We start from the raw sequence: 57,532 nt of genomic DNA on the forward strand, positions 1-57,532 counted from the left end.
GGGGCGGGGGGGGGGCCGCCCGGGGGGCGGGGGGGGGCCGCTCGACCTTTGGGGGGCGGGGGGGGGCGTGGGGGCGTTCTTCGGGGCCGCCCCCCCCGGGGGGGGGGGGGCCCCCCGGGCCCGGCCCGGGCCCCCCCCCCCTCGGCTTTCCCCTCCGTATCAGAACCCCGTGAATCCCCCCCGGGTCCCCTCCCGGGTTCTGATGACAGGTACGACACCCGGAACCCGGAAAGGGTTGCACGCGTTCTCAAGATTTTTTGTGCACGTGTTCCACGAACCGCTCCGCCGTCTCCGCCAGCACCTCCCGGCCGTCCCGGGCCCACAGCCGCTCGTTGAAGAGCTCGACCTCGATCGGGCCGGTGTACCCGGCGGCCTCCACGTGGCCCGTCCACTCGCGCATGTCGATCGCGCCGTCGCCGATCTGCCCCCGGCCGTTGAGGACGCCCTCGGGCAGCGGGGTGATCCAGTCGGCGAGCTGGAAGGTGTGGATACGGCCGCTCGCGCCCGCCCGGGCGATCTGTGCCGGGGCCTGGTCGTCCCACCAGATGTGGTATGTGTCCACCGTCACCCCGACCTGGTGCGCGGGGAAGCGCTCGGCCAGGTCCAGGGCCTGGGCCAGCGTCGACACCACGCAGCGGTCGGCGGCGTACATGGGGTGCAGGGGCTCGATGGCCAGGCGGACCCCGTGGTCCTCGGCCCGGGGCGCGAGGTCGGCGAGGGCGTCGGCGATGCGTTCGCGGGCCGCCCGCAGGTCCTTGCCGCCGGGCGGGAGGCCGCCGCAGACCAGGACCAGGGTGTCGGTGCCGAGGGTGGCCGCCTCCTCGATCGCGCGCCAGTTGTCGTCCAGGGCGCGGGACCGCTCTGCCGGGTCGGTCGCCGTGAGGAAGCCGCCCCGGCACAGGGTCGTCACCGTCAGGCCCGCCTCCCGGAGAAGTTTCGCCGTCGCCTCGACGCCGTACTCCTGGACCGGCTCCCGCCACAGGCCGACCTGAGTGATGCCCAATCGCCCGCAGGCGTCCGCCAGTTCCGGCAGTGACAGCTGCCTCACCGTCATCTGGTTGATGCTGAATCGCGCCAGATCGGTCATGGGGTCACCCCGTACAGCGACAGCAGGTTCTTCATCCGTTCCTCGGCGAGCTTGGGGTCCGGGAACAGGCCGAGGACGTCGGCGAGTTCGTAGGCGCGGGCCAGGTGCGGGAGGGAGCGGGCCGACTGCAGGCCGCCGACCATCGCAAAGTGGGACTGGTGGCCGGCGAGCCAGGCCAGGAGGACCACGCCGGTCTTGTAGAAGCGGGTCGGGGTCTGGAAGAGGTGGCGGGCCAGCTCGACCGTGGGGTCCAGCAGGCTCCGGAAGCCTGCCGTGTCCCCCGTGTCCAGGACCCGTACCGCCTCGGCCGCCAGCGGGCCGAGCGGGTCGAAGACGCCGAGCAGGGCGTGGCTGAAGCCCTGGTCGTCGCCCGCGATCAGCTCGGGGTAGTGGAAGTCGTCGCCGGTGTAGCAGCGCACGCCGCGAGGCAGGCGGCGGCGGAGGTCGATCTCCCTGCGGGCGTCCAGCAGGGACACCTTGATGCCGTCCACCTTGTCCGGGTGCGCGGCGACGACCTCCAGGAACGTGTCCGTCGCGGCGTCCAGGTCGGCCGAGCCCCAGTAACCCTCCAGCGCCGGGTCGAACATCGGGCCCAGCCAGTGCAGGATCACCGGCTCGGCGGACTGGCGCAGGAGACGGCCGTAGACCTCCAGGTAGTCCTCGGGTCCGGAAGCGGCGGCCGCCAAGGCCCGCGACGCCATCAGGATCGGCTGGGCGCCCGACTCCTCGACGACCGCGAGCTGTTCCTCGTAGGCCGCGCGGATCTCCGCCAGGGAGCCGCCCGCGATCTGGTCGGTGCCGACCCCGCAGGCGATCCGGCCGCCCACACTGCGCGCCTCGGCCGCCGACCGGCGGATCAGCTCGGCCGCGCCCGCCCAGTCCAGGCCCATGCCGCGCTGGGCGGTGTCCATCGCCTCGGCGACGCCGAGTCCGTGGGACCACAGGTGGCGGCGGAAGGCGAGGGTGGCGTCCCAGTCGACGGCGGCGGGCGAGTCGGGGGACACGTCCGCGTACGGGTCGGCCACGACGTGCGCCGCCGAGAACACCGTACGGGAGGTGAAGGGGGTGCCCGGCGAGACGTGCGACGGCTCGGTGCGTGGCTCGTACGTCCGCAACGAGCCGTCCGCCGAAGGGAGTTGGATGGTCACAGCGCGATCTCCGGTACCTCGATCCGGCGGCCCTCGGCCGAGGACTTCAGGCCCAGCTCCGCGAGTTGGACGCCGCGGGCGCCGGCCAGCAGGTCCCAGTGGTACGGCGCGTCGGCGTAGACGTGCTTGAGGAACAACTCCCACTGGGCCTTGAAGCCGTTGTCGAAGTCGCCGTTGTCCGGGACTTCCTGCCACTGGTCGCGGAAGACCTCGGTGGCCGGGACGTCCGGGTTCCAGACCGGCTTGGGGGTCGCCGAGCGGTGCTGCGCCCGGCACTTCCTGAGTCCCGCCACCGCGGAGCCCTCGGTGCCGTCGACCTGGAACTCGACCAGTTCGTCGCGGTTGACGCGCACGGCCCAGGAGGAGTTGATCTGGGCGATCGCGCCGCCCTCCAGCTCGAAGATGCCGTAGGCGGCGTCGTCGGCGGTGGCGTCGTAGGGCTTGCCCTGTTCGTCCCAGCGCTGCGGGATGTTGGTGGTGGCGAGGGCCTGGACGGACCTCACGCGGCCGAACAGCTCGTGCAGGACGTATTCCCAGTGCGGGAACATGTCGACAACGATGCCACCGCCGTCCTCGGCGCGGTAGTTCCAGGAAGGGCGCTGGGCGGGCTGCCAGTCGCCCTCGAACACCCAGTAGCCGAACTCGCCCCGCACGGAGAGGATCCGGCCGAAGAAGCCGCCGTCGACGAGCCGCTTCAGCTTCATGAGGCCCGGCAGGAAGATCTTGTCCTGGACCACGCCGTGCCTGATGCCCCTGGCGTGGGCGAGGCGCGCCAGTTCGAGGGCGCCGTCCAGGCCGGTGGCCGTGGGCTTCTCGGTGTAGACGTGCTTTCCGGCGGCGATCGCCTTCTTGACGGCCTCCTCGCGGGCGGAGGTGACCTGGGAGTCGAAGTAGATGTCGACGCTGTCGTCCGCGAGGACCGCGTCCACGTCCGTCGAGACGTGGTCGAGGCCGTGGCGGTCGGCGATCTCGCGCAGGGCCTGCTCGCGGCGGCCGAGCAGGATCGGCTCGGGCCACAGCACGGTGCCGTCGCCGAGGTCGAGGCCGCCCTGGTCGCGCAGGGCGAGGATCGACCGTACGAGGTGCTGGCGGTAGCCCATGCGCCCGGTCACGCCGTTCATGGCGATTCGCACCGTCTTGCGTGTCACGTGAGTCCCCTCTGTCAACACAGGCAGCAAGCGCTTTCTATGGTGAGAAGCTAGCCTCTGGACCGTGGTCCGTACAAGACCGTGTCCCCTTCGAGTTGTTCGAGGGGGCGAACAACCGGGGGCCATGGCCTTAAGGTCTGCTCGACGGATTCTCGGAACCAGCGGCAGGACCTGGCTGTCTACGAGGGCGTACGACACGATGCGCGACCGGAGGACGACGAGATGACGGTGACCCTGGCGGATGTGGCGGCCCGCGCCCAGGTCTCACCCGCGACGGTGTCGCGCGTGCTGAACGGCAACTACCCGGTGGCCGCCTCCACGCGCGAGCGCGTGCTGCGGGCGGTGGACGAGCTGGACTACGTCCTCAACGGCCCGGCGAGCGCCCTCGCGGCGGCCACCTCCGACCTGGTCGGCATCCTCGTCAACGACATCGCCGACCCCTTCTTCGGCATCATGGCGAGCGCGATCCAGGCCGAGATCGGGGGCGTCGGGGGTGGCCGGGCGGGCGGTGAGCGGCTCGCGGTGGTCTGCAACACGGGCGGCTCGCCGGAGCGTGAGCTGACCTACCTGACCCTGTTGCAGCGGCAGCGGGCGGCGGGCGTGGTGCTGACCGGCGGGGCCGTGGAGGACGCGCCGCACGCCGCGGCGGTCGCGGCGAAGCTGCGCAAGCTCGCCGAGGCCGGGACGCGGGTGGTGCTGTGCGGGCGGCCGCCGGCGCCCGCCACCGAGGCCGTGGCGCTCACCTTCGACAACCGGGGCGGCGCACGCCGGCTCACCGAGCATCTGCTCGGGCTCGGCCACCGCCGCCTCGGCTACATCGCGGGCCCCGAGGAGCGCACGACGACCCGGCACCGGCTGGAGGGCCACCGGGAGGCGCTGGCCGCGGCGGGTGTGGCGGAGGACCCGCGCTGGACGGTGCACGGCCGCTACGACCGGCAGTCCGGGTACGAGGCGACGCTGGAGCTGCTGCGCCGTGATCCGTCGCTGACCGCCGTGGTCGCCGCGAACGACTCCGTCGCGCTCGGGGCGTGTGCCGCGCTGCGGGACGCCGGGCTGCGGATTCCGGACGACGTGTCGGTCGCCGGGTTCGACGATCTGCCGTTCAGCGTGGATGCGGTGCCCGCGCTGACGACGGTGCGGCTGCCGCTCGCGGAGGCGGGGGCCAGGGCCGGGCGCATCGCCATGGGGCGGGAGGAGGCGCCCCCCGGAGGCATCACGACCGTCCGGGGGGAGCTGATGGTGCGGGGGTCTTCGGGGGTGCCCCGGTCAGCCGGGAAGTGACCTTCCCAGCAGGGGCATCGGCGCCTCGCCCCTCCTGCGGTCCCGGTACCAGCGCTTGCCGGTGTCGTAGGCCCGGCGGGCGCTGCGTACGGCGGCGATCTGGGTGGCGAGGTGGACCTGGTAGCGCCAGGGGGTCTGGTTGCCCTGGCGTACCGACATGGCGTAGGCGAAGGAGACCGGGTCGCGGTCCAGGTAGTCGTCCAGCTGCTCGAACCAGGCCATGCTGGAGCGCGCACCCGCCTGGGTGGGGTGCAGTTCGGCGCGGCGGTGCTGGTCGTACTCGCGCAGTGCCGTCCGCCGATCCGGGTAGCTCGCGAGGCTGTGGGCCAGCACGATCGCGTCGATCATCGCGAGCCGGGTCCCGGACCCGAGCGTGAAGTGGGTGGTGTGCGCGGCGTCGCCGGCCAGGACGACGTTGCCGTCGACCCAGGTCCGGTTGCTGATGTGCTGGAAGCGCTGCCACTTCGCCGGTTCGCCGCGTGATCTGCTGATCAGGGAGTGGCCGTCGAGCGCACGGTGGAAGATCTTCTCCAGCAGGGGCATGGCGTCCTCGGGTTCGAGCGTGTCGAGGCCGAGGCCCTGCCAGGTCTGCGGTGAACACTCCACGATGCAGGTGCTGATCCCGTGGTACGACGGATAGGCGTGGAACCAGATCCAGCCGGCCGGGGTCTCCTCGAAGCAGAACACGAAGCTCTCGAACTGCCGGTCCGTGCCGAGCCAGATGTAGGGGTTGCGGCCGGTCTCCACCTGGGTGCCGAAGTGCTCGGCGCGGCTCTGCCGGATGCGGCTGCCCGCGCCGTCGGCGGCCACGATCAGGTCGGCCTCGGGCAGGTCGGCGGGATCGGCGAGCCTCTCCCCGTGCCGGACGTCGACGCCGAGTGCCCTCGCGCGCCGGGTGAGGACCTCCAGCAGGGCGGCGCGGCCCATGCTGTAGCCGTAGCCGCCGAAGTAGGCCGTGCCGTCGTGCCGGCTGCCGTGCAGACGGATCTCCTGGTCCTGCCACAGCACGGAACCGGCGCTCACCGCCCGTGCGCTCTCGGGGTCGTTGTGATGCAGGATGTCCAGCAGATCGTTCCAGTACACGACACCCCAGCCGTACGTCGCCTCCGGCGGGTCCCGCTCGATCACGGTGATCTCGTGACCGGCGTCCCGCAGCTTCGCGGAGATGGCGAAGTACAGCCCGGCCGGGCCTCCGCCCACGCAGACGATCCTCATCCGGTACCTCCGTTGTCAACGGCCGCTCCGGAACATCGCTTCCGTCACGTGTTCCGGCATATGGATCCGGGTGCCCGTTGGGGTCGGGCACCCGGATCCGCCCTTCGCTTGTCAGGGGGTGTCGGCTACTGCTGGCACTCAGTCACAGCCCCAGCCCCAGCCCCAGCCGCCGCCCCAGCCCCAGCCGCCGCCCCAGCCCCAGCCGCCCCAGCCCCAGCCCCAGCCGCCGCCGCCCCAGCCCCAGCCCCACCCGTCTGAGTGGTACGTGGCGACGTGCGCGGGAGCGGACGCGGGAGCGGAGGAGGTGGCAGCCTGGGCCGCTCCGGCTCCGGCCGCGATGGCCAGGATCGGCGCCGAGCAGACCGCGATGGCCACTCTCTTCATCCGGGTGGTGTGTGCGCGCATGATGAGCCCCTCTCCGGAGGGTGTGGTTGACTTGCCGGGCGGCCTCTACGGGCCGTCCGTTGCGCTCCCTTGCCTGCGCGTCGCTCGGAGCGCGCCCGCCGCCACGCGATAAGCGCTCTCACGGCGGACCGCCACGTCCGTGATAAAACGGACATAAGTGGCGTTCACCATCAAAGCTACGACAAGGTCGCGACGTAGTCAAAAGCAGGACTCCGTACCGCCCTAAAGAACAGGCAAAGGGAGCGGACCCGGGTCCGGACAGCCAACGCCCGTGCATCCCAGCAGATTTGGTACGCCGCCGAGCCGGACCGTGGACGCGGTCGGGCGGTGAGCCTAGGCTCTGAGAGACGGTATCTCTGACTGAGTCAAACATCTGGGGGCTGACATGACCGTCCAGGACGTCCGCGCCTTCAACCGCTTCTACACGGGCGTCATCGGCGCCCTCGACTACGGCCGCCATCTCTACGCCCCGTACACCCTCACCGAATCCCGTGTGCTGTACGAACTCGCCCAGGTCCCGCACCTGGACGCGGTCGATCTGCGCACCCTGCTCGACCTGGACGCCGGATATCTGAGCCGGATCCTGAACAAGTTCGAGGACGCCGGACTCATCGAGCGCGGCCCCTCGCAGAGCGATCCGCGCCGGCGACGGGTACGGCTCACCGCGCGGGGCCGGGAGGCCGCCGCCCTGCTCGACGAGCGGGCCCGGGAGACGGTCGGGGCCATGCTCGGCACCGTGGACCCGGCCGACCGGCCCCGGCTGGCGCAGGCCATGCGGACCATCCAGCAGGTCCTCGGCGAGGACGGGGACCGGTCCGAAGAGGTCGTGCTGCGCGAGCCGCGCCCCGGCGACCTCGGCTGGATCGTGCAGCGCAACGCGGCCCTGTACGCGGCCGAGTACGGCTGGAACACCGACTACGAGGGGCTGGTCGCCCGGATCGTCGCCGACTTCGCGGAGGACCACGACCCGCATCTGGAACGGGTGTGGATCGCCGAGCGGGCGGGGCGCCCGGTGGGCTGTGTGATGTGCGTACGGGACGACGCACCCGGTACCGCGCGGCTGCGGCTGCTGCTGGTCGAGCCGGAGGCGCGCGGGCACGGCATCGGCGACCGGCTGGTGCGGGCCGTGATCGACTTCGCGCGCGGGGTCGGCTACCGCGACCTGGTGCTGTGGACCAACGACGTGCTCAGCGGCGCCCGCCGGATCTACCAGCGGCACGGTTTCGTCCTCGTCGCGGAGAAACCGCACCGCTCCTTCGGCAAGGATCTCGTGGGCCAGGACTGGCGACTGGATCTGCACGAATCGGGCGAATGGCGAGTCACGCAACGGGCGAATGACGAGTAGGGTCCGGGCCATGAAGCTGGCGTTCTCCACTCTCGGTGTCCCCGGCCTGCCCGTCCCTGAGGTCCTGGCGCTCGCGACCGCGCACGGCTACCACGGCGTCGAACTGCGCGCCCACCCCGAGGAACCCGTCCATCCCGGCCTGACCACCGCCGAACGCGCCGCGACCGCGGCCCGTTTCAAGGAGGCCGGGGTCGAGGTCCTGGGCCTCGCCGGGTACGCGCGTGTCGCCGCGCCCGGTGACGACGCACCCGTACTGGCGGAGATCCGGGACCTCCTCCACCTCGCCCACGACCTGGGCGCGCCCTACGTCCGGGTCTTCCCCGGCGCCGACCCCGACCGCCCCCTGGCGGAGTCCGACGCCCTGGCCGCCCGGCGGCTCGGCACCGCGGCGGAGGACGCCGCCGCGCTGGGGGTGCGGATCCTGCTGGAGACGCACGACTCGCATCGCACCGGTGCCGACGTGATCCGGGTGCTGGGCCCGGTCGGACACCGGCAGGTGGGTGCGCTGTGGGACGTCATGCACACCTGGCTGGGCGGCGAGCAGCCCGCCGACACCTACGCGGCGCTTGCTCCGCATCTGGGGTACGTGCAGGTCAAGGACATCGCGTCGGCGCAGGACACCACGCCGCTGCCGCTCGGCTCCGGGGTGCTTCCGCTCACCGAGTGCGTTGACGTCCTGTGCCGGCGCGGGTGGGACGGGTGGCTGTGCTGGGAGTACGAGAAGCGGTGGTACGAGTCGGCTGCGCCGCTTGCGGGGTTGTTGGGCGCGGGACGGGAGCACTTGCTGCGCTTGCTGGGTGAGGCGGCGTAGGCACTCATCGGACACAGCCCCGCGCCCCTGACGGGGTGCCGCCCCGGCCCCCATGTAAATCGCTGGCCCGGTCATCGGCGCCCGGTTACCCTCCCTCGGTGATTCAGCCGCTCATCGACGTACGCCCCCTGCGCACCTCACCCCTCTTCCGGCGGCTGCTGGTCGGGCGGACCGTGTCCACGCTCGGTGGCTTCATGACCATGGTGACGGTCATGTACCAGGTGTGGGACATGACCCGCAGCACGGCGTGGACCGGTGCGGTCGGGCTCGCGCAGGCGGTGCCGCTGGTGGTGTTCGGGCTCTTCGCGGGCGCCTGGGTGGACCGGGCGGACCGGCGGCGGATCTATCTGACGGCGAACGTGGGCCAGGCGGCCTGTTCCGTGCTGCTGGCCGTGCAGGGCTTCACCGGGCACGTCCCGGTGACGGCCGTCCTCGCCCTGGTCGCCGCGCAGTCGGCGTTCGGCGCGCTCGGCGCCCCGGCGGCCGGGGTGTTCGTGCCGCGGCTGCTGCCGAAGGACCAGGTGGCCGCCGGTCTGGCCCTGAACCAGGTCACCGGCCAGTCGATGATGCTCCTCGGGCCGGCCCTGGCCGGTGTGCTGCTGGGCTGGCTGGGCATCGGCACCTGCTATCTGCTGGACGCCCTCAGCTTCGGCGTCAGCTTCTACGGCGCCTTCGGGCTGCCCGCGTTGCCGCCGCAGGGCGAGCCGTCGCGGGCGGGCCTGCACGGGGTGCTGGACGGGCTGCGGTTCCTGGCCGGGCACCGGGTGGTGCGGGGCGCGCTGATCACCGACCTCGCCGCGACCGTGCTGTCCTTCCCGGTGAGCCTGTTCCCGCTGGTCAACGCCGAGCGGTTCGGCGACGACCCGCGCACCCTCGGCCTGTTCCTGTCGGCCATGGCGGTCGGCGGCGTCACGGCCACCGCGCTGTCGGGCGCGGTGACCCGGCTCGGCCGGCCGGGTCCGGTCATGCTGGGCGCGGCGGCCGCATGGGGCGCCGCGCTGGTCCTCTTCGGGCTGACGACCAACCCGTGGCTGGGCCTCGCCCTGCTCGCCGTCGCGGGCGCCGGGGACGCCATCTCGGTCGTCTCCCGGTCCACGATCGTGCAGACCCGCACCCCGGACGCGCTGCTCGGCCGGGTCACGGCGGCCGAGCAGATCGTCGGCCAGGCGGGCCCCAGCCTCGGCAACGTGCGCGGCGGCCTGGTCGCCGGCTGGACCAGTGGCGCGACCTCGCTGATCACCGGCGGTCTGCTGTGTCTGCTGGCGGTGGGGGCGGTCGCCGCGACGACACCGGAGCTGCGGGACGAGGCGGAGGGTGCGGCCGAGGGGGCCGCCGAGGCGCCAGCCCCGGCCACCGAATCCCCCTGACACCTTCCTGAGAGCCGGGCAGCCTCCCGAGGGCCTCTCAAACGGACCGCGCCGGGCGTGCCGTCAGCGGTGCGGTGCCGGTCAGGCACCAGTCCAGGACCGCCGGCCAGGGGCCGTACCCGGCGTCGAGGTCGAGGTGGGCGGCGCCGGGGATGATGTCGGCGGGCAGGCCGAGCGGCTCGGCGTAGACGCTGTCCGCGCCCTCGGGACAGTACGGGTCGTCGGTGCCCGCGACCAGCCGGGCCGGGCCGGGAAGCGGGGCGTCGGGGGCGGGCGGGGCGAAGGCGGAGACCTCCGGGAAGGAGGCGAGGGTGGCCGGGGACGGCGGCGCGACGAGCAGCACCCGGTCCGCGTACCGCAGTTGCCCCAGGCCCCGGGCGGCGGCGTGCAGCCACAGCACGGCGGACAGGCTGTGGGCGACGACGACCCGCTCCCCCGAGCCGTCCAACTCCTCCAAGTGGCGGGCGAGTTCACCGAGCCACACCTCCAGGTCCGGGTCGTCCGCCTCGGGCAGCTGCGGATAGGTGACCCGGTGGCCCAGCCCGGTGAGGCGGTCGGCGAGCCAGTGCTGCCAGTGCCCCTCGGGGCGGTGGTTCTGCCAGCCGTGCAGGATGAGGCACGAGCGCGTCGTCATGCCGCCGATGATCTCCGAGCCCTCCCTCACGGTCCAGCCACCCGGGGCGCCGATGAGGCAACTCCCCCTGATGTGGGACCAGTTGCTCCGATAGCTTCCGGCGCACATGTGTCTCACAACAGTCACACAGGGGAGAGTGCGCATGCGCAAGGCGCTCAGATGGCTGCTGGCGCTCGCCGTGTTCATAGGCACGCTGAGCACGGCGGGCGCGGCCACCGCCGCCCAGTCCGGTCCCACCGACATCAAGGACAGACTGCTCGCCGTACCGGGCGTGAGCCTGATCCAGGAGAAGCCGTACCCCGGCTACCGCTACTTCGTCCTGAACTACACCCAGCCGATCGACCACCGCCACCCCGACCGCGGCACCTTCCAGCAGCGCATCACCGTGCTGCACAAGGACACCAGCCGCCCGACGGTCTTCTACACCGGCGGCTACAACGTCTCGACGACGCCCTCGCGCCGCGAGCCCACCCAGATCGTGGACGGCAACCAGGTCTCCCTGGAGTACCGCTTCTTCACTCCGTCCCGCCCCGACCCGGCCGACTGGTCCAAGCTCGACATCCGTCAGGCGGCCGGCGACCAGCACCGCGTGTTCGAGGCCCTCAAGCCGATCTACGGCGGCCGCTGGATCGCCACCGGCGGCTCCAAGGGCGGTATGACGGCGACGTACTACGAGCGCTTCTACCCGCGTGACATGGACGGCGTCGTCGCCTACGTCGCCCCCAACGACGTCGTCAACAGCGAGGACTCGGCCTACGACCGCTTCTTCGCCGGCGTCGGCACCAAGGAGTGCCGGGACCGGCTGAACGCCGTCCAGCGGGAGGCGCTGGTGCGCCGGGAGCCGCTGGAGAAGCGGTACGCGCGGTACGCCGCCGACAACGGCTACACCTTCGACACCATCGGCGGCCTGGACAAGGCGTACGAGGCGGTCGTCCTCGACTACGTCTGGGGCTTCTGGCAGTACAGCCTGCTGCAGGACTGCGACACCGTCCCGGCGCACGCGGCCACCGCGAGCGACGACGAGATCTGGAACTCGGTCGACACCATCTCCGGGTTCTCCGCCTACACCGACCAGGGACTCGAACCGTACACGCCGTACTACTACCAGGCGGGCACCCAGCTGGGGGCGCCGACCATCCACTTCCCGCACATCGAGCGGAAGTTGATCCGCTACGGCTACCAGCCGCCGCGCGACTTCGTGCCCCGCTCCATCCCGATGCGCTTCCAGCCGCAGGCGATGCGGGACGTGGACACATGGGTACGGCACCACGCCACGCACATGCTGTTCGTCTACGGCCAGAACGACCCCTGGGGCTCGGAGCGCTTCCGGCTCGGTGCCGGCGCCCGTGACTCGTACGTCTTCACGGCACCCGGCATGAACCACGGCGCGAACGTCGCGGGCCTGGTCCCCGACCAGAAGGCTCTCGCCACGGCTCGCATCCTGCAGTGGGCCGGGGTTTCCTCCGCCGACGTCGCCAAGGCCGAGCCGCTGGCCGCGTTCGACGCCAAGCTGGACGTGCGGGACCCCGAGCGCGAGCCCGCGCTGCGGCCGTAGGGGCGGTTCCCTCACAGCCGCCGCGCACAGCCCACCGGCCTGGTGCCGCCCAGCTGGACGTACAACGCCGTCGACGCCGGGCAGTCCGTGCGGTCGGGGACGGCCTTGGTGATGCGGTACTCGGGTTTTCGGCGGGCCGAGCCGTCGCACGCGGTCTCGCGCACCTGGCCCTTGCCGGAGGCGTAGACGCAGTCGCCGGGGATCGTGCGGGGGCCGCCCCCGCCCCCAGGGTCGCCGGGGTGCGGGGGCTCCAGGCCGCGCATGCAGGCGTAGCCCTCGGGGATCGCGCCGTCGCCGTCCTCGTCGGCGGCCGCGGACCGGGCGCTGATGTGCAGCACGAAGTCGGTCGTCGGCGGGCACAGGGGGCCGTCGGCGGTCGCGCCGTCGTAGCGGGCGACGACCCTGGCCGCCGCCCGCTCGCTCGCGCAGGGCACCTCGGTGAAGCTGGTCGTGCCGAAGGAACTGCACTCGCCGACCGCGAGGAACTCGGTGCCGTAGCCGCCGCTGGTGGCCGGGGTGGGGCGGGCGTCGCCGACGGGGGCGCCCGCCCCACCCCGGCAGCCGGACAGCAGCAGGGCGGCCGGCAGCAGGCAGGCGAGGCACGCGGTCCTCACGGCACCTTTCCCACGCATGGCACCCCCCTGACACCCCGGTCCAGCGTGGCCCTCGGCGGCGCGGCCACGCCAGACATCAAGGAGGGTTTCCCCCCGTTGGGGGCATTGCGCCCGGTGTGTGGCGTACGGCTAGTACGTCAGCCCGTACCCGATCGGGTACAGCACCTGGGTGGGGTCGTCGGCCCGCTGCACCGGCACCGGCAGCTTGCCGCGCGGGGGCACGCCGCCGGCGATCACCCGTGCGGCGGCGCGCACTTCGACGTCCGTCCAGCCGTACGAGGCCAGGCAGGCCTTGACGGAGGGGAACTGGGCCACGTCGTAGGGGTTGCGCACGGCGAGGGCCGCCAGGGGTCTGCCCGTGGCCAGGAGCTGTTCCACCAGCGTGCGTTGGGCGCTGCCCGCCGTCACGTTGTAGGTCGCGACGACCACCGCGTCCGCGTCCTGTGCGGCCTTGACCGCCTGGGCGATGACCGCGGCTGAGGGTGCGGTGCCGGTGGACAGGGCCGTGGCCGAGAAGCCCAGCTCGGTGAGGGCGGCGGCCAGCACGCCGGTGGGCGGGCCGGTGGTGCCGGAGGGCGAGGCCGGGTCCGCGCCGACGACCAGGAGGCGGGGTTCGGTGCGGGGGGAGAAGGGGAGGGTGCCGTCCTCGTTGACCAGGAGGGTCGTGGTGCGTTCGGCGATCCTGTCGGCGGCGGCCAGGTGCGCCTCGGTGCCCACCGTGCCCTCGATGCCCGTCCGGCCGGCCCGCCCGTCGGCGAAGAGGCCGAGGCGGGCCTTCAGGCGCAGGATGCGCAGGATCGATTCGTCGAGGCGGGCCTCGGTCAGCTCGCCGTTCTGGACGGCCTTCAGCACGGCGTTCCAGGCCACGTCGAGGGACGGCGGGTTGAGCAGCTGGTCCACCCCGGCCTTCAGCGCGAGCACCGGCACCCGGTCGTCACCGTACTTGGTGCGGACGCCCTCCATGCCGAGGGAGTCGGTGATCACGACCCCGTCGTAGCCGAGTTCGCCGCGCAGGATGCCGGTGAGGATCGGGTGGGAGAGGGTGGCCGGGTCGCCGGAGTCGTCCAGGGCCGGGAACTGGATGTGCGCGGTCATGATGGAGTCGATGCCCGCGGCGATCGCGGCCCGGAAGGGTACGGCGTCCAGCTTCTCCCACAACTCCCGGCTGTGCGTGATGACCGGGAAGCCGGTGTGGCTGTCGGTTGCGGTGTCGCCGTGACCGGGGAAGTGCTTGGCGGTCGCCGCGACCCGGGAGGCCTGATAACCCTTCACCTCGGCGGCCACCAGCGCGGCGACCGCGTCCGGGTCGGCGCCGAAGGACCGTACGCCGATGACCGGGTTGGCCGGGTTGACGTTGACGTCGGCGTCCGGGGAGTAGTCCTGGTTGACGCCGATCGCGCGCAGCTCGGCGCCGGAGATCCGGCCGAGGGTGTGCGCGTCCGCGCGGGAGCGGCCGGCGCCGATCGCCATGGCGCCGGGGAAGAGGGTGGCGGGCTTGCCGACCCGGCAGACAGCGCCGTGCTCCTGGTCGGTGGCGATGAGCACCGGCAGGCCGCGCGGCTGGTCCAGGGAGGCCCTCTGGATGCCGTCGGAGAGGTCGGCGATCTGGTGCGGGTCGCGGGTGTTGTGGGCCCAGGCGAAGTAGATGATCCCGCCGACGCGGTACTTGGCGATCAGCTCGGCGGCCGTGCGGACGCCGATCTCGTTGAGGTTGGCGTCGATGTCGGCCTGGTCGGGGGCGGTGGCGGAGTGGCCGTAGACCCGCATCACGAAGAGCTGGCCGACCTTCTCCTCCAGCGTCATCCGGGAGATCAGGGCGCGCAGCCGGCGGTCGTCGCCGGGCGTGGCGGCGCGCGCGGCCGTCGGTACGGTCAGCGCGGCGGTGAGGCCCGCGGTCGCGGCGAGGACGGCGCGTCTGGAGGGTCTTGCGGTGTGTCCCGTGCTTGCCGTGCTGGTGACGCTTCCCGTGCTGGTGTCGGGCACGTGCGCTCCTTCCAGAGGAGTACCGCTGAAGGAAACTTCCGAGGAGTCACCAATATCCGGGAAGTTTCTTTCCGTCAAGGGACCGCACAGTAACCGCGGAAGGGGCCGCCACCGGCGCAGGGAGGGGGCGCGCCGATGGCGGCGGGGCGGCCGGCCGTGCCGCGGCGAAGAGGGTGGGTCGGCGTTCGCGGCCAGTCGCGAAGGGCCGACACCACGGCACGGAAGACCCGTCCGGCAACCCGCGCGTTGGACGAGTCCGGCGCGCGCCGGGTTCCCCCGTCCGGCGGCACGTCCACCTCCTGGACGGTCATGACCGGAGTGCGGACGAACCAGCCATCATGCGGGCATGCCCGCAGTAGCCGTCCCCGGTTCCAAGTCCATCACCGCCCGCGCCCTGTTCCTCGCGGCCGCCGCCGACGGCGTCAGCACGCTCCTGGGCCCCCTGAGCTCCGACGACACCGAGGGCTTCGCCGAGGGCCTGACCCGCCTCGGCTACCGGGTGGGCCGTACCGCGGAGGCCTGGCAGGTGGACGGCCGCCCGCAGGGACCGGCGCTCGCCGAGGCCGGCGTCCACTGCCGTGACGGCGCCACCACCGCCCGCTTCCTGCCCGTCCTGGCCGCCGCCGGACACGGCACCTTCCGCTTCGACGCCTCCCCGCGGATGCGCCGCCGTCCCCTCGGCCCGCTCACCCGCGCCCTGCGCGACCTCGCCGTCGACCTGCGGCACGAGGAGGCCGAGGGGCACCATCCGCTCACCGTCCGGGCGGCCGGTGTCGAGGGCGGCGAGGTCGTGCTGGACGCCGGCCAGTCCTCCCAGTACCTGACCGCGCTGCTCCTGCTGGGCCCGCTGACCCGCAAGGGGCGTTCGGCGTGGAGGTGGTGCGCGACGGCGAGGTCTACGACGTCCCGGCCGGCGGCTACCGCGCCACCGCCTACGCCATCGAGCCGGACGCCTCCACCGCGAGCTACTTCTTCGCCGCGGCCGCCGTCACGCCGGGCCGCGAGGTGACCGTGCCGGGCCTCGGCACCGGTGCGCTCCAGGGCGATCTCCGCTTCGTGGAGGTGCTGCGGCGGATGGGCGCCGAGGTGGAGATCACGGCGGACCGGACGACCGTGCGCGGCACGGGAGTTCTGCGCGGTCTCACCTTGAAGGCTCCCCTCCCTGAAGGGAGGGGAATGCGTCGCCCTCCAGGGCTGAGCGGGGATTTACGGCTCAGGCCGCCACCGGAGCCGGCGGCTCGGGTGGTCTTACGCCCTCGACACCGTCCGGGTTCCAACCTGCCCGGACCAGCATCACGCGGGCGGAGTTCTTGTCCCTGGGGGACACCGCTCCGCACACGGTGCAGGTATACGTTCTCATCGACAGAGGCAGTGCGTGCTTGGTTCTCGCTCCGCACTTGGCACAGTCCATCGTGGTGTGCGCCGGGTGCACGAGACGGACGTCCCGCCCGTGCTTGCGGCCCATCTCGCACAGGGCACGCTTCGTCGCGGCGATGGCGGCATCGGCCGCCTTGCGGGCCATGGTGGTCTTCGCCAGGAACCTCGGCCTGAAGTCCTCCACCGCAACCCCGTCATGGCCGCGCATCACGGACTTGGCCCACTTGCGGGCGGTGTCCTCCCGCCGCCTCGCCACCTTCTTGTGCAGCTTCGCCGCCTGGGCCTGCGCCTTCCGGTAGCCGGCGGATGCGGGCTGTCCCTTCGAAGGCCGACGCCGGGCCATCATCCGCTGGTACCTCGCCAGCCGCTGCGCGGCCCGCCTGCCGTGCTCGGCATGGGGGAGATCGTAGGCGTCGTCGGTGGTGGTGGCGGTCTCCTTCACACCCCAGTCCACCCCGAGCACGCGCCCCGTCGGGGCGAGCGGTTCGCTCTGCGCGGGAACGACGAAGGACACATACCAATGTCCGAGCGTGTCCTGGAACACCCGCACACTCGACGGGTCGGCCGGAAGCTCCCGCGACCACACCACCCTCAGCACGATCCCGCCCGCAAGGTGCAGGCGGCCGTCCCTGAGGCGGAAACCGCGCCGGGTGTAGTTGAGGCTGCACCGCGCCTCCCGCTTCTTCTTCCACCTGGGCATCCCGGCCCGCCGGTGCATCGGCAACCGGTCCTTGATGTCCTTCAGCGCTTTCGCCCTCGACCTGGCGAAGTCCCGAATCACCTGCTGCTGCGGCACGCTCGCGCCCTCAGCCAGCCAGGGCGTCGCCCCGCGGGCCTCGGTCAGCATCCTGTCCAACTGCCCCGGACCACACGTCAGCTTCTCGCCACCCGCTTTGCCCTGCACGTGGACCTGCCGGGACTTCGCGACGCACTCATTCCAGATCCACCGGCAGCGCGCCCACTCGGCTTCGAGCCGGCGCCTGGCCGTGTTCGACAGGCGCACACGGAAGGTGTACCGGGCATGCCCGGCGTCCTTCGTGATCGCCTCCGTCGTCATGCATCCGAACCTACCTGAGAGCACTGACAGTTGAGAGCTCTCGATCATCGTGGGCGGCATCACCGCCGTGCGGGGCGGACGCCGGATCGCCCTGACCGCGATCCCGCTACCCCTGCCCTGCTCCGCAGGAGTCCGATTCCTCCCCGGCCCGAAGGCCGGGGCATCCTCGGAGGAACCCGGTGAACATGCGGGACGTCTCCGACACCATGCCGACGCTTGCCGCGATCGCGCCGTTCGCCTCCGGCCCGGTCCGCATCGAGGACGTGGCCAACGCCCGGGTGAAGGAGTGCGACCGTCTGGAGGCCTGCGCGGACAATCTGCGCAGGCTCGGTGTGCCGGTGGCGACCGGTCCCGACTGGATCGAGATCCGGCCCGGCAGGCCCGCGCCCGGCACCGGGATCAGGACCTTCGGGGACCACCGCATCGTGATGTCCTTCGCGGTGACCGGCCTGCGCACCCCCGGCCTGTCGTACGACGATCCCGGCTGCGTCCGCAAGACGTTCCCGGGGTTCCACAAGGCGTTCGCGAGGCTCCCGGAAGCGGGCTGACCGCGCGGGCCGTCAGCACAGGATCCACCCCGAGCTGACCGACCCCCGGGGCCCCACCGCGCCCTTGATCCACACGCAGCGGTGGCCGGCGTGGACCGTCACCGGCCCCGCGTGGTGCCGGTAGACGCCCTTGTCGACGACCGGGCGGTTGCCGCGGGCCTGGACGCTGACGGACATCGTCCGGGCGGATCCGGGGTGCCGGGCGACCGTGATGGCGCACACGTACCCGTCGTGCTTGTAGACGTGGGTGACCCCGCTGCTGAACGGCAGGGTCCGCACCTCGTGCCCGGCACAGCCGCCGACCGTGCCCGCCTGGGCGGTGCCGGACGTCACCAGGGCGAGCGCCCCGCTCGCCGCCAACACGGCCGCACCGAGCGCCAGGCGCCGGCGTATCCCACCACTGTCCACTTCGATCCTCCCCGTACCACGGTCGCGCTCCCCCGGCTTCCGTACTGATGTACGGACGCACGGCGTATGCCGGATGGTTGCACGGCCGTCAGCGACACGCGTCGAAGGGGGGCGCCGGAGAGGCCGGCGGGCCGTCAGCGGGAGGCGGTGACCGGCTCCTCCGGCTCCGGGCGGCCGACGAAGGTGCGCCACAGTTCGGCGTACCGGCCGTCGCGGGCGAGGAGTTCGTCGTGGCTGCCGTCCTCCGCGACCCGGCCGTGGTCCATCACCACCACCCGGTCCGCGCGGGCCGCCGTGGTCAGCCGGTGGGCGACCACCAGCGTCGTACGCCGCCCCGCCAGACGGTCGGTGGCCTGGTTGACCTGGGCCTCCGTGGCCAGGTCCAGCGCGGCCGTGGCCTCGTCGAGGAGCAGGATGTCCGGGTCGACCAGCTCGGCGCGGGCGAGCGCGATCAGCTGGCGCTGGCCGGCCGACAGGTTGCGGCCGCGTTCGGCGACCTCGTGCAGATAGCCGCCCTCCAGCGTGGCGATCATCTCGTGCGCGCCGACCGCCCGCGCCGCCGCCTCCACCTCGGCGTCGGTGGCGTCCGGGCGGCCGTAGGCGATGGCGTCCCGGACCGTGCCGGGGAACAGGTACGCCTCCTGCGGGACGACTCCCAGCCGGTGCCGGTACGAGGTCAGGTCCAGGGCGCGCAGATCCGTGCCGTCGACCGTGACCCGCCCTGCGGTGGGGTCGTAGAACCGCGCGACCAGCTTGACGAGGGTCGACTTGCCGGCGCCCGTCTCGCCGACGAAGGCCACCGTCTGCCCGGCCGGGATCGTCAACTCGATGCCGGCGAGCGCCTCTTCGTCGTCGCCGTAGGCGAAGTGCACGCCCTCGAAGGCGATGTCCCCGCGCAGGGACAGCACTTCCCGCGGCTCGTCCGCCGACTTCGTGGACGTCGGCTCGCGCAGCAGCTCCTGGATGCGGCCCAGGGAGACGGTGGCCTGCTGGTAGCCGTCGAAGACCTGGGACAGCTGCTGGACCGGCGCGAAGAACAGGTCGATGTAGAGGAGGTAGGCGACCAGGGCGCCGGTCGTCAGGGTGGCCGCCTGAACCCGGCCCGCGCCCGCGATCAGCACCGAGGCCGCCGCGACCGACGACAGGAGCTGCACGAACGGGAAGTACACGGAGATCAGCCACTGACCGCGGATGCGGGCGCGCCGGTAGCTGTCGCTGCGCTCGGCGAACCGCCGCCCGCCGTCCCGCTCGCGCCGGAAGGCCTGCACGATCCGCAGGCCGGCGACCGACTCCTGCAGATCGGCGTTGACCACCGAGACGCGCTCGCGTGCGAGTTCGTACGCCTTCACGCTCGCCCGGCGGAAGAAGAAGGTCGCGACGATCAGCGGGGGCAGCGTCGCGAAGACCACCAGGGCGAGCTGGAGGTCGATCACCAGCAGGGCGACCATGATGCCGAAGAAGGTGACGACCGAGACGAACGCCGTGACGAGACCCGTCTGCAGGAACGTCGACAGGGCATCGACGTCGGTCGTCATCCGGGTCATGATCCGGCCGGTCAGCTCGCGCTCGTAGTAGTCGAGCCCCAGCCGCTGGAGCTGGGCGAAGATCTTCAGCCGCAGCGCGTACAGCACCCGCTCGCCGGTACGGCCCGTCATGCGGGTCTCGCCGATCTGCGCGGCCCACTGGACGAGGACGGTGAGCAGGGCCAGCAGGGACGCGGACCAGATGGCCCCGATGGCCATCTTCGTCACGCCCGAGTCGATGCCGTGCCGGATCAGCACCGGCAGCAGCAGGCCCGCGCCCGCGTCCACGGCGACCAGCAGCAGGCTGAGCAGCAGCGGCAGGCCGAAGCCGCGCAGCAGGCGGCGCAGGCCGTAGGAGTCCTCCGGCAGGACCGCCCGGGCCTCGTCGATGCCGGGGGTGTCGGTGGCCGGGGGCAGCGCCTCCACCTGGGCGAGGAGTTCCGGGGTGGCCGGGGTGCCGGAGAGCGCCTGGTCCTTCGGTTCCCGGTCGCCCGTCCACAGCCTGGGGGTCACGCCCCGCTCGGCGTCGAACTCGGCGTCCAGCTCCTCGCGGACGGAGGTGTCCTCCTGGGGCAGGGCGGGCTCGGCGTGGCCCGGGGAGACCCCGCCCAGCTCGTCCGGGTCGGTGAGCAGCCGGCGGTAGAGGGCGGACCGCTCCTGGAGTTCCTCGTGGGTGCCGACGTCGGCGAGCCGGCCGCCGTCGAGGACGGCGATGCGGTCGGCGAGGTTGAGGGTGGAGCGGCGATGCGCGATCAGCAGGGTGGTACGGCCCTCCATCACGTGCTTGAGGGCCTCGTGGATCTCGTGTTCCACGCGGGCGTCGACGGCGGAGGTGGCGTCGTCGAGGACGAGCAGCCGCGGGTCGGTGAGCAGGGCGCGGGCGAGCGCGACGCGCTGGCGCTGACCGCCGGAGAGGGTCAGGCCCTGCTCGCCGACCTTGGTGTCGTAGCCCGCGGGCAGCGCGGTGATGAAACGGTCCGCCTGGGCGGCGCGGGCGGCGGCCTCGATCTCCTCCTGGGTGGCGTCCGGGCGGCCGTACGCGATGTTGTTGCGCACGGTGTCGGAGAAGAGGAAGGAGTCCTCCGGGACGAGCCCGATCGCGGCGCGCAGGCTGTCCAGGGTGAGCTCGCGGACGTCGTGGCCGCCGATCAGGACCGCGCCGTGGGTGACGTCGTAGAAGCGCGGCAGCAGCAGGGAGAGGGTGGACTTGCCGGAACCGGAGGAGCCGACGACGGCGAGGGTCTCACCGGCCCGGATCTCGAAGCTCAGCCCGTCCAGCACCTTGGATCCGCTGTCGTACCCGAAGGACACGTCGTCGAACTCGACGGTCGCGGGCGCGTCGGCGGGCAGCTCCTTGGTGCCGTCCCGCATGGTCGGCTCGGTGTCGATCAGCTCCAGGACGCGCTCGGTGCCGGCGCGGGCCTGCTGGCCGACGGTGAGGACCACCGCGAGCATGCGGACCGGGCCGACCAGCTGGGCGAGGTAGCTGGAGAAGGCGACGAAGGTGCCGAGCGTGATGTGCCCGCGGACGGCCAGCCAGCCGCCGAGGGCCAGCATGGCGACCTGGCCGAGGGCGGGTACGGCCTGGAGGGCGGGCGTGAACCTGCTGTTCAGCCGGATCGTGCGCAGCCGCCCGGCGAAGAGCCTGCGCCCGACCTCCCTGAGCTTGCCGGTCTCCTGCTCCTCCTGCCCGAAGCCCTTCACCACGCGTACGCCGCTGACGGCGCCGTCGACCACGCCCGCGACGGCGGCGGCCTGCGCCTGGGCGTACCAGGTGGCGGGGTGGAGCTTGCTGCGGCTGCGCTTGGCGATCCAGCCCAGCGCGGGCGCGACGGCGAGGGCGACCAGGGTCAGCGGCAGCGACAGCCACGCCATGATCACCAGGGAGATCACGAAGAGCAGGACGTTCCCGATGGTCATCGGGAGCATGAAGAGCAGGCCCTGGATCAGCTGCAGGTCGCTGGTGGCGCGGCCGACGACCTGTCCCGTGGACAGCTCGTCCTGGCGGCGGCCGTCGAGGCGGGTGATCGTGCCGTACATCCCGGTCCGCAGGTCGTGCTGGACGTCGAGGGCGAGACGGCCGCCGTAGTAACGGCGGATGTAGGCCGAGGCGTAGACGAGCAGGGCCGCGCCGATCAGGGCGCCGGCCCAGGGGGCCATGGAGCGGGTGTGGTTCCCGATCACGTCGTCGATGATCACCTTGGTGATCAGCGGGACGACGGCCATGACGGCCATGCCGGCCAGGGAGGAGCCGAGGGCGAGGACGACGTCCTTCGGATACCGCCAGGCGTACGCCGCCAGGCGTCGTGCCCATCCCCGCTGCGCTGCCACGCCGGTGCCTTCCTGTCGACCTGCCCTACCGGAAGACACCAACGCGGACGGGGGCGGATTTCATCCCCCCGCAACAAAGCGGGGGCGGGATCAGACGCGTACCCGCAGGTAATAGAACCTGGTCGTCTGGGCCGGGTTCTGGTTGTCGTCGCTGACCAGGAGGACCTTCAGGCGGCCCTTGCGGTCGCGGCCGGTGATCGTCATGCCCTCGATGTTGTCCAGCAGGGGATTCGGCTGGGGCTGCTTGGCCGTGGCGCCGAGGGACGGGCAGGCGGCGATGTCCGCCAGCAGGGTCTTCTTGATCAGGTGGACGGAAGGCTGTCCCGTCAGGTTCTCGACACCGCTGGTGTCGGTCGCGTGGCGGAGGTCGGCCAGGTAGAGGCGGACGGTGTTGCCGACGCCGGAGGTGAAGCCGCGTTCCAGGACGAGGAGGCGGCCGTCGGGCGTGGCCTGGACCTCGGGGACGCCGAGGCCGGCGTCGGCGCGGTAGGCGTACTGGGCCGAGAGACGGAAGTGGCCGCCCTTCGTGCGCCGCCAGGTCTGGAAGCGGACGATCCCCGTCGAGTCGCCCGAGAGCGCGCCCTCCATGGACGCCAGCAGCGTGTGGCCGCCGGGCAGCAGGGTCAGGCCTTCGAAGGTCTGGTTGGCGGTGGCGCGGCCGGCCGGGGAGACCAGCAGGGAGGACGGGACCGGAGCCGGTCGAGGATCTCGCCGTCGGCCGAGTAGCGGCGGACGGACGGCTCGGTCTCGGAGCTGATCAGCCGGGTGCCGTCCCGGTCGACGACCAGGCCCTCGGAGTCGAGGTCGGCGCCCTTCTCGTCGGCGAGGTGGACGGCGGACCTCGGCTGGAGCGTCTGCGGGTCCAGGGTGAATAGGGAGGAACGGTCCTCCAGCGCGACCGGCGAGCCGTCCCGGTCCACCGCGAGCGCGGAGAAGTTGCCGACGAAGGTGCCGTCGTACGTCGTCTTGTCGAGCGCGTCGGAGAAGCGGTCGACGGAGACCGACGGCGAACAGGCGTTGCCGCTCGCGGAGTCGGCGCCGGCGGGCCCGGCGGCGGCCAGGGAGGTGGCCGCCGCCAGGCCGGCGGTCAGGGTGGCGAGTACGGTTCTCAGGCGCATGCCCGTCACCGTAGGGCGGGCGGGTGTCCTGCGGGAGACCGCCTCGTGAACCACCTTGTGAATCGCCTTGTGCGGCGTCAGCCCTGCGGCGGCACCGCGACGAACGCCTCGGTGGGCCGGCTGGTCGGCGTGTAGACCTGGGTGGTCGACGTCGTCGGCACGATGTCCCTGTGGATGGCCTTGGCGACGTTCTGGATGGTGGTGACGCCGTAGTCCATGGTGCTGTTGTCCTGCGTCAGCACCGAGATCATGTAGTCGTGGCCGGCGCCGTTGAAGGTGCCGAGGCTGTGCACCCGCCAGCCGTGCGTCGCGCGCTGCAGCCAGCCGTTCTTGACGTGCACGGAGACCGTGGACGGCGCACCGGCCGGGGTGCCCCAGCGCTGCGAGGAGATGACCTGGCCCATCAGCTTCAGGATGTACGCGCGGGAGTTGTCGCTCAGCACGCTGTTCTTGGCCGTGACGAGCTTGAGCAGCTTCTGCTCGTCGGTGACGTTCTCCTGGGTCAGACCCCAGTAGCCGTTCGCACCCGGCACGGTCTTCGTCATCCCGGCGGCGGCGAGGAAGCCCTTGATCTTGGTGAGCCCGAGCTGCTTCCACAGCGCGGTCGTCGCGTCGTTGTCCGACTTGGTGATCATGGCCTTGGTGAGCGTGACCTCACGGTCGGTCAGATAGCGGTTGTGCTTCTTGGCGTCCCACAGCAGCGTGGCGAGCACGGTGACCTTGACGGTGCTGGCCGAGTCGTAGGAGCTGGTGGCGCGCAGGGTGCAGGTGGTGCTGGTGCTGCGGTCGTACAGGCCGATCGCGACCGTGCCCTTGCGGGTGGCCAGGGCGGCCGTGATGTCCTTCTGCAGCTTGGCGGCGAGGCCCGCCTTGGCGGACGTACAGCTGACGGTGGGCGTGGCCGCGGCGGCCGGGGTGGCGGCGGCCACGGTGGGTATCAGCACGCCGGCGCCGAGCGCTGCCGCCAGCAGTCTGGCGCGTCGGGTCATGCGGTGGGTCATGGGAAGGTCCCCCTGGGAACGTGGAGTGGGCGCACACCTGCGCCTGTTGGGTTGACTCGCCGAAGCGGCCGGAAGTTGTACGCATGTTCCCAGGCGGCGCGTTCCGACAGCCCCCCGGAGGGCAATGATTCATTCATGCCGGGACAGAGGGAAAGTCAACTCAGACAGTCGGGGCGGCTGTTCGCGGCGCTGGCCGTGCTGCGCCTCGCCGCGGGGGCGGACGACAAACTGCGCACACTTGACGATTCGGACACAAAGACCCACCCGCAGGGCCGTATAGACAAGGCGAGAGGGGACCTGTACGCCCTCCTCGTGAAGGCTCGCGTCAACAACGGCGGCAAGAACTGGGAGGCGGCGGCCGCGGCATTCCGGTCGATACCGGACTTCCTGGAGAAGGGAAACGTGCCGCACGGCGGCTTGAGCCCCGCGGCGTTCGCCGAGTTCAAGGCGGGCTACGACGCTCAGATCACCACATTCCGGGACAAGTTCTCCCAGCTACTGTCCTGAGCCGTGCCGGGGCCGCCCTACCCGGCTCTCACCGACCCACAGCTTCCACCCAGGTGCACCACAGCCCGCGCCCATCGCCGGTCTGCATGGTGCACTGGTGACATCTGCCACCGATCCCCTTCCCCACCCGACGACCGCGACCACGGCCGCGACCCCCGGTCCGCCGGCCCCGGACGCCGTACCGCCGGACCGCGCCCCCCGCTGGTCGCTGCCCGCGCTGCTCGCGATCGAGCTGCTGGCGGCCGTGCTCTACACCTGGAACCTCTCGGGCGCCGGCCTCAACAGCTTCTACAGCGCGGCCGTCTACAGCGGCACACAGAACTGGAAGGCGTGGTTCTTCGGCTCACTCGACGCCGGGAACTTCCTCACCGTCGACAAACCGCCGTTCGCCGACATGGTCATGAGCCTGTCGTGCCGGATCTTCGGCTCCGGCACCTGGCAGATGATGCTGCCGGAGGTCGTGGCCGGGCTCGCCGCGATCTGGATCCTGCACTCGTCCGTGAAGCGGACGTTCGGGCACGCTGCGGCAGCGGTGGCCGCGCTGGTCCTCGCACTCACCCCGATCACGGTCGCCATCAACCGGGACAACAACCCCGACACGATCCTCGTCCTGCTGATGGTCGCGGGCGCGGCGCTGGCCCTGCGCGCGGTGGCGAACGGCCGCCTGCTGCCCCTGCTCGGCTCGGCGGTGTGCTTCGGCCTGGCCTTCAACACCAAAATGCTGGCGGGCTGCATCGCGCTCCCCGCCGTCTTCGCGGTCTACCTGCTCGCGGCGCGCCCGAAGCTCGTACGGCGGATCGCGAACCTGCTGCTCGCCGGCGTGGCCCTGGCGGTCTCCAGCTTCTGGTGGGCGGTCGCCGTGTCCCTCGTCCCCGCCTCCGAACGGCCGTACATCGGCGGTTCGACGGACGGCACGGCCTGGAACCTGATCATGGGCTACAACGGCCTAGGCCGGATCTTCGGCGGCGAGGGCAACGGCGGCGGAGGCGGGGGCGGCGGAGGCGGCTTCTCCGGCTCCGCGGGTCTCGGCCGGATGTTCAACGACATCCTCGGCGGCCAGATCTCCTGGCTGCTCCCCTTCTCGGCCCTCGCCCTCGTCTGCGGCCTGATCCTGTGCGGCCGGGCCCCGCGCACCGATCCCACCCGGGCCGCGCTCGTCCTCTGGGGCGGCTGGACGGTGCTGCACTACGTGACCTTCGCGACCGCCGAGGGCACGATGCACCCGTACTACACGACCGCCCTGGCCCCCGGCATCGCGGCGCTGTGCGGAGGCGGCGGCGTACTGCTGCTGCGCGCCTTCCGCACCGACAAGCGCTGGACGTGGGCCCTGCCGGCCGGTCTCGCCGTCACGGCGGTCTGGTCGGTCGTCCTGCTCCGCCGTGCCTCGGGCTGGAACACCTGGCTGTGGCCGACCGTCGGTGTGGTCATGGCGGTGGCGATCGCCGGCCTGTTCGTCTTCCGCTCGGGCAAGCGCGTACGGCTGCTCGCCGCCTCCGTGGCGGCCGCCGTGATCGCGGCCCTCGCGGGCCCGGCGGCGTACGCCTGGTCGGTGCCGTCCGGTTCGGGCGGCGGCATGGGCGGCACGAACCCGACGGCAGGCCCCTCGACGGGCGGCGGCTTCGGCGGCGGCCCTGGCGGGGGCGGCGGCCGGGGCGGTTTCCCGGGTGGCGGGACCGCGCCCGGGCCTTCCGGTGGCGCCCCCGGCGGGGAGCTGCCGAACGGCGGACAGCAGGCCGGCGGCTTCCCGGGCGGCACCCGGAACGGTGAACTCCCCGGCGGCCAGGGCGCCTCGGGCGGTACGACGCCCCCGGGCGGAACCGGCACCCCGAACGGCGGCCCGGGAAGCACGGGCGGCCGTTCGGAAGCCGGGATGGGCGGCGGCATGACGGGCGGCGGCATGGGCGGCGCGAACAGCGAGCTGATCGCCTACCTGAAGAAGCACCAGGACGGCGCCACATGGCTGCTGGCGGTCTCCAACTCCCAGAGCGCGGCCCAGATCGAGCTGAGCGCCGAGGTGCCGGTCATCTCCATGTGGGGCTTCACCGGCACGGACAAGGCGATGACGGTCGCCAAGCTCGAGGAACTGGTCGCAAAGGGCGAGCTGCACTACATCCAGCTCGGCGGCGGCATGACGGGCGGCGGCCCCGCAGGCGCCGACAACAGCGTGTCGTCCCAGGTGACGTCCTGGGTGAAGAAGCACGGGACGCTGCTGAAGGAGAGCACGTACAGCAAGACTTCAAGCTCTTCCTCCACTACCGAGCAGTCCACGATCTACCGCCTGGACCCGTCGGACGCCAGCTGAGCCGCACACCCACCCAGCGCGCCAAGGACCTCGACGAACCCTTGGCGCGCTGCGCTGTCGACGCTACGGCGACGATTGGCAGATCCGTTCCACCACAGCCCCTCGGCCACCAGCCCGACCTGCCTATTCACCCGACCCGCCTGGCACAAACCTGCCAATCCCCGCTCCCGCGGACCGCAAGCCGCCAGCCCTCGGGGAGGCGGACGCCGAGCGTTCTAGCCCAGGTGCGTCGGCGCGAACATCCGCAGGACCGCCGGGAGGACGACCACCGACGGTCCCGGTGCCGCCAGGGCCTTCGCGAGGTCCTCCTCCAGGGTCTCCGGGGTCGTACGGACGCCGGGCACGCCGAAGGACTCGGCCAGGGCCACGTAGTCCGGGCGCGTCAGCTCCGTCGCCGTCGCCTGGCCGAAGGCGTCCGTCATGTACTCGCGGAGGATGCCGTAGCCGCCGTCGTCGACGATCAGCCAGGTGACCGGCAGGTCGTACTGCCTCGCCGTGGCCAGTTCCGCGACCGAGTAGAGCGCGCCGCCGTCGCCCGACACCGCCAGGACCGGACGCGAGGGATCCGCCGCCGCCGCGCCCAGCGCCGCCGGGAAGCCGTAGCCGAGGCCGCCGGCGCCCTGCGCGGAGTGCATGAGGTTCGTGCCCCGGGGGTCGAAGGCCGACCACGCCCAGTACGCCAGGATCGTCATGTCCCAGAAGGACGGGGAACCGGCGGGGAGGGCGCGCCGGACGGACCCCAACACCTGCTGCTCCAGAGTGAGTTCCTGGCCCGCGATACGGGACGCCACCTTCTCCAGCAGCCGCCGTACCCGCTCCGGCGCCGACTCGTCCGTGCGCTCCTCCACCGTCTCCAGCAGCGCCTGCAGGGCCAGGCGTGCGTCCGCGTGGATGCCCAGCGCGGGGTGGTTGGACTCCAGCTTGCCGAGGTCGGCCTCGATCTGGACGACTCGGCCGCGGGGCTTGAACGTGCGGTAGTTGGAGGAGAGTTCACCCAGACCGGAGCCGACCACCAGCAGGACGTCCGCGTCCTCCAGGAAGTCCGTCGTGTACCGGTCCTCCAGCCAGGACTGCATCGACAGCGGGTGCTCCCACGGGAACGCGCCCTTGCCGCCGAAGGTCGTCACCACCGGGGCCTGAAGCCTCTCGGCCAGCGCCCTCAGCTTTCCGGAAGCGTCCGACCGTACGACCCCGCCGCCCGCGATGATCGCCGGGCGGGCGGCGCGGGAGAGCAAGTCGGCGGCCACCGCCGTCAGTTCGGGACGCGGGACCAGGTCCTCGGGGGTCGCGTCCGGTGCCGTCACCACCGGCAGCGTGGTCGCAGCGAGCAGGACGTCCTGGGGGATCTCCACCCACACCGGGCCGTGCGGTGCCGTGAGCGCCGACTTCCAGGCCGCCGCGATCGCGGACGGGATCTGGGACTGGGTGCGGACCGTGTGGACGGACTTGACCACGCCCCGGAAGGAGGCCGCCTGGTCGGGGAGTTCGTGCAGATAGCCGTGGCGGCCGCCGCCCAGGCCCGCCGTCGGGATCTGGCTGCTGATCGCCAGCACGGGAGCCGAGGCCGCCGCCGCCTCCTGCAGCGCGGCCAGCGACGTCAGCGCGCCGGGGCCCGTCGAGAGCAGCAGGGGCGCCGCCTCGCCCGTGATCCGGCCGTACGCGTCCGCCGCGAAGCCCGCGTTGTTCTCCACCCGCAGGCCCACATAGCGCAGAGCGGACCTGCGCAGGGCGTCGAACATGCCGAGGGCGTGCTGGCCGGGCAGGCCGAAGACCGTCGTCGCGCCGAGCCCGGCCAGCGTTTCCACGACCAGGTCTCCGCCGTTGCGGCCGGGAGGGGGATTCAGCGCGGCCGCCGTCTGCTGCTCGGTCGGGCGGAGTACCGGGTCGTGGTCGTGAGTCACTTCGCTTCCGAGTCCTTCCGGGCCGCCGCGATCTGGCGGCTCATGATGGTGGTCAGTTCGTAGGCCGTGTGCGAGGCCGCGACCGAGGTGATCTCGGCGTGGTCGTAGGCCGGCGCGACCTCCACCACGTCCGCCGAGACCAGGTTGCAGGACGCCAGGCCGCGCAGGATCTCCAGCAGCTCGCGGGAGGTCATGCCGCCCGCCTCCGGCGTGCCCGTGCCGGGCGCGTGGGCCGGGTCGAGGCAGTCGATGTCGATGGAGATGTACAGCGGGCGGTCGCCGATGCGCTGGCGCAGCTGGTCGGCCACCTCGTCGGCGCCCCGGCGGTAGATGTCGGCCGAGGTGACGATGCCGAAGCCCATCTTCTCGTCGTCGGTGAGGTCCTGCTTGCCGTACAGCGGGCCGCGGGTGCCCACGTGCGACAGCGCCGAGGTGTCGAGGATGCCCTCCTCCACCGCACGCCGGAAGGGAGTTCCGTGCGTGTACTCGGCGCCGAAGTAGGTGTCCCAGGTGTCCAGGTGGGCGTCGAAGTGCAGCAGCGCGACCGGGCCGTGCTTCTTCGCCACCGAGCGCAGGAGCGGCAGGGCGATGGTGTGGTCGCCGCCCAGGGTCATCAGGCGGGCGCCGGTGCCGAGCAGTTCGTCCGCCGCGGCCTCGATGGTCTCGACGGCCTCGTTGATGTTGAACGGGTTCACGGCGATGTCGCCGCCGTCCGCCACCTGCGCCAGGGCGAAGGGGGAGGCGTCCTGCGCGGGGTTGTACGGGCGCAGCAGCCGGGACGCCTCGCGGATGGCGTTGCCGCCGAAGCGGGCGCCCGGCCGGTACGAGACGCCGGAGTCGAACGGCACGCCCACCACGGCGACGTCGGCGGTGCCGACCTCGTCCAGGCGGGGCAGCCGGGCGAAGGTCGCGGGGCCGGCGTACCGCGGGATGCGGGAGGAGTCGACGGGGCCGCGGGGCGTCTCGTTGCTGCTCATGGTCAAATGCCTTCTTTCTTGCGCTTCGTCGCGCATGTACTGCTTTCCCTACGACTCTACTGGTGAGCCGGGACCGGTTCGGACGCGAGTTCGGGGTTCCGTCCGGCGAGGCGTTCGCGCCAGGTGGCGAGGACGGTCTCGTCGGTGGGCCTGGTCGCCAGGGAGACGACGACGTAGGCGGCGAGGGAGGCGAGCAGGCCGTAGTAGACGGGCTCGTTGGCGAGGATGCCGTAGCCCGCCATCAGGCCGATCACCGCCAGGCCGCCGACGACGACCGAGGCCAGCGCGCCCTGCACCGTGCCGCGCTTCCACAGCAGGCCGCCGAGGATCGGCACGAGCAGTCCGCCGACGAGGAGGTTGTAGGCGACCGTGAGCGCCTCGACCACGTTGTTCAGGGCGATCGCGGTGCCGATCACCGCCACGCCCATGATCAGGATGAACAGGCGGTTGCCGCCGACCTCGTCATGGTCCTCGGACGGCCGCCTGGTCATGCCGCGCAGCCGCGACCAGATGTCGTTGTTGGCGACGGTGGCGCAGGCGATCAGGGCGCCGGAGGAGGTGGACATGACGGCGGCGAGGGCGGCGGCGAGGACCAGGCCGCGCACGCCGACGGGGAGTTCGTCCTTGACGATGGTGGCGAAGGCGTCGTCGGGGCTGCCGAGCTTGGGGTAGAGCACCTTGGCGGCCGTGCCGATCACCGCGCCGGCCAGGGCGTAGGCCAGACAGTAGGTGCCGGCCACCGTGCCGCCCCACTTAGCGGTCTTGTCGCTGCGGGCGGTGAACACGCGCTGCCAGATGTCCTGGCCGATCAGCATGCCGAACGTGTAGATCAGGACGTAGGTGAAGATCGTCTCGCCGCCGATGCCCAGCGGGTCGAAGTACGAGGTCGGCAGCTTGGCCTTCATCTCGCTGAAGCCGCCCGCCTTGACCACGGCGATGGGCAGGAGCAGGAGCAGCACGCCGATGGTCTTCACCACGAACTGGACCATGTCGGTCAGCGTGATGGACCACATGCCGCCGAGGGTGGAGTAGGCGACGACGATCGAGCCGCCGAGGATGATCGCGACGGTCCGGTTCATGTCGAACAGGACGTCGAAGATCGTGGCGTAGGCGATGGTCGAGGTGACGGCCAGCATGAGGGTGTACGCCCACATGACCACGCCGGAGATGACACCCGCCCGGCCGCCGTAGCGCAGGTCCAGCATCTCGGAGACGGTGTAGACCTTCAGGCGGGCGATGCGGGCGGAGAAGAACACGGACAGGGCGAGCAGGCCGAGGCCGATGGTGAACACCATCCACGCGCCGGACAGTCCGTACTGGTATCCCAGTCCGACGCCGCCGATGGTGGAGGCGCCGCCGAGGACGATCGCCGCCATGGTGCCGGAGTACATGGCCGGGCCCAGGCGGCGGCCCGCCACCAGGAACTCGCTCTTGGACTTGGCGCGGCGCATGCCCCACCAGCCCATTGCCAGCATGCCGGCGAGATAGACGACGATCACTGTGTAGTCGACGGCCATGGGGCCCTCCTTCGCGCACATTCCGGTGGCGTGTCGTGCAGGTGCAGTGGGGACGAGCCGGCGACAGATCGCGGGGACATCCGCCCGTACCCGCGGCCGCCGGTCTGACTTGACACTAGGTGGCCGGAAAGCGACTGCGAAGTGTACGTTTCATCCATATGGACGGGGTGGGATGGAGGTAACGCACACCATGCCGGAGACGACTGCCCCGGTGGCCCCAGCGGTCCCACCGACCCCACCGGTACCGCTCTCGGCCCTGCTGGCCCGGGAGGACCTGGCCCTGCGCCAGATCGCGGGCCCGTCCGATCCACCGGTCGTGATCCACTGGGCGCACACCTCGGAGATGGCCGACCCGTACCCGTATCTGCTGGGCGGCGAGCTGCTGCTCACGGCCGGGGTGCACATCCCGGAGGCGGCGGGTTCGGATGGGGGCGCCCCCGGTCGAGCGAATTCGAGACTGGGGGACTACTTCGACGCCTATGTGTCCCGGATCGTCGAGGCGGGCGGCGCGGCCCTCGGCTTCGGCCTGGCCCCGGTGCACGACACGGTCCCGCGCGCCCTGGTGGCGGCCTGCGACCACTACGGCCTCCCCCTCCTGGAGGTCCCGCCCCAGACCACCTTCTCCGGGGTGGCCCGCGCGGTGTGGCAGCTGATGGCCCAGGCCCGCCTGGCCGAACTCCGCCGGGTCACGGAGGCCCAGCAGAGCCTGGCCGCGGCGGCCTCCCGCCCGGATCCGGTCCCCTCGGTCCTGCGCCAGCTGGCGCAGCGCCTGGCCGGCCACGCGGTCCTCCACGGCCCCGACGGCACCGAGATCGCGGCGGCGGGCCGGGAGCCGGCGCAGGGGGTGAAGGGGGCGCTCGCGGAGCTCTCGGGCGTGGTGCGGCCGAGGGGGCGTACGGCACCCAGGGCCACCTCCGCCACCGACACCGCCGGCGACACCCACCTGGCCGTCTACGCCCTCGGCGCCGGCGAAGGGTTCGTGCTCGGTGTGGCCTCACCCCGGCGCGACCCCGGCGACCACACCATCGCCTCCGTCGCCGCGGTGCTGCTGTCCCTGCTGACCGGTGAGCACCACAGCGGCACCGGCGCCGCCCGTTCCTCCGCTCTCGTACGGCTGCTGCTGGGCTCCCCGCCCGAGGAGGTCGCCCCGCTGCTCGGCACCGGAGAGTGGCTGGTCGTGCACGCGCGGCCGGACGCCCAGCTGCCCGACGCCGTCGCGGCCTCCGCGCTCGGTGCCGCGCTGGGCTCGCCGCTGGTCGACCTCGGGCACGACGTCGTACGGGTGCTGGTGCCGGGCGGGCGGGCGCCGGAGCCGCAGGCCGGGTGGACGCTCGGGGTGAGCGCCGCCGTGGAGCCGCGGGAGTGGACGGCCGCCGACGCGCAGGCGGCCCGTGCCCTGGCCCGGGCCCGCGCCATCCGCACCCCGCTGGTCCGGCACGGCGCCCGGCCGGGCCTGGGCGATCTGGTGCCGCGCGCGGAGGCCGAGGCACACGCCCGCGCGCTCCTCGCGCCCCTCACCGGCCGGCCCGAACTCGCCGAGACCCTGCGCAACTGGCTGGCGCTGCACGGGAGTTGGGACCGTACGGCGGTGGCGCTGGACGTGCACCGCAACACCGTGCGGCAGCGCATCGCCCGCTGCGCCGCGCTGTTGGACACCGACCTGGACGATCCGGACGTACGCATGGAGTTGTGGTTCGCGCTGCGGCAGAGCTGACCGGGCGCGCGTGAGTCACGTCCCAGCGGGCGACATGCCGAGGACGGCCGTGGCGCGCTGCCTCACAATGGAGGCATGCCGATACCCGGGACACCCAGCCGCGCCCAGCTCGTCGACCACCTGGTGAGGACCCGTATCGCGGGGGACGTCGCCACGCCCCGCGAGAACAACCTCTCCCACTACCGCCAGCTCGCCAACGGTGTCCGCAACTTCTGGCTCGGCCTGGAGCTGGGCGACCGCTGGACGGACGAGCAGGACGTGCTCGCGGTGATGGCCGAGAGAGTCGGCGTCAACGACGATCCCGAGTACCGGTACGGGCAGGACACGATCGACCCCGAGCTGACCGTGGACGCGCTGGAGCGGATGGCGGCGCGGCTGCGCAAGGCGGCGGAGGACCGGCAGCGGGTGCTGTTCGCGACGGGCCACCCGGGCGGCCTGCTGGACGTGCACCGGGCCACGGCCGCCGCGCTGCGGACCGCCGGCTGCGAGATCGTGGTCATCCCGGACGGGCTGCAGACGGACGAGGGGTACGTGATGCAGTTCGCGGACGTCGCGGTGCTGGAGCACGGGGCGACGCTGTGGCACACCCACTCCGGCGAGCCGATGCGGGCCGTTCTCACGGGACTTGAGCGCGAGGGGCGCCCGCTGCCGGACCTCGTCGTCGCCGACCACGGCTGGGCCGGATACGCGGGTCAGCACGGTATCGACTCCGTCGGTTACGCCGACTGCAACGACCCGGCGCTGTTCCTCGCCGAGTCCGAGGGCACCCTCCAGGTCGCCGTACCGCTCGACGACCATGTGGTGAGCCCGCGTCACTACGACCCGATGACGGCGTATCTCCTTGCGGAGGCGGGACTTTCCTGACCCCACGGCCCACTGACGCCGGCCCCGGAACGGCACTGTGCGGCCCCGCGAACGGAGCCGCACAGTGTGAACGAGAGGGGCGCCGGATGACTACCAGCCCCAGCCGCCCCAGCCGCCGCCCCAACCGCCCCAGCCGCGGCCCCAGCCGCCCCAGCCCCAGCCGCCACGGCCGCCCCAGCCGCCCCAGCCGCCCCAGCCGCCCCAGCCGCCCCGGCAGTGGTGGCCGCGGCCGCCCCAGCCCCAGCCGCCCCAGCCGCCCCGGCCCTGGGGGATGGAGGTCTGCAGGTGGGTGATGGAGGTCTGGTGTGCGGGGGCCGCCGAGGCGGTGCCCGCCGTGCCGATCGCGGCTCCGCCGGCCATCAGGAGGCCTGTTGCGGACATCGCGATGTAACGCCTAATGCGCTGAACTCGCATGGGAATTGCCCTTCTGTTGCCATCGTCTCCCGCAACTCCATGGGGAGACGGGGTGGATGGGCGGCGCCGTGTTCACTGAGGGGAAGGCACGACGCGCTCTTCAGGTGTCACCGCAGGAGACTGGACACACGGACGTCACTGCCGGCATCTGCCGTTCCGGGTGATCCGGAAACCGCCGGCCGGTTACGCCGTGTACTGCGGCTCTCACTCACCGAGATTAATGCCCCACCGGTCACTCGGCACTTCGAGCACCGTCAGCCACGCGGAACGCGGACCACGCCCTCCTGGATGACGGTGATCGCGAGTCGTCCGTCCTGCGTGTAGATACGGGCCTGACCGAGGCCCCGGCCGCCGTGCGCGGACGGCGACTCCTGGTCGTACAGCAGCCATTCGTCGGCGCGGAAGGGGCGGTGGAACCACATCGCGTGGTCCAGGGAGGCTCCCACGACATCCCCGACGGCCCAGCCGCCCCGGCCGTGCGCGAGCAGCACGGAGTCCAGGAGAGTCATGTCGGAGACGTAGGTGGCGAGGACGACGTGCAGCAACGGGTCGTCGTCCAGCTTGCCGTTGGCGCGGAACCACACCTGCGAGTGCGGTTCGCGCGGCGCGCCGAACTGCCCGTACGGCGGCTCGTCCACGTACCTGAGGTCGATCGCCTCGCGGGCCTCGATGAACCTCTCGACGACCTCGGGGGCGAGGTGGCCGTAGCCGCGCAGCCGCTCCTGCGAGGTGGGCAGGGTCGCCGGGTCGGCCGAGGCGGGCATGGGCGCCTGGTGCTCCAGGCCCTCCTCGTACGTCTGGAAGGACGCCGAGAGATGGAAGATCGGCTTGCCGTGCTGGACGGCGACCACGCGACGGGTGGTGAAGGACCGGCCGTCGCGGATGCGGTCGACGGTGTAGACGATCGGCGCGCCGGGGTCGCCGGGGCGCAGGAAGTACGCGTGCAGCGAATGGGCGGTCCGGTCCGCGGGGACCGTGCGCCCCGCGGCGACCAGCGCCTGCGCCGCGACCTGCCCGCCGAAGACGCGGGGCACGACGGCGGAGCGGGACTGGCCGCGGAAGATGTTCTCCTCGATCTGCTCCAGGTCGAGCAGATCGAGGAGATCCTGAAGTGCCTGGCTCATGGCATCTAGTTGTACAGGCCAGTGATTGCGGTGGTGACAGGTCCCTCTTACAGGCCCATGTCCTTCGCGATGATCGTCTTCATGATCTCGCTGGTGCCGCCGTAGATGCGGTTGACGCGGTTGTCCGCGTACAGGCGGGCGATCGGGTACTCGTTCATGTAGCCGTAGCCGCCGTGCAGTTGGAGGCAGCGGTCGATGACGCGGTGGGCGACCTCGGTGCAGAACAGCTTGGCGGAGGCGGCCTCGGCGGGGGTCAGCTCGCCGGCGTCCAGGGCCTCGGTGGCGCGGTCGGCGACGGCCTCGGCGGCGTCCACCTCGGCCTGGCAGGCGGCCAGTTCGAACTTGGTGTTCTGGAAGTGGGCGACCGGCTTGCCGAAGACGGTGCGCTCCTGCACGTACTGCTTGGCGAACCGGACGGCGGCCTTGGCCTGCGCGTAGGCGCCGAAGGCGATGCCCCAGCGCTCGGAGGCCAGGTTGTGGCCGAGGTAGTAGAAGCCCTTGTTCTCCTCGCCCAGCAGGTCCTCGACCGGCACCTTGACGTCGACGAAGGCGAGCTCGGCGGTGTCCGAGGTCTTCAGGCCGAGCTTGTCCAGCTTGCGGCCGACGGAGTAGCCCTCGGACTTGGTGTCCACGGCGAACAGGGAGATGCCGTGGCGGCGGTCCTCGGCGGTCGGCGCGGACGTGCGGGCGCAGACGATGACGCGGTCGGCGTGGACGCCGCCGGTGATGAAGGTCTTGGCGCCGTTGAGGACGTAGTGCGTGCCGTCCTCGCTGAGCCTGGCGGTGGACTTCATGCCCGCGAGGTCGGAACCGGTGCCCGGCTCCGTCATCGCGATGGCCCACATCTCCTCGCCGGTGACGAACTTCGGCAGGTAGCGCTTCTTCTGCTCGTCGGTGGCGAGCATCTTGATGTACGGCAGGGCGAGCAGCACGTGTACGCCGGAGCCACCGAACTGGACACCCGCGCGGGCGGTCTCCTCGTAGAGGACGGCCTCGAACTTGTGGCTGTCCATGCCCGCGCCACCGAACTCCTCGGGCACGTTGATGCCGAAGATGCCCAGCTCACCGAGCTTGTAGTAGAAGTCGCGCGGCGCCTGGCCGGCGGCGAACCACTCGTCGTAGACCGGGACGACCTCGGCCTCGATGAAGGCGCGCAGGGTCTCCCGGAACGCCTCGTGATCCTCGTTGAACACCGTACGGCGCACGCCGCCCACCTCCAGGTACCTGTCTAAGCGCTTGCTCAGACTCGAAGATACCGGCGAGTACGGCGAGGCGTCCAGGGTGAGCTTGACCACGGCCCCTGCCCGAGTCCCCGGAGAGGTACGGCTCCCGTATGGGCGTAGCGGCCCTTGACCGGGCCGGAATGGACCTCGACGGTGCGCCGCGTCGACGGCGAACCCCTCCTCGTCGAGGAGGCCTCGGGGATCACGACGGCGTCCGGCCGACGCACACGGCCCATCGCCGGATACTCGATCTCAGGGCCGTTCACGCAGACGCAGCCCGGATGAGTGGCGCGGGCCTGTGGTCGTCTTCGCGTACTCCACACCCGGAGGGCAGTGAGCGGCCGCAGGCTACCGCGTCACCCCTCCCCCGCCGCCTCGAACGCCCCCCGCGCCATCCGGTGCAGCAGGGCCGCGGTGGCCCCCCGGCCCGGCAAGGTGCCCGCGCGCCCCAGGTGGGGTGTGGAGTTCAGCAGGCCGAAGACCGAGTGGACGGCCGAGCGGGCCGACGGCTCGGACAGCGCCGGGTACACCTCCCGTACGACCTCCACCCACAGCTCGACGTACTGCCGCTGGAGCTGGCGCACCAGCTTGCGGTCGCTGTCGCGGAGGCGGTCCAGCTCGCGGTCGTGCAGGGTGATGAGGGGACGGTCGTCCAGCGCGAAGTCGATGTGGCCCTCGATCAGGGAGTCCAGGACGGCGGCGGGCCGGGTGTCCCCGTCGGTCTCCGCCAGGCGGCGCTTCGCACCCGTCAGCAGCTGGCCGCTGATGCCGACCAGCAGCTCGGCGAGCATCGCGTCCTTGCCCGGGAAGTGCCGGTAGAGGCCGGGGCCGCTGATACCCACGGCGGCGCCTATCTCGTCGACGCCGACGCCGTGGAAGCCGCGCTCGGCGAAGAGCCGGGCGGCCTCCTTGAGGATCTGCTCGCGGCGGGTCGGGGCGTCGGTTCTGGTGACCATGCAGGCAATTCTAGACAGGGAGGTTAGCGGTCGTTAACCTGAAGGAAATGGTTAACGCTCATTAACAGCGGATCACAGGTTCGATCACCGGGTGAGGGGACCGCAGGATGCAGGAGGCACCGGAGCTGACGAGCGCGGCAGATCCCGCGTCGGAGGCCTGGCGGGCCAATGAACAGGCTCATCTCGCGCTCGTGGAGGAGCTGCGCGGCAAGCTGGCCGCGGCGGCCCTCGGCGGCGGCGAGAAGGCACGGGCCAGGCACACCGCGCGGGGCAAGCTGCTGCCCAGGGACCGGGTGGACACGCTGCTCGACCCGGGGTCGCCGTTCCTGGAACTGGCGCCCCTCGCGGCCGACGGGATGTACGACGGACAGGCCCCGGCCGCCGGGGTGATCGCCGGGATCGGGCGGGTCAGCGGGCGCGAGTGCGTGATCGTCGCCAACGACGCCACGGTGAAGGGTGGGACGTACTACCCGATGACCGTGAAGAAGCACCTGCGCGCCCAGGAGATCGCCCTCGACAACCGACTGCCCTGCGTCTATCTCGTGGACTCGGGCGGTGCCTTCCTGCCGATGCAGGACGAGGTGTTCCCCGACCGGGACCACTTCGGGCGGATCTTCTACAACCAGGCCCGGATGTCCGGCGCGGGGATCCCGCAGATCGCCGCCGTGCTCGGCTCCTGCACGGCCGGTGGCGCCTACGTCCCGGCCATGAGCGACGAGGCGGTGATCGTCCGCAACCAGGGGACGATCTTCCTCGGCGGGCCGCCCCTGGTGAAGGCAGCCACCGGCGAGGTCGTCACGGCGGAGGAGCTGGGCGGCGGCGAGGTCCACTCCCGGATCTCCGGCGTCACCGACCACCTCGCCGAGGACGACGCGCACGCCCTCAGGATCGTGCGGAACATCGTCGCCACCCTCCCGGCCCGGCAGTCCCTGCCCTGGGAGGTCCAGCCGGCCGTGGAGCCGAAGGTCGATCCGTACGGGCTGTACGGCGCCGTCCCGGTCGACTCCCGTACCCCCTACGACGTACGCGAGATCATCGCCCGTATCACCGACGGCTCGCGTTTCGCCGAGTTCAAGAGCGAGTTCGGGCAGACCCTGGTCACCGGCTTCGCCCGGATCCACGGCCACCCGGTCGGGATCGTCGCCAACAACGGCATCCTCTTCTCGGAGTCCGCCCAGAAGGGCGCCCACTTCATCGAGCTGTGCGACCAGCGCGGGATCCCGCTGGTGTTCCTGCAGAACATCTCCGGGTTCATGGTCGGCAAGGACTACGAGGCGGGCGGTATCGCCAAGCACGGCGCCAAGATGGTGACGGCCGTCGCCTGCACGCGCGTGCCCAAGCTGACCGTCGTCGTCGGCGGGTCGTACGGCGCGGGCAACTACTCGATGTGCGGCCGGGCCTACTCCCCCCGCTTTTTGTGGATGTGGCCCAACGCCAAGATCTCCGTCATGGGCGGCGAGCAGGCCGCCAGCGTCCTCGCCACGGTCAAGCGCGACCAGCTGGAGGCCCGGGGAGAGGCCTGGCCCGCCGAGGACGAGGACGCCTTCAAGGCGCCGATCCGCGCGCAGTACGAGCGCCAGGGCAACGCCTACTACGCCACCGCCCGCCTCTGGGACGACGGCGTGATCGACCCGCTGGATACCCGTCAGGTGCTCGGACTCGCCCTGACGGCCTGCGCCAACGCGCCTCTGGGAGACCCCCAGTTCGGCGTCTTCCGGATGTGAGGAGGGGAACCGTGTTCGACACAGTGCTGGTCGCCAACCGGGGCGAGATCGCCGTACGCGTCATCCGTACGCTCCGCTCGCTGGGCGTGCGCTCGGTGGCGGTCTTCTCCGACGCCGACGCCGACGCGCGGCACGTCCGGGAGGCCGACACGGCGGTACGGATCGGCCCGGCACCGGCCGCCGAGAGCTATCTGTCCATCGACCGCCTGCTGGACGCCGCCGCCCGCACCGGCGCGCAGGCCGTCCACCCCGGCTACGGCTTCCTCGCCGAGAACGCCGGCTTCGCGCGGGCGTGCGAGGAGGCGGGGCTCGTGTTCGTCGGCCCGCCGGCGGACGCGATCGCGCTCATGGGCGACAAGATCCGCGCCAAGGAGACCGTGCAGGCGGCCGGGGTGCCGGTGGTGCCCGGTGGACGTGACCCCGAACTGGCCGAGGCGGCCCGCGCGCTGGGCGCGCCCGTGCTGCTCAAGCCCTCCGCCGGCGGTGGCGGCAAGGGCATGCGGCTGGTGCGGGACATGACCGTGCTGGAGGAGGAGATCGCCGCCGCCCGGCGCGAGGCCCGCGCCTCCTTCGGCGACGACACCCTGCTGGTGGAGCGGTGGATCGACCGGCCCCGGCACATCGAGATCCAGGTGCTGGCCGACGGCCAGGGCAACGTCGTGCACCTCGGTGAGCGCGAGTGCTCGCTGCAGCGGCGGCACCAGAAGATCATCGAGGAGGCGCCCAGCGTGCTCCTCGACGAGGCCACGCGCGCGGCGATGGGCGAGGCGGCCGTGCAGGCGGCCCGCAGTTGCGGGTACCGGGGCGCGGGCACGGTGGAGTTCATCGTGCCGGGCGGCGACCCGTCCTCGTACTACTTCATGGAGATGAACACCCGCCTGCAGGTGGAACACCCGGTCACGGAGCTGATCACCGGCCTGGACCTGGTGGAGTGGCAGCTGCGGGTCGCGGCCGGGGAGGAGCTGGGCTTCACGCAGGACGACGTGACGCTGACCGGGCACGCGGTCGAGGCCCGGATCTGCGCGGAAGACCCGGCGCGCGGTTTCCTGCCCTCCGGCGGCACCGTCCTGCTGCTGAACGAGCCGCAGGGCGACGGCGTCCGCACCGACTCCGGGCTCGACGAGGGCACCGAGGTGGGCAGCCTGTACGACCCGATGCTGTCCAAGGTGATCGTCCACGGCCCCGACCGGGAGACCGCGCTCCGGAAGCTGCGGTCGGCGCTGGCGGAGACGGTCACGCTGGGCGTGCAGACCAACGCGGGCTTCCTGCGCAGGCTGCTGGCCCATCCGGCGGTCGTGGCGGGGGACCTGGACACCGGGCTGGTGGAGCGCGTGGTGGACGAGCTGGTCACCACGGACGTACCTCAGGAGGTGTACGAGGCGGCCGCGGCCGTACGCGCGAAGGCCCTGGAGCCCCGTGCGGACGGCTGGGTCGACCCCTTCTCGGTGCCGAACGGCTGGCGGCTCGGCGGCACCCCGAAGCCGCCCGCCTTCCACCTCCGGGTGCAGGACCCGGTGACGTACACCCCGCGCGGCAGCGCCACCGTCACCGGCGCCACGGTCTGCGTCACCCTCGACGGCGTCCGGCACACCTTCCACCGGGCCGGTGACTGGATCGGCCGCGACGGCGACGCCTGGCAGGTGCGGGACCACGACCCGGTGGCCGCGTCCCTCAGCCGGTCCGCGCACGCCGGCGCCGACTCCCTCACCGCGCCGATGCCCGGCACGGTGACCGTGGTCAAGGTGGCCGTCGGCGACGAGGTGGCCGCCGGGCAGAGCCTGCTGGTGGTGGAGGCGATGAAGATGGAGCACGTCATCTCCGCCCCGCACGCCGGCACGGTCGCCGAGCTGGACGTGACCCCGGGCACGACGGTCGCGATGGACCAGGTGCTGGCCGTGATCGCACCGCACGAGGAGGTGGCGTAAGTGACCGCCGAACAGCTGCCCATGGTGGTGCCGGCTTCCGGTCTGCCCGCGCGGGTGCGGATCCACGAGGTCGGCGCGCGTGACGGACTGCAGAACGAGAAGCGGACCGTACCGACCGAGATCAAGGCGGAGTTCATCCGCCGGCTCGCCGACACGGGCCTGACGACGATCGAGGCGACGAGCTTCGTGCACCCCAAGTGGGTGCCCCAACTGGCCGACGCCGAGCAGCTGTTCCCGCTGCTCGGCGGGCTCGACGGGGTCGGGCTGCCGGTGCTCGTGCCCAACCAGCGCGGCCTGGACCGGGCGCTGGCCCTCGGCGCCGACCGGGTCGCCGTGTTCGCCAGCGCCACCGAGTCCTTCGCGAAGGCCAACCTCAACCGCACGCTGGACGAGTCGCTGGCCGTGTTCGAGCCGGTGGTGCGGCAGGCCAAGGACCGGGGCGTGCATGTGCGCGGCTATGTGTCCATGTGCTTCGGCGACCCGTGGGAGGGCGCCGTCCCGCTGCACCAGGTGGCCCGCGTCTGCACGGCCCTGCGGGACATGGGCTGCGACGAGCTGAGCCTGGGCGACACGATCGGCGTGGCCACCCCGGGCCATGTGCTCGAACTGCTCAGTCTGCTCAACGAGAACGGCGTGCCGACCGACGTGATCGGCGTGCACTTCCACGACACCTACGGCCAGGCGCTCGCCAACACCCTGGCGGCCCTCCAGCACGGCGTCACCACCGTGGACGCCTCGGCCGGCGGGCTCGGCGGCTGCCCGTACGCGAAGTCCGCCACCGGCAACCTCGCCACCGAGGACCTCGTCTGGATGCTGCACGGACTCGGCATCGAGACCGGGGTCGACCTCGGCCGTCTGACCGCCACGAGCGTGTGGATGGCCGCCCATCTGGACCGGCCCAGCCCGTCCCGTACCGTCCGCGCTCTCTCCCACAAGGACCAGTGATCAGCATGGACCACCGTCTCAGCCCCGAGCTGGAGGAACTCCGCCGTACGGTGGAGGAGTTCGCGCACGACGTCGTGGCGCCGAAGATCGGCGACTTCTACGAGCGGCACGAGTTCCCGTACGAGATCGTCCGCGAGATGGGCCGTATGGGCCTGTTCGGGCTGCCGTTCCCGGAGGAGTACGGCGGCATGGGCGGCGACTATCTGGCGCTCGGCATCGCCCTGGAGGAACTGGCCCGGGTGGACTCGTCGGTGGCGATCACCCTGGAGGCCGGGGTCTCGCTCGGCGCCATGCCCCTGCACCTGTTCGGCACCGAGGAGCAGAAGCGCGAGTGGCTGCCCCGCCTGTGCTCGGGCGAGATGCTGGGCGCGTTCGGCCTGACCGAGCCGGACGGCGGCAGTGACGCGGGCGCGACCCGTACGACGGCCCGCCTCGACCCCGACACGAACGAATGGGTGATCAACGGCTCCAAGTGCTTCATCACCAACTCGGGCACGGACATCACGGGCCTGGTGACGGTGACCGCCGTGACCGGCCGCAAGCCGGACGGCAAGCCGCAGATCTCGGCGATCATCGTCCCGTCCGGCACCCCGGGCTTCACGGTGGCGGCGCCCTACTCGAAGGTCGGCTGGAACGCCTCCGACACCCGCGAGCTGTCGTTCGCCGATGTCCGGGTCCCCGCCGCCAACCTGCTCGGGGAGGAGGGCCGCGGCTACGCCCAGTTCCTGCGCATCCTGGACGAGGGCCGTATCGCCATCGCGGCGCTCGCCACCGGTCTGGCCCAGGGCTGTGTGGACGAGTCGGTGAAGTACGCCAAGGAGCGCCACGCCTTCGGCCGGCCCATCGGCGCCAACCAGGCCATCCAGTTCAAGATCGCCGACATGGAGATGAAGGCCCACACGGCCCGCCTGGCCTGGCGCGACGCGGCCTCCCGGCTGGTGGCGGGCGAGCCCTTCAAGAAGGAGGCGGCCCTGGCCAAGCTGTACTCCTCCACCGTCGCCGTCGACAACGCCCGTGACGCCACCCAGATCCACGGCGGCTACGGCTTCATGAACGAGTACCCGGTGGCCCGTATGTGGCGCGACTCCAAGATCCTGGAGATCGGCGAGGGCACGAGCGAGGTCCAGCGGATGCTGATCGCCCGGGAGCTGGGCCTGGTGAGCTGAGCTCCGGCCGATCGTACGGTCCGGCCCCGCGCGTGCACCGCAGCGCGGGGCCGGCGCATCTCTGCCACGTGGCTCAGCGGGCCGCGCGCAGCTCGGCGTACAGCTCCGGTCCCGTCCAGGTGCGCGGCGCGGACTCCGCATCGTGCACCAGGGCGAGGAGACGCGCGTTCACGGGGGCGCCGCGTCCGTGGGCCGCGGCGAGGGCGACGATCTCGCCCTGCAGCGAGTCGACCTCGGTGGGCCGGCCGCGCTGCAGGTCCTCCCACATCGAGGAGCGGGCGTGGGCGTCGATCCGCAGGGACGCCGCCGCCACCCTGCGGAAGAGGGCGTCGGGCAGCCCCAGTACGTACGGGGTGACGCCGGGCGCGGTGGGGCCGAGGCGGGCCGGGCCGACCCCGGCGGCGCGGTAGACGGCGAGGGCTTCGCGCTGGCACAGGGCGAGGCAGCGCCGGTACGCCCGCCGGCCGAGCTGGTCGCGCAGCGGCAGCCCGGACAGGGCGTTGATCGCGTTGTTGAGGTTCATCAGCAGCTTGGCGTGCTGCACCTCGGACATGTCGGTACGGGCCTCGATGGCCAGCCCCGCCTCGCGGAAGGCGGCGAAGAGCCCCTCGTCGGGCTCGGTCATCAGCCTGCCCGGCATGCCCTGGTGCACGGTGCCGGGCTCGGACTGCACCACGTTGTAGGGCACCATCCCGGCCAGCACGGTCTGCCCGGGGAGCGCGGCGCGCAGGGTGGCGGGGTTGCGCAGCCCGTTCTGGAAGCTGACCACCACGGCGCCGGGTGCGAGTTGGGCGGCGAGTTCCTTGGCGGCGGCCTCGGTGCCGGCGGTCTTCACGGTGACCAGCACGTAGTCCGCGCCGGCCGCGGCCTCCGGGCCGGTGGCGAGGGTGAGTTGGTCCGGCGTCAGGTGGACGGGCGGTCTGACGGAGGTGCTGAGTGTGAGTCCCCGCTCGCGCAGCACGTCCATGGCGGCGGACCGGCCGATGAACGCCACGTCGTACCCGGCGGCGACGAGGTGGCCGCCGAGATGGCAGCCGATACTGCCGGCGCCGAGGACGGCGAAGCGGGGCTTGGGCATGGGTGACTCCTGAGGGGGCTGGGGGCGGTCCCGTACGGAACAAGGAGCGCAGACCCCACCCCTGGACAACAAGGAAGGTTAGGCTAACCTACCTTCGAACCTGTCCGGCGGGCGCTCCGCCCCGTTCGAAAGCAGTCATACCCATGTCCCACGCCCGTGCCACCCACCTCACTCGCCGCGGCCTCCTCGCCGCCGGCGGCGCCGTCGGACTCGGTGCCGCGCTCGCCGCCTGCGGGGACGACAGGGGCAACGACAGTGGCGCCGACGGCGGGACGAAGGCCGCCGAGTCCGGCCCCTGGTCCTTCGAGGACGACCGCGGTACGACCGTGAAGCTCGACAAGACCCCCGCGAACATCGTCGCCTTCACCGGCGTCGGCGCCGCGCTCCACGACTACGGCATCCAGGTCAAGGGCGTCTTCGGTCCGACGACGACCAAGGACGGCAAGGCCGATGTCCAGGCCGGCGACATGGACGTCAGCAAGGTGACGGTTCTCGGCAACGCCTGGGGCCAGTTCAGCGTCGAGAAGTACGCCTCGCTCGCGCCGGACGTGCTGATCACGACGATGTTCGACGGGGCGGGCACGCTCTGGTACGTCCCCGAGGAGTCGAAGAAGAAGATCGCCCAGCTGGCCCCCAGCGTCGGCATCTCCGTCTACGACCGTCAGCTCACCCGGCCGCTGCAGCGCATGTGGGAGCTGGCCGAGTCGCTGGGCGCGGACATGAAGGCCGCGAAGGTGACCGACGCCAAGAAGCGGTTCGAGGCCGCGGCCGCCCGGCTGCGCGCCGCCGCCAAGGCCAAGCCCGGCATCAAGGTGATGGCCGGCAGCGCGAGCGACCAGCTGTTCTACGTCTCCGGCAGCAACCTCTCCATCGACCTCGAGTACTTCAAGGCCCTCGGTGTGAACCTCGTCGAGCCGCCGGAGAGCGCGAAGAAGCAGGGCGGCGGCTGGTACGAGTCACTGAGCTGGGAGAACGTCGACAAGTACCGGGCCGACATCATCATGATGGACGAACGCTCGTCGGCGATCCAGCCGGCCGACATCACCAAGCCGACATGGAAGAAGCTGCCCGCGGTGAAGGCGGGTCAGGTCATCGCCCGGTCCCCCGAGCCGATTCTGTCGTACGACAAGTGCGTGCCGCTGCTGACGAATCTGGCGGAGGCCCTGGAGAAGGCCAAGAAGGTCAGCTAGCCAACCTGACGCTATTTCAGGAGTCCTTATGGCGACGGCCGTAGCCGCCCCGTTCCGATTCTTCTCTCTGCAGGTCGTACGGACGAGGCGGCTGGGGCCGTCTCTCGTCCGCGTCACCTTCGGCGGGAGCGATCTGCACGCCTTCCACTCCGACGGGCGCGACCAGTCCCTCTCGCTGTTCCTGCCGCACCCGGGTCAGCCGGAGCCCGTCGTGCCCCTGGACCTGGGGGACGGCTGGTGGCAGGCCTGGCGCGAACTGCCCGGCGACGTACGGGCGGTGATGCGTTCGTACACGCTGCGGTCCCTGCGCCGGGACACCGAGGGCCGCACGGCCGAGATCGACATCGACTTCGCGCTGCACGGCACCGAGCCCGGCGCGGCCACCCCCGCCGGCCCCGCCTCCCGCTGGGCCTCCCGAGCCACCCCCGGCGACCGGGTGCTGCTGCTCGGCCCGGCGGTCGCCGACAACCGCGCCATCCGCTTCCGCCCGCCCGAGGACACCGACCTGGTCGTCCTGTGGGGCGACGAGACCGCCGTACCGGCCGCGACCGCCATCCTCGAATCCCTCCCGGCCGGCACCCGCGTCCGGGCCTGGCTGGAGGTGCCGCACGCCGGTGACATCCAGGACGTGCGCACGGAGGCGGACGCGGAGATCACGTGGCTCGTACGGCACGACGTCCCCCACTGCCTCAAGGGCGTGGGAGGTGTCCACACCCCCATGGCCGTCGACGCCGTACGGGCCGCCCAACTGCCCACCGCCGAGCGGCCGTACGTGTGGATGGCCGGCGAGTCGGGCCGGGTGAAGGCGCTGCGGCGGCACTTCGTCGGCGAGCGCGGGGTCGACCGGCGGCGGGTGACCTTCGTCGGGTACTGGCGGCAGGGGATGACCGAGGAACAGCTGCGGGCCGCGGAGTAACCCCCTCGCACGGGTAACTCCCTTGCGCGTGACCCCGGTCACGGGTGAGGCATGTCTTGATCCAAGAAACTTAGGTTAGCCTAACCTAAGTTAAGAACGGCCTTTCCGTTCGAACCCCCGCACGGACTGTCCCCTCGGAGGACCCCCACATGCGCTCGCACCTGCTCAATGGCCTCACCGCGGAGCACTACCGCAGCTCCGTGACCGAAGGAGTCGAGCGGGTGGCGGCCAGACTCGCCACCACCGACCGTCCGTTCACCGGCGTCACCGTCGACGCCCTCTCCCCCCGGATCGACGCCATCGACCTGGACCGCCCGCTCGGCGACACCACGGCCGTCCTGGACGAGCTGGAGGAGGTCTACCTCCGCGACGCGGTCTACTTCCACCACCCCCGCTACCTCGCCCACCTCAACTGCCCGGTCGTCATCCCGGCGGTGCTCGGCGAGACCGTGCTCTCCGCCGTCAACTCCTCCCTCGACACCTGGGACCAGTCGGCCGGCGGCACCCTCATCGAGCGCAAGCTCATCAACTGGACGGCCGCCCGGATCGGCCTCGGCCCCGCCGCCGACGGCGTGTTCACCTCCGGCGGCACCCAGTCCAACCTCCAGGCGCTGCTTCTGGCGAGGGAGGAGGCGAAGACGGACTCCGTGGCCGGACTGCGGATCTTCGCCTCGGAGGTCAGCCACTTCAGCGTGAAGAAGTCCGCCAGACTGCTGGGCCTCGGCCAGGAGGCGGTCGTCCCCGTCCCCGTCGACCACGACAAGCGAATGCAGACCGTCGCCCTCGCCCACGAGCTGGAGCGCTGCCGGCGCGACGGCCTCGTGCCCATGGCCGTCGTCGCCACCGCCGGCACCACCGACTTCGGATCCATCGACCCGCTCCCGGAGATCGCCGAGCTGTGCGCCCAGTACGGCGTGTGGCTGCACGTCGACGCGGCCTACGGCTGCGGACTGCTCGCCTCCCTCAAGCGCCGCGACCGCCTCGCGGGCATCGAACGGGCCGACTCCGTCACGGTCGACTACCACAAGTCCTTCTTCCAGCCGGTGAGTTCGTCCGCCGTGCTGGTCCGGGACGCGGCCACCCTGCGCCACGCCACCTACCACGCGGAGTACCTCAACCCGCGCCGCATGGTGCGAGAACGCATCCCCAACCAGGTGGACAAGTCCCTGCAGACGACCCGGCGCTTCGACGCCCTCAAGCTCTGGATGACTCTGCGGGTGATGGGCGCCGACGGCATCGGGCGGCTCTTCGACGAGGTCTGCGACCTGGCCCACGAGGGCTGGCGGCTGCTGGCCGCCGACCCCCGCTTCGACGTCGTCGTCGAACCCACGCTGTCGACCCTGGTCTTCCGCTACATCCCGGCGGCCGTCACCGACCCGGCCGAGATCGACCGCGCCAACCTCCACGCCCGCAAGGCCCTGTTCGCCTCCGGTGACGCCGTGGTCGCGGGCACCAAGGCCGGCGGCCGCCACTACCTGAAGTTCACCCTGCTCAACCCCGAGACACGGGCGGCCGACATCGCCGCCGTCCTCGACCTGATCGCCGGCCACGCCGAGCAGCACCTGGGAGAGCCCCTTGACCGCGCCTCCTGAAGCCAGCCGAACCCACGACTTCGTGGGGATCGGGCTCGGCCCCTTCAACCTCGGCCTCGCCTGCCTCACCGAACCCATCACCGGCCTGAACGGGGTCTTCCTGGACTCCAAGCCCGACTTCGAGTGGCACGCCGGGATGTTCCTGGACGGCGCCCATCTCCAGACCCCGTTCATGTCGGACCTGGTCACCCTCGCCGACCCGACCTCGCCGTACTCCTTCCTCAACTACCTGAAGGAGAAGGGCAGACTGTACTCGTTCTACATCCGCGAGAACTTCTATCCGCTGCGGGTCGAGTACGACGACTACTGCCGCTGGGCGGCGGGCAAACTCGGCAGCGTCCACTTCGGCACGACGGTCACCGAGGTGACGTACGAGGACGAGCTGTACGTCGTCCGCACCGAGGCCGGCGAAACGTTCCGCGCCCGGCACCTGGTCCTGGGCACGGGGACGACCCCCCACATCCCGCGGGCCTGCCAGGGTCTGGCCGGCGACTTCCTGCACACCTCCCAGTACATGCGGCGCAAGGCCCAGCTACAGGCGAAGAAGTCCATCACGATCGTCGGCAGCGGCCAGAGCGCCGCCGAGATCTACCACGAACTGCTCGCCGAGATCGACGTCCACGGCTACCGGCTCGACTGGGTCACCCGCTCCCCGCGGTTCTTCCCGCTGGAGTACACCAAGCTGACCCTGGAGATGACCTCCCCGGACTACATCGACTACTTCCGGGCGCTGCCCGAGGAGACCCGCTACCGGCTGGAGAAGCAGCACAAGGGCCTGTTCAAGGGCATCAACTCGGATCTGATCGACTCGATCTTCGATCTGCTCTACCAGAAGGACGTCGAAAGCGGCGACCGCCCGGTCCCCACCCGCCTCCTCACCAACTCCACGCTCACCCGGGCCGGTTACGAGGACGGCGCCTACACCCTCGGCTTCCACCAGGACGAGCAGGACAAGGACTTCGAGATCCGCACCGAGGGCCTGCTGCTGGCCACCGGCTACCACTACGAGCCCCCGGCCTTCCTCGCCCCGATCCGCGACCGCCTGCTCTTCGACGGCCACGGCCGCTTCGACGTCGCCCGCAACTACGCCATCGACGTCACCGGCCGCGGCGTCTTCCTGCAGAACGCAGGCGTCCACACGCACAGCATCACCAGCCCCGACCTGGGCATGGGCGCGTACCGCAACTCGTACATCATCCGCGAGCTGCTCGGCACCGAGTACTACCCGGTCGAGAAGACGATCGCGTTCCAGGAGTTCGCCGTATGACCTTCACCTTCCGTAGCGTCGACCCGCTGAAGGACGGCGAGCTCCTGCACTCCTGGGTCACCCATCCCAAGGCGTCCTTCTGGATGATGCGGGACGCGACGCCGGAGGACGTCGAGCGGGCCTACATCGAGATCGCGGCGGACGAACACCACCACGCATACCTCGGGCTGCACGACGGGGAGCCGGTCTTCCTGATGGAGCAGTACGACCCCGCGCACCGGGAGCTGGTCGGCCTGTACGAGCCGGCGCCGGGGGACGTCGGCATGCACTTCCTGGTCGCACCGACCGACACGCCCGTCCACGGGTTCACGCGGGCCGTGATCACCGCCGTGATGGCCCGCCTCTTCGAGGACGCCGCGGTGCGGCGGGTCGTGGTCGAACCGGACGTGGGCAACAAGGCCGTGCACGCCCTGAACGAGGCCGTCGGGTTCGTGCCCGAGCGGGAGATCCGGAAGCCGGAGAAGCAGGCCCTGCTCAGCTTCTGCACGCGCGAGCGGTTCGCCGCCGCGACGGGGGTGTCCGTATGAGCCTCGCCGACGCCGTGGCCCACCTCTCCCCCGAGCGCTGGGCGACGGCCAACCGCCTGCTCGTCCGCAAGGCGCTCGCGGAGTTCGCGCACGAGCGCCTGATCGCACCCGAGGCCGGCGACGACGGCCGGTACGCCGTCCGCAGCGACGACGGCCTCACCACGTACCGCTTCCTGGCCGTCCGCCGCGCCCTCGACCACTGGCAGATCGACCCCGACTCGATCACCCGCCACCGCGACGGGTGCGCACTCCCCTTGTCCGCCCTGGACTTCTTCATCGAGCTGAGGAAGTCCCTGGGCCTGAGCGACGAGATCCTGCCGGTCTACCTGGAGGAGATCTCCTCCACCCTCTCCGGCACCTGCTACAAGCTGACCAAGCCCCGCATCACCTCGGCGGAGCTGGCCGGCAGCGGCTTCCAGGCCATCGAGACCGGGATGACCGAGGGGCACCCCTGCTTCGTCGCGAACAACGGACAGCTCGGGTTCGCCATCCACGAGTACCTGGCGTACGCCCCGGAGACCGCGAGCCCCGTCCGGCTGGTGTGGCTGGCCGCGCACCGCTCGCGGGCCGCGTTCACGGCGGGCGCCGGGATCGAATACGAGTCCTTCCTGCGCAAGGAGCTGGGCGAGCCGACGCTGACCCGCTTCCGCACCACCCTCACCGGCCGGGGCCTGGACCCCGACGACTACCTCCTCATCCCGGTCCACCCCTGGCAGTGGTGGAACAAGCTCTCCGTGACCTTCGCCGCCGAGGTGGCCCGCGGGCATCTGGTCTGCCTCGGCGAGGGCGACGACGCGTACCTGGCCCAGCAATCCATACGCACCTTCTTCAACACCTCCCACCCGGAGAAGCACTACGTGAAGACGGCCCTGTCGGTCCTCAACATGGGCTTCATGCGGGGGCTCTCGGCCGCCTACATGGAGGCGACCCCGGCGATCAACGACTGGCTGGCCCGGCTGATCGAGAACGACCCGGTGCTGAAGTCGACGGGCCTGTCGATCATCCGGGAGCGGGCGGGGGTCGGCTACCGGCACCTGGAGTACGAACGGGCCACCGACCGCCACTCGCCGTACCGCAAGATGCTTGCCGCGCTGTGGCGGGAGAGCCCGGTGCCCTCGCTGCGGGACGGCGAGTCGCTCGCGACCATGGCCTCCCTGCTGCACGTGGACCACACCGGCGCCTCCTTCGCGGGCGCGCTGATCGCACTGTCCGGACTCACCCCGACGGAGTGGCTGCGGCGCTACCTCCGTGCCTACTACACCCCGCTCCTGCACAGCTTCTACGCCTACGACCTGGTGTTCATGCCGCACGGCGAGAACGTGATCCTGGTACTGAAGGACGGGGCCGTGCAGCGGGCGGTGTACAAGGACATCGCCGAGGAGATCGCGGTGATGGACCCGGACGCCGTCCTGCCGCCCGAGGTCGCGCGCATCCGCGTCGACGTGCCCGAGGACAAGAAGCTCCTGTCGATCTTCACGGACGTCTTCGACTGCTTCTTCCGCTTCCTCGCCGCCCAGCTCGCCGCCGAGGGGATCCTTGAGGAGGACGCCTTCTGGCGGACGGTCGCGGAGATCACCCGTGAGTACCAGGACGCGAGGCCGGAACTGGCCGACGCGTTCCGGCGGTACGACATCTTCGCCCCCGAGTTCGCCCTGTCCTGCCTGAACCGGCTCCAGCTGCGCGACAACAGGCAGATGGTGGACCTCACCGATCCCTCCGGCGCGCTCCAGCTCGCGGGCCTGCTGAAGAACCCGATCGCCGGCCTCTGACGGCTCACAAACGGACGGGCACCCCGGAGTACGGTCCTCCGAGGTGCCGACTTATTCCTTGAATGTCCGATTTAACCCAATTCTCCGCAACGTCTAGTCATTTCCATATTTAAGCCATTGAGTCGTTTAACCTGGGACACGTGACCCAATTCACTTACGAAGCCCCCTAGGACTTGGCACGGCCCTTAACTTCCGGATTTCCCGGGGCCTTGACGGGGCCCGGCACCGAAGTGCAACTAGCCCGGTTAGTAAAGAGGGCAATTGCCGATTTATTCCCCGCGGATTAACAATGTTCCCGCCGCAGCGCACCGCTAAACGAAATGCAGTGCTGTTTGCCGAGGGGAATCGGCAACTGCGGGTGATCCAATTCTCGGAAAAGGACCGCTCCATGCCCCGTCATGCCCGCAAGACCACATCCCGGTCCCGCCGATTCCTCGCCGGCGGCGCCGTCACCGTCGGCACGTTCGCCCTGGCCTGCACGGCCGCGGGCACCGCTCAGGCCGCTGCCGCCACGACCACCGACAAGACCACCGGCAAGACCACCTACACCGTCAAGGCCGGCGACCATCTGACGTCGATCGCCCGATCCCTCCACGTGCCGGGCGGCTGGCAGGCCATCGCGTCGGCCAACCACCTCACCAGCCCCTACATCATCCAGACGGGCCAGGTCCTCACCCTGCCCACCGGGTCGGCCTCGACCAAGACGGTCTCGACCAAGGCGGTCTCGACCAAGGCGGCATCCACCAGCACGTCGTCGTCCACGGGCAAGACCTACACCAACAACCTGGACGGCTGGATCAAGCATTCCCTGGCGATCATGGCCGAGCACAAGATTCCGGGGACCTACAACGGCATCCACCGCAACATCATTCGTGAGTCCTCCGGCAACCCGAAGGCCATCAACCTCTGGGACTCCAACGCCGTCAAGGGCACCCCGTCCAAGGGCCTGCTGCAGGTGATCCAGCCGACGTTCGACACCTACCACGTGCCGGGCACCTCGCTGGACATCTACGACCCGGTCGCCAACATCACCGCCGCCTGCAACTACGCGTACCACCGCTACGGCTCGATCGACAACGTCAACAGCGCCTACTGACAGGAAATTTCCCAACGATCCGACATGCAATTCGGGCGGCCGTCACAGCTGCCTTCAGATTGCATCGGCAAATGATCTAAGGAAGTCCTGCTGGCGTACCAGCGGTCGACACTCCGACGGGCACCCCGGAGCACGGTCCTCCGGGGTGCCCGTCGGTGTGCGGTCAGCTCTTCGGCCAGGGGACCTGCGGTGAGCGGTAGTAGCTCATGCCGAGGGCGTCCCACCGGGGGGCCTGGGCGGCCAGGCGGAGCTTGTAGGTGTTCCAGTTGTGGGTGGCCGCCGGGGACCAGGCCAGTTCGGCCGCGCCCGGAAGGCGGGGGAATGCCATGTACTCGATGTCGGCCGACGTCTTCAGGGTCTCCGACCACAGCGGGGCCTCCACGCCCTGGATGGCCGAAGCCGGGGCGCCGGGGAGGTAGTTGCCGGGGTTCCAGTCGTACGAGCGCTGGACCTCGACGTAGCCGGCCCACTTCGTGCCCAGCCTGGTGCTGCTGGTGTACTTCATGTCGAGGTAGAGACGGTCCGCCGGGGACAGGATCAGGCCGGTGCCGTTCTGGGCGGCCGCGGCGACCTGGGCCTTCTCGGTCGCGCCGGTGCCGTCCAGCCCCCAGTACTGGGCGAGGGCACCCTTGGCCGGGTGGGCGCCGGTGAGCTGGTGCCAGCCGATGACGGTCTTGCCGTACTCGGCGACGATCGGCTGCACCCGGTCCATGAACTTCACGTAGTCGCTGTGGCTGGTGGAGTGCGCCTCGTCGCCTCCTATGTGGAGGTAGCGGCCGGGGGTGAGGGCCGCCAGCTCCCGGATGACGTCGTCGGCGAAGTCGTAGGTGACCTCCTTCGGCACGCACAGCGAGCTGAAGCCGACCTGCGTGCCGGTGTACAGCGGGGGTGCCACGCCGTCGCAGTTGAGCTGGGCGTAGGAGGCGAGGGCCGCGTTGGTGTGGCCGGGCATGTCGATCTCGGGGACGACCTCCAGATAGCGGGAGGCGGCGTAGGAGACGATGTCGCGGTACTCGGCCTTGGTGTAGTAGCCGCCCTTGCCGCCTCCGACCTCGGTGGAGCCGCCGTAGGCGGCGAGGCGCGGCCAGGAGTCGATGGCGATGCGCCAGCCCTGGTCGTCGCTGAGGTGCAGATGCAGCTCGTTGATCTTGTACATCGCCAGCTGGTCGATGTACCGCTTGACCTGCGCGACGGTGAAGAAGTGCCGGGAGACGTCCAGCATGGCGCCCCGGTAGGAGTAGCGGGGGCGGTCCTCGATGGTGCCGCCGGCGATCTGCCAGGGGCCGGGCTGGGCGGTCTTCCTCTCGACGGCGGCCGGGAGGAGCTGACGCAGGGTCTGGACGCCGTGGAAGAGGCCCGCGGGGGCACTCGCGGTGATGGTGACGCCACCCGGGTCGCTGTGCAGCCGGTAGCCCTCGGCGCCGAAGTCGCCCTGGGCGAGGTGGAGTCGGATGCCTCCGGCGCCCTGGTCGGTGCTGACCGGCAGTCGATAGCCGGTCGAGGGCCGCAGGATGCCGGCGAGGTACGTGCCGATGCGGTGGACCTCGGTGGAGTCGTCGACGTGGACGCCGGTCGCCCAGGTGATGCGGTACGGGTGCCCGCCGGGCGTGACCGAGGCGGGCGCCGGGACCACCCGGTCCAGCGGTCCCGGGGCGGCCGCCTGCGCCTTGGGGGCCGCGCCGAGGGTGAAGCCCCCGGCCGCCGCCAGAAGCAGCAGTGAACCGAGGATGCGGGTCGTTCGGGGAGTCGTGCTGTGGTTCCGTCTCACATGCGCTCCCTTCAGAAGTGGTCGAGACCACTCTCCCGCAGATCCGATGAAACAATCCCTCCATGGCGGAAATCATCCAGAAGGACGGCACCTGGGCCTTCGACGGCGATGCCCTGCGGCTCACCCCGGGGCGGGACAAGAACGTGAGCCTGCTCCGCCGCGAGCTGGGCGAACTCGCCGTACCACTGGGGGCGTTGGCCGGTGTCTCCTTCGAGCAGGGGCGGAGGTCGGGGCGGCTCAGGCTGCGGCTGCGCGACGGCGCCGATCCGCTGACGCAGGCCACCGGCGGCCGGCTCGGCGAGCCGAACGACCCGTACCAGCTGACGGTGGAGTCCGACCGGTACGGCGTCGCCGAGTACTTCGCGGACGAGGTGCGCAACGCCCTGCTGCTGGACGGGGTTTCACCGGACCCGGTCGACGGGTACCTGCTGCCGGGGCCGCCGCTGCCGGTGTCCGCCTCCGCCGGGGACGGCTCGGCGAGCTTCGACGGGGAGCGGGTGCGGCTGGAGTGGAACTGGAAGACGGAGGACGCCAAGTCCTCCGGCGGCCCCCGCACCATCCCCCTCGCGGACGTCGTCGGCGTGGAGTGGCAGCCGGCCGCCGGTCTGGAGAACGGCCATCTGCGCTTCCTGGTGCGCGGCGCCCCGGTGACGGCCCCGCCCAAGTACGACCCGAACGCGGTCGAGCTGTGGGGGTTCAAGAAGGATCCGCTGATGGCACTGGTGGCCGCCGCCGTACAGGCGCGGCTGCCGCATCCCGCGGCCCCCGCCGAGGGGGACGCCGTACGCCGCGAGCCGGTGCCGCTCGCCGAGGAGCCGGCCGCGGAGAACAACCACGACGCCCTGCTGCGGCGCCTGCGCGAGCTGGGTGAGCTGCACCGCGGCGGGGTGCTGACCGACGAGGAGTTCGCCCTGGCCAAGCAGGCGGTCCTCAAGCGCATGTGAGAGCGCGTGTGAGGACCGCCCGTTGCCCGGCGGGGAGTTACTTGGCCGTGCGGGACACGGTGAAGTGGTCGATGCGGTCGCCGGTCTCGGCGATGCCCGACACCTGCAGCGTGGTCTGGCGGCCCTTCGGCGCGGGGCAGACGTCCACGCGCAGGAAGGAGTAGTTCAGGTAGCGGACCCGGGACCAGGTGACGGTCTCGTTGACCTTGCCGTCCTTGGTGTTGATGAAGGACGCGACCGAGTCGACCTCGTGCTCGTGACCCTCGTAGGAGTCCGGGGCGCTGAACGCGTACAGGCTGCGGCCCGCCGCGCCAGCGGTGACGTAGACCACGCCCTCGGTCTCGGGGTAGGCGGTGCCGCCGATCGGGAGCTTCTTGGTGACGGCGCCGGCCTTGATGACGTCGGTGCGCTCGTACTGGTGGTTGTGGCCGTTGATGACCAGGTCCACCTGGTACTTCTCGAACAGCGGCACCCACTCCTGGCGCACGCCCCCCTCCGAGGCGTGCGCCGTGGACGTGCAGTACGCGCAGTGGTGGAAGAACACGATGATGAAGTCGACGTCCTTCGACGCCCGGTACGTCTTCAGCTGGGCCTCGAACCACTTGGTCTGGGTTCCGCCGGAGATGCCCAGGTTCGCCGGGATCTCGAAGGAGACGTCGTTCGGGTCCAGCGAGATGACCGCGGTGTTGCCGTGGACGAAGGAGTACACACCCGGCAGGTTCTTGGCGTCCGGGCCGTTGTCCGGGAGGGTCCAGCGGGCCTCCTCGCCGCCGTAGCCGTTGGGCGAGTACCAGGCCTCCATGTCGTGGTTGCCGTAACTGACCATCCACGGGATCTGCTTTGCGACCGACTCGGTCTGGTACAGGAACTGGTCCCAGGTGCGCGAGTCGAAGCCCGTGTCGGTGGCCTTGCCCTGGCCGGCCGGGTCGCCGTAGGCGATGTCGCCGGCGTGCAGGTGGAAGGCCGGGTTCTGGCCGAGGATCAGGCTGTCGTTGGCCAGGGCGTGGTAGCTGACGCCCTGGTCGCCGAAGGCGGTGAAGGTGAACGGCGCCTTGTTGGCGGGGGCGGTGGTGAAGGTGCCCAGGGTGCCCGCGAGGTGCGGCTCGGCCGGGTCGAAGCCGTCGTGGCCGACGCCGTAGTAGTAGGTCCTGCCGGGGCGCAGGTGGGTGAGCTTGGCGTGCAGGTAGTACTGCGTGTGGTCGCCGCTCGCGCCGACGCCGGCCGGGGTGTAGAGGGTGCGCACCTCGGCCTCGATCTTGCGGGAGAGGTCCCAGGGCTGGGCGCCGATGCGGATGAACGGGTTCTTCACCGCGACCGGGACCTGCCAGGAGACGGTCATCTCGGTGCGCGGGTCGTTGCCGTAGGCGAGGTGGCGGCCGAAGGGGGCGACGAGCGCACCGTCGACCGTCTCGGTGGCGGAGGCGGTGCGCTGCGTGGGCACGGCCGCCTGGGCGGTGGCGCCCGGCACGAACGCGCCGCCGGCGACGGCGCCGAGCGTCACGGCTCCGCCTCTGATCATGGTGCGCCGGGAGAATCTGGCGCGCAGGTACTCGTGCTGCTCGGCCATGCTCATGCGCTCGGCCAGCTGGTCGGGTACTCCCATACGAGGAATGTCCATGGCGTCCGAAACTCGTGGGTCCGGGCAACGAGACGCAAGACACAGAATGGACAGCCTGCGAACAGAGGTCCAACAGCCCCGCCCCAGGCCTCTGCCCGAAATCGGGCACGATTCTTGCGAAACCGGCCGCGGTACTCCAGGATCTACGGGTGCACGACGAACTTGTTGATCATCTGACGCGGTCCACGCCCCTGAGCCGGGGCGAGGCGCTGCGGGTGATTCAGGACGTGCTCGCCTTTTTCGACGAGACGACCCAGGATTTCGTCCGTCGCCGCCACCGCGAACTGCAGGCCCAGGGCCTGGTGAACGCGGAGATCTTCGAACGGATCGAGGCGGATCTGAAATACCGGGCGGTGGCGCCGCCGGAGCTGACGCTCAGGCAGCTGCGCCGCATCGTCTACGGCTGAGAACCGGCCGCGGACCACGGGCCGAGGGATACGGGATACCTATACATGTGCGGAATTGTCGGATACATCGGGAAGCGTGACGTCGCCCCTCTCCTCCTGGAGGGCCTGCAGCGGCTGGAGTACCGCGGGTACGACTCCGCGGGCA

45 protein-coding genes and 3 pseudogenes (1 of these 48 cut by a window edge) are annotated in these 57,532 nt (G+C 71.4%); 25 read left to right on the forward strand and 23 right to left on the reverse strand.

The features are described 5' to 3' along the window. Positions 1-247 precede the first annotated feature (247 nt). From ACIBJF_RS04535 to ACIBJF_RS04545, 3 genes are read right to left on the reverse strand one after another with little or no spacing between them, the layout of a single operon-like run. Positions 248-1,087 (reverse strand): sugar phosphate isomerase/epimerase family protein, encoded by an 840-nt coding sequence (locus ACIBJF_RS04535; protein WP_399172199.1) that lies wholly within the window; start codon positions 1,085-1,087, stop codon positions 248-250. Continuing rightward, complete coding sequence (locus ACIBJF_RS04540) at positions 1,084-2,235, reverse strand: dihydrodipicolinate synthase family protein (RefSeq protein ID WP_399172200.1); 1,152 nt, start codon at positions 2,233-2,235, stop codon at positions 1,084-1,086. Before ACIBJF_RS04540 ends, ACIBJF_RS04535 begins: the two co-directional genes overlap by 4 nt. Further along, the gene (locus ACIBJF_RS04545) at positions 2,232-3,383 is read right to left on the reverse strand and encodes a Gfo/Idh/MocA family protein (RefSeq protein ID WP_399172202.1); all 1,152 of its coding nucleotides are present in this window, start codon (positions 3,381-3,383) and stop codon (positions 2,232-2,234) included. The genes ACIBJF_RS04540 and ACIBJF_RS04545 overlap by 4 nt, the downstream gene beginning before the upstream one ends. Positions 3,384-3,605: 222 nt before the next feature. Between ACIBJF_RS04545 and ACIBJF_RS04550 the strand changes: the two genes are divergently transcribed. Then, positions 3,606-4,664 (forward strand): LacI family DNA-binding transcriptional regulator, encoded by a 1,059-nt coding sequence (locus ACIBJF_RS04550; RefSeq protein ID WP_399172203.1) that lies wholly within the window; start codon positions 3,606-3,608, stop codon positions 4,662-4,664. On the opposite strand, the gene ACIBJF_RS04555 is transcribed toward ACIBJF_RS04550, so the two are convergent. Continuing rightward, positions 4,650-5,879 (reverse strand): FAD-dependent monooxygenase, encoded by a 1,230-nt coding sequence (locus ACIBJF_RS04555; protein WP_399172204.1) that lies wholly within the window; start codon positions 5,877-5,879, stop codon positions 4,650-4,652. The genes ACIBJF_RS04550 and ACIBJF_RS04555 overlap by 15 nt on opposite strands. 138 nt (positions 5,880-6,017) lie before the next feature. Beyond that, the gene (locus ACIBJF_RS04560; protein ID WP_399172205.1) at positions 6,018-6,284 is read right to left on the reverse strand and encodes a hypothetical protein; all 267 of its coding nucleotides are present in this window, start codon (positions 6,282-6,284) and stop codon (positions 6,018-6,020) included. 385 nt (positions 6,285-6,669) lie between these two features. Here ACIBJF_RS04560 and ACIBJF_RS04565 point away from each other — a divergent pair, with 385 nt between their 5' ends. From ACIBJF_RS04565 to ACIBJF_RS04575, 3 genes are all read left to right on the forward strand, one after another. Next, the gene (locus ACIBJF_RS04565; RefSeq protein ID WP_399172206.1) at positions 6,670-7,629 is read left to right on the forward strand and encodes a GNAT family N-acetyltransferase; all 960 of its coding nucleotides are present in this window, start codon (positions 6,670-6,672) and stop codon (positions 7,627-7,629) included. A 10-nt stretch (positions 7,630-7,639) separates the two neighbouring features. Further along, positions 7,640-8,440 carry a sugar phosphate isomerase/epimerase family protein gene (locus tag ACIBJF_RS04570; RefSeq protein WP_399172207.1) on the forward strand — a complete coding sequence of 267 codons (801 nt, stop codon included), beginning with the start codon at positions 7,640-7,642 and terminating at the stop codon, positions 8,438-8,440. Positions 8,441-8,538: 98 nt separating this feature from the next. Further along, the gene (locus tag ACIBJF_RS04575; protein WP_399172208.1) at positions 8,539-9,807 is read left to right on the forward strand and encodes an MFS transporter; all 1,269 of its coding nucleotides are present in this window, start codon (positions 8,539-8,541) and stop codon (positions 9,805-9,807) included. Between the two features lie 37 nt (positions 9,808-9,844). On the opposite strand, the gene ACIBJF_RS04580 is transcribed toward ACIBJF_RS04575, so the two are convergent. Continuing rightward, positions 9,845-10,441, reverse strand: a complete 597-nt coding sequence (locus tag ACIBJF_RS04580; RefSeq protein ID WP_399172209.1) for an RBBP9/YdeN family alpha/beta hydrolase — start codon at positions 10,439-10,441, stop codon at positions 9,845-9,847. Positions 10,442-10,583: 142 nt separating this feature from the next. Between ACIBJF_RS04580 and ACIBJF_RS04585 the strand changes: the two genes are divergently transcribed. Beyond that, positions 10,584-11,996, forward strand: a complete 1,413-nt coding sequence (locus ACIBJF_RS04585) for a S28 family serine protease (RefSeq protein ID WP_399172210.1) — start codon at positions 10,584-10,586, stop codon at positions 11,994-11,996. Between the two features lie 11 nt (positions 11,997-12,007). On the opposite strand, the gene ACIBJF_RS04590 is transcribed toward ACIBJF_RS04585, so the two are convergent. After that, positions 12,008-12,628, reverse strand: a complete 621-nt coding sequence (locus tag ACIBJF_RS04590; RefSeq protein ID WP_399172211.1) for a hypothetical protein — start codon at positions 12,626-12,628, stop codon at positions 12,008-12,010. Between the two features lie 111 nt (positions 12,629-12,739). Then, positions 12,740-14,593 (reverse strand): glycoside hydrolase family 3 protein, encoded by a 1,854-nt coding sequence (locus ACIBJF_RS04595; RefSeq protein WP_399172212.1) that lies wholly within the window; start codon positions 14,591-14,593, stop codon positions 12,740-12,742. A gap of 346 nt (positions 14,594-14,939) precedes the next feature. On the opposite strand from ACIBJF_RS04595, the pseudogene ACIBJF_RS04600 reads away from it, so the two are divergent. Further along, positions 14,940-15,742, forward strand: a pseudogene (locus ACIBJF_RS04600) (3-phosphoshikimate 1-carboxyvinyltransferase); the annotation flags it as partial. A gap of 64 nt (positions 15,743-15,806) precedes the next feature. Here ACIBJF_RS04600 and ACIBJF_RS04605 read toward each other — a convergent pair. After that, positions 15,807-17,027 carry an RNA-guided endonuclease InsQ/TnpB family protein gene (locus ACIBJF_RS04605; RefSeq protein ID WP_399172213.1) on the reverse strand — a complete coding sequence of 407 codons (1,221 nt, stop codon included), beginning with the start codon at positions 17,025-17,027 and terminating at the stop codon, positions 15,807-15,809. A gap of 161 nt (positions 17,028-17,188) precedes the next feature. Here ACIBJF_RS04605 and ACIBJF_RS04610 point away from each other — a divergent pair. Beyond that, positions 17,189-17,575 (forward strand): annotated as a pseudogene (locus tag ACIBJF_RS04610) (3-phosphoshikimate 1-carboxyvinyltransferase); the annotation flags it as partial. 12 nt (positions 17,576-17,587) lie between these two features. Here ACIBJF_RS04610 and ACIBJF_RS04615 read toward each other — a convergent pair. From ACIBJF_RS04615 to ACIBJF_RS04630, 4 genes and pseudogenes are all read right to left on the reverse strand, one after another. Then, positions 17,588-17,983: a hypothetical protein gene (locus ACIBJF_RS04615; protein WP_351808544.1), complete on the reverse strand. Its 396-nt coding sequence runs from the start codon at positions 17,981-17,983 to the stop codon at positions 17,588-17,590. A gap of 134 nt (positions 17,984-18,117) precedes the next feature. Then, the gene (locus ACIBJF_RS04620) at positions 18,118-21,837 is read right to left on the reverse strand and encodes an ABC transporter ATP-binding protein (protein WP_399172215.1); all 3,720 of its coding nucleotides are present in this window, start codon (positions 21,835-21,837) and stop codon (positions 18,118-18,120) included. A 90-nt stretch (positions 21,838-21,927) separates the two neighbouring features. Then, positions 21,928-22,955, reverse strand: a pseudogene (locus ACIBJF_RS04625) (esterase-like activity of phytase family protein). Between the two features lie 77 nt (positions 22,956-23,032). Then, positions 23,033-23,956 (reverse strand): serine hydrolase, encoded by a 924-nt coding sequence (locus ACIBJF_RS04630; RefSeq protein ID WP_399172216.1) that lies wholly within the window; start codon positions 23,954-23,956, stop codon positions 23,033-23,035. 135 nt (positions 23,957-24,091) lie between these two features. Here ACIBJF_RS04630 and ACIBJF_RS04635 point away from each other — a divergent pair, with 135 nt between their 5' ends. Beyond that, positions 24,092-24,463: a hypothetical protein gene (locus ACIBJF_RS04635; RefSeq protein WP_399172217.1), complete on the forward strand. Its 372-nt coding sequence runs from the start codon at positions 24,092-24,094 to the stop codon at positions 24,461-24,463. 97 nt (positions 24,464-24,560) lie between these two features. Continuing rightward, the gene (locus ACIBJF_RS04640; protein ID WP_399172218.1) at positions 24,561-26,765 is read left to right on the forward strand and encodes a glycosyltransferase family 39 protein; all 2,205 of its coding nucleotides are present in this window, start codon (positions 24,561-24,563) and stop codon (positions 26,763-26,765) included. Positions 26,766-26,980: 215 nt separating this feature from the next. Here ACIBJF_RS04640 and ACIBJF_RS04645 read toward each other — a convergent pair whose 3' ends face one another. Genes ACIBJF_RS04645 through ACIBJF_RS04655 form a run of 3 tightly spaced genes read right to left on the reverse strand, consistent with a single transcriptional unit; the run spans position 26,981 to position 31,160 of the window. After that, a complete protein-coding gene (locus ACIBJF_RS04645) occupies positions 26,981-28,666 on the reverse strand; it encodes a thiamine pyrophosphate-binding protein (RefSeq protein WP_399172219.1) in 1,686 nt (561 codons plus the stop codon). Further along, positions 28,663-29,643, reverse strand: coding sequence for an agmatinase (gene speB, locus ACIBJF_RS04650; RefSeq protein ID WP_356312435.1), 981 nt, complete (start codon positions 29,641-29,643; stop codon positions 28,663-28,665). Before speB ends, ACIBJF_RS04645 begins: the two co-directional genes overlap by 4 nt. A gap of 56 nt (positions 29,644-29,699) precedes the next feature. After that, positions 29,700-31,160, reverse strand: coding sequence for a sodium:solute symporter (locus ACIBJF_RS04655; protein WP_399172220.1), 1,461 nt, complete (start codon positions 31,158-31,160; stop codon positions 29,700-29,702). A 172-nt stretch (positions 31,161-31,332) separates the two neighbouring features. On the opposite strand from ACIBJF_RS04655, the gene ACIBJF_RS04660 reads away from it, so the two are divergent. Both ACIBJF_RS04660 and ACIBJF_RS04665 read left to right on the forward strand, forming a co-directional pair. Beyond that, positions 31,333-32,874 (forward strand): PucR family transcriptional regulator, encoded by a 1,542-nt coding sequence (locus tag ACIBJF_RS04660; RefSeq protein ID WP_399172221.1) that lies wholly within the window; start codon positions 31,333-31,335, stop codon positions 32,872-32,874. Positions 32,875-32,949: 75 nt separating this feature from the next. After that, positions 32,950-33,738 carry a phosphatase gene (locus tag ACIBJF_RS04665; RefSeq protein WP_399172223.1) on the forward strand — a complete coding sequence of 263 codons (789 nt, stop codon included), beginning with the start codon at positions 32,950-32,952 and terminating at the stop codon, positions 33,736-33,738. A 90-nt stretch (positions 33,739-33,828) separates the two neighbouring features. Here the strand turns inward: ACIBJF_RS04665 and ACIBJF_RS04670 are convergent, their stop codons facing one another. The 4 genes from ACIBJF_RS04670 to ACIBJF_RS04685 all read right to left on the reverse strand — a co-directional run bounded on the left by ACIBJF_RS04670 (position 33,829) and on the right by ACIBJF_RS04685 (position 37,455). Next, positions 33,829-34,119, reverse strand: a complete 291-nt coding sequence (locus ACIBJF_RS04670; protein WP_399172224.1) for a hypothetical protein — start codon at positions 34,117-34,119, stop codon at positions 33,829-33,831. Positions 34,120-34,406: 287 nt separating this feature from the next. Continuing rightward, positions 34,407-35,276 carry an acyl-CoA thioesterase II gene (tesB, locus tag ACIBJF_RS04675; RefSeq protein ID WP_399172225.1) on the reverse strand — a complete coding sequence of 290 codons (870 nt, stop codon included), beginning with the start codon at positions 35,274-35,276 and terminating at the stop codon, positions 34,407-34,409. A gap of 47 nt (positions 35,277-35,323) precedes the next feature. Further along, positions 35,324-36,481, reverse strand: a complete 1,158-nt coding sequence (locus ACIBJF_RS04680) for an acyl-CoA dehydrogenase family protein (RefSeq protein WP_365323423.1) — start codon at positions 36,479-36,481, stop codon at positions 35,324-35,326. Between the two features lie 374 nt (positions 36,482-36,855). Next, complete coding sequence (locus tag ACIBJF_RS04685) at positions 36,856-37,455, reverse strand: TetR/AcrR family transcriptional regulator (protein WP_351808586.1); 600 nt, start codon at positions 37,453-37,455, stop codon at positions 36,856-36,858. A gap of 107 nt (positions 37,456-37,562) precedes the next feature. On the opposite strand from ACIBJF_RS04685, the gene ACIBJF_RS04690 reads away from it, so the two are divergent. Genes ACIBJF_RS04690 through ACIBJF_RS04705 form a run of 4 tightly spaced genes read left to right on the forward strand, consistent with a single transcriptional unit; the run spans position 37,563 to position 43,215 of the window. Then, entirely contained in the window at positions 37,563-39,179 is a 1,617-nt protein-coding gene (locus ACIBJF_RS04690) for a carboxyl transferase domain-containing protein (RefSeq protein ID WP_399172226.1), read from the forward strand. An 11-nt stretch (positions 39,180-39,190) separates the two neighbouring features. After that, a complete protein-coding gene (locus ACIBJF_RS04695; RefSeq protein WP_399172227.1) occupies positions 39,191-41,104 on the forward strand; it encodes a biotin carboxylase N-terminal domain-containing protein in 1,914 nt (637 codons plus the stop codon). A gap of 21 nt (positions 41,105-41,125) precedes the next feature. Continuing rightward, positions 41,126-42,049: a hydroxymethylglutaryl-CoA lyase gene (locus ACIBJF_RS04700; protein WP_399172462.1), complete on the forward strand. Its 924-nt coding sequence runs from the start codon at positions 41,126-41,128 to the stop codon at positions 42,047-42,049. 5 nt (positions 42,050-42,054) lie between these two features. Then, the gene (locus ACIBJF_RS04705) at positions 42,055-43,215 is read left to right on the forward strand and encodes an acyl-CoA dehydrogenase family protein (RefSeq protein ID WP_365323416.1); all 1,161 of its coding nucleotides are present in this window, start codon (positions 42,055-42,057) and stop codon (positions 43,213-43,215) included. A 73-nt stretch (positions 43,216-43,288) separates the two neighbouring features. Here ACIBJF_RS04705 and ACIBJF_RS04710 read toward each other — a convergent pair whose 3' ends face one another. Then, positions 43,289-44,293: a 2-dehydropantoate 2-reductase gene (locus tag ACIBJF_RS04710; RefSeq protein WP_399172228.1), complete on the reverse strand. Its 1,005-nt coding sequence runs from the start codon at positions 44,291-44,293 to the stop codon at positions 43,289-43,291. A 143-nt stretch (positions 44,294-44,436) separates the two neighbouring features. Between ACIBJF_RS04710 and ACIBJF_RS04715 the strand changes: the two genes are divergently transcribed. The 7 genes from ACIBJF_RS04715 (at position 44,437) to ACIBJF_RS04745 (ending at position 52,650) form a co-directional block, all read left to right on the forward strand. Beyond that, positions 44,437-45,483 (forward strand): ABC transporter substrate-binding protein, encoded by a 1,047-nt coding sequence (locus tag ACIBJF_RS04715; RefSeq protein ID WP_399172229.1) that lies wholly within the window; start codon positions 44,437-44,439, stop codon positions 45,481-45,483. 28 nt (positions 45,484-45,511) lie between these two features. Further along, positions 45,512-46,399: a siderophore-interacting protein gene (locus tag ACIBJF_RS04720; protein ID WP_399172230.1), complete on the forward strand. Its 888-nt coding sequence runs from the start codon at positions 45,512-45,514 to the stop codon at positions 46,397-46,399. A gap of 149 nt (positions 46,400-46,548) precedes the next feature. Beyond that, the gene (desA, locus tag ACIBJF_RS04725; protein ID WP_399172231.1) at positions 46,549-47,991 is read left to right on the forward strand and encodes a lysine decarboxylase DesA; all 1,443 of its coding nucleotides are present in this window, start codon (positions 46,549-46,551) and stop codon (positions 47,989-47,991) included. Then, entirely contained in the window at positions 47,975-49,258 is a 1,284-nt protein-coding gene (locus tag ACIBJF_RS04730; RefSeq protein WP_399172233.1) for a lysine N(6)-hydroxylase/L-ornithine N(5)-oxygenase family protein, read from the forward strand. The genes desA and ACIBJF_RS04730 overlap by 17 nt, the downstream gene beginning before the upstream one ends. After that, complete coding sequence (locus tag ACIBJF_RS04735) at positions 49,255-49,785, forward strand: GNAT family N-acetyltransferase (RefSeq protein WP_399172235.1); 531 nt, start codon at positions 49,255-49,257, stop codon at positions 49,783-49,785. Before ACIBJF_RS04730 ends, ACIBJF_RS04735 begins: the two co-directional genes overlap by 4 nt. After that, positions 49,782-51,554 (forward strand): IucA/IucC family protein, encoded by a 1,773-nt coding sequence (locus ACIBJF_RS04740; RefSeq protein ID WP_399172236.1) that lies wholly within the window; start codon positions 49,782-49,784, stop codon positions 51,552-51,554. Before ACIBJF_RS04735 ends, ACIBJF_RS04740 begins: the two co-directional genes overlap by 4 nt. Positions 51,555-51,942: 388 nt before the next feature. Continuing rightward, a complete protein-coding gene (locus ACIBJF_RS04745) occupies positions 51,943-52,650 on the forward strand; it encodes a LysM peptidoglycan-binding domain-containing protein (protein ID WP_399172237.1) in 708 nt (235 codons plus the stop codon). 163 nt (positions 52,651-52,813) lie between these two features. Here the strand turns inward: ACIBJF_RS04745 and ACIBJF_RS04750 are convergent, their stop codons facing one another. Then, positions 52,814-54,418: a beta-N-acetylhexosaminidase gene (locus ACIBJF_RS04750; RefSeq protein ID WP_399172238.1), complete on the reverse strand. Its 1,605-nt coding sequence runs from the start codon at positions 54,416-54,418 to the stop codon at positions 52,814-52,816. 62 nt (positions 54,419-54,480) lie between these two features. On the opposite strand from ACIBJF_RS04750, the gene ACIBJF_RS04755 reads away from it, so the two are divergent. Then, positions 54,481-55,362 carry a DUF4429 domain-containing protein gene (locus tag ACIBJF_RS04755; RefSeq protein WP_399172239.1) on the forward strand — a complete coding sequence of 294 codons (882 nt, stop codon included), beginning with the start codon at positions 54,481-54,483 and terminating at the stop codon, positions 55,360-55,362. A gap of 37 nt (positions 55,363-55,399) precedes the next feature. Here the strand turns inward: ACIBJF_RS04755 and ACIBJF_RS04760 are convergent, their stop codons facing one another. Then, entirely contained in the window at positions 55,400-56,965 is a 1,566-nt protein-coding gene (locus ACIBJF_RS04760; protein WP_399172240.1) for a fibronectin type III domain-containing protein, read from the reverse strand. Positions 56,966-57,129: 164 nt separating this feature from the next. Between ACIBJF_RS04760 and ACIBJF_RS04765 the strand changes: the two genes are divergently transcribed. Both ACIBJF_RS04765 and glmS read left to right on the forward strand, forming a co-directional pair. Beyond that, complete coding sequence (locus ACIBJF_RS04765) at positions 57,130-57,387, forward strand: hypothetical protein (protein ID WP_351808632.1); 258 nt, start codon at positions 57,130-57,132, stop codon at positions 57,385-57,387. A 45-nt stretch (positions 57,388-57,432) separates the two neighbouring features. Next, positions 57,433-57,532, forward strand: partial view of a glutamine--fructose-6-phosphate transaminase (isomerizing) gene (gene glmS, locus ACIBJF_RS04770; protein ID WP_399172241.1) — the 5' portion only. 1,718 nt of this gene lie beyond the right edge of the window; 100 of the gene's 1,818 nt are visible here — the first part of the coding sequence; the start codon lies at positions 57,433-57,435; its stop codon lies off the right edge, out of view.

Origin of the sequence: Streptomyces sp. NPDC050743, from assembly GCF_044456925.1 — a bacterium.
Lineage (GTDB): Bacteria > Actinomycetota > Actinomycetes > Streptomycetales > Streptomycetaceae > Streptomyces.

Coding starts and splice junctions, on each gene's coding strand:
- ACIBJF_RS04715 (WP_399172229.1), top strand. CDS start 44,437: ATGTCCCACGCCCGTGCCACCCACCTCACTCGCCGCGGCCTCCTCGCC.
- ACIBJF_RS04605 (WP_399172213.1), bottom strand. CDS start 17,027: ATGACGACGGAGGCGATCACGAAGGACGCCGGGCATGCCCGGTACACC.
- ACIBJF_RS04690 (WP_399172226.1), top strand. CDS start 37,563: ATGCAGGAGGCACCGGAGCTGACGAGCGCGGCAGATCCCGCGTCGGAG.
- tesB (WP_399172225.1), bottom strand. CDS start 35,276: ATGAGCCAGGCACTTCAGGATCTCCTCGATCTGCTCGACCTGGAGCAG.
- ACIBJF_RS04740 (WP_399172236.1), top strand. CDS start 49,782: ATGAGCCTCGCCGACGCCGTGGCCCACCTCTCCCCCGAGCGCTGGGCG.
- ACIBJF_RS04700 (WP_399172462.1), top strand. CDS start 41,126: ATGGTGGTGCCGGCTTCCGGTCTGCCCGCGCGGGTGCGGATCCACGAG.
- ACIBJF_RS04745 (WP_399172237.1), top strand. CDS start 51,943: ATGCCCCGTCATGCCCGCAAGACCACATCCCGGTCCCGCCGATTCCTC.
- ACIBJF_RS04565 (WP_399172206.1), top strand. CDS start 6,670: ATGACCGTCCAGGACGTCCGCGCCTTCAACCGCTTCTACACGGGCGTC.
- ACIBJF_RS04760 (WP_399172240.1), bottom strand. CDS start 56,965: ATGGGAGTACCCGACCAGCTGGCCGAGCGCATGAGCATGGCCGAGCAG.
- ACIBJF_RS04570 (WP_399172207.1), top strand. CDS start 7,640: ATGAAGCTGGCGTTCTCCACTCTCGGTGTCCCCGGCCTGCCCGTCCCT.
- speB (WP_356312435.1), bottom strand. CDS start 29,643: ATGAGCAGCAACGAGACGCCCCGCGGCCCCGTCGACTCCTCCCGCATC.
- ACIBJF_RS04660 (WP_399172221.1), top strand. CDS start 31,333: ATGGAGGTAACGCACACCATGCCGGAGACGACTGCCCCGGTGGCCCCA.
- ACIBJF_RS04550 (WP_399172203.1), top strand. CDS start 3,606: ATGACGGTGACCCTGGCGGATGTGGCGGCCCGCGCCCAGGTCTCACCC.
- ACIBJF_RS04670 (WP_399172224.1), bottom strand. CDS start 34,119: ATGTCCGCAACAGGCCTCCTGATGGCCGGCGGAGCCGCGATCGGCACG.
- ACIBJF_RS04590 (WP_399172211.1), bottom strand. CDS start 12,628: ATGCGTGGGAAAGGTGCCGTGAGGACCGCGTGCCTCGCCTGCCTGCTG.
- ACIBJF_RS04630 (WP_399172216.1), bottom strand. CDS start 23,956: ATGACCCACCGCATGACCCGACGCGCCAGACTGCTGGCGGCAGCGCTC.
- ACIBJF_RS04735 (WP_399172235.1), top strand. CDS start 49,255: ATGACCTTCACCTTCCGTAGCGTCGACCCGCTGAAGGACGGCGAGCTC.
- ACIBJF_RS04655 (WP_399172220.1), bottom strand. CDS start 31,160: ATGGCCGTCGACTACACAGTGATCGTCGTCTATCTCGCCGGCATGCTG.
- ACIBJF_RS04585 (WP_399172210.1), top strand. CDS start 10,584: ATGCGCAAGGCGCTCAGATGGCTGCTGGCGCTCGCCGTGTTCATAGGC.
- ACIBJF_RS04755 (WP_399172239.1), top strand. CDS start 54,481: ATGGCGGAAATCATCCAGAAGGACGGCACCTGGGCCTTCGACGGCGAT.
- ACIBJF_RS04535 (WP_399172199.1), bottom strand. CDS start 1,087: ATGACCGATCTGGCGCGATTCAGCATCAACCAGATGACGGTGAGGCAG.
- ACIBJF_RS04560 (WP_399172205.1), bottom strand. CDS start 6,284: ATGCGCGCACACACCACCCGGATGAAGAGAGTGGCCATCGCGGTCTGC.
- ACIBJF_RS04580 (WP_399172209.1), bottom strand. CDS start 10,441: ATGACGACGCGCTCGTGCCTCATCCTGCACGGCTGGCAGAACCACCGC.
- ACIBJF_RS04705 (WP_365323416.1), top strand. CDS start 42,055: ATGGACCACCGTCTCAGCCCCGAGCTGGAGGAACTCCGCCGTACGGTG.
- ACIBJF_RS04555 (WP_399172204.1), bottom strand. CDS start 5,879: ATGAGGATCGTCTGCGTGGGCGGAGGCCCGGCCGGGCTGTACTTCGCC.
- desA (WP_399172231.1), top strand. CDS start 46,549: ATGCGCTCGCACCTGCTCAATGGCCTCACCGCGGAGCACTACCGCAGC.
- ACIBJF_RS04710 (WP_399172228.1), bottom strand. CDS start 44,293: ATGCCCAAGCCCCGCTTCGCCGTCCTCGGCGCCGGCAGTATCGGCTGC.
- ACIBJF_RS04665 (WP_399172223.1), top strand. CDS start 32,950: ATGCCGATACCCGGGACACCCAGCCGCGCCCAGCTCGTCGACCACCTG.
- ACIBJF_RS04635 (WP_399172217.1), top strand. CDS start 24,092: ATGCCGGGACAGAGGGAAAGTCAACTCAGACAGTCGGGGCGGCTGTTC.
- ACIBJF_RS04685 (WP_351808586.1), bottom strand. CDS start 37,455: ATGGTCACCAGAACCGACGCCCCGACCCGCCGCGAGCAGATCCTCAAG.
- ACIBJF_RS04720 (WP_399172230.1), top strand. CDS start 45,512: ATGGCGACGGCCGTAGCCGCCCCGTTCCGATTCTTCTCTCTGCAGGTC.